General features: G+C 40.4%; 46 protein-coding genes, 1 tRNA gene and 2 pseudogenes (1 of these 49 cut by a window edge). 29 read left to right on the plus strand and 20 right to left on the minus strand.

What is annotated here, in order from left to right; all coding sequences use genetic code 11:
* Nucleotides 1-127: 127 nt before the first annotated feature.
* Nucleotides 128-724 carry a PEP-CTERM sorting domain-containing protein gene (locus tag L6494_RS17375; RefSeq protein WP_237988945.1) on the plus strand — a complete coding sequence of 199 codons (597 nt, stop codon included), beginning with the start codon at nt 128-130 and terminating at the stop codon, nt 722-724.
* Between the two features lie 305 nt (nt 725-1,029).
* Nucleotides 1,030-1,770 (plus strand): DUF429 domain-containing protein, encoded by a 741-nt coding sequence (locus tag L6494_RS17380; RefSeq protein WP_237988946.1) that lies wholly within the window; start codon nt 1,030-1,032, stop codon nt 1,768-1,770.
* Nucleotides 1,771-1,968: 198 nt separating this feature from the next.
* Here the strand turns inward: L6494_RS17380 and glgP are convergent, their stop codons facing one another.
* On the minus strand, nt 1,969-4,533 hold the full coding sequence (gene glgP, locus L6494_RS17385; protein ID WP_237988947.1) for an alpha-glucan family phosphorylase: 2,565 nt from the start codon (nt 4,531-4,533) through the stop codon (nt 1,969-1,971).
* A gap of 1,053 nt (nt 4,534-5,586) precedes the next feature.
* On the opposite strand from glgP, the gene L6494_RS30880 reads away from it, so the two are divergent.
* The 4 genes from L6494_RS30880 (at nt 5,587) to L6494_RS17400 (ending at nt 10,390) form a co-directional block, all read left to right on the plus strand.
* Entirely contained in the window at nt 5,587-5,715 is a 129-nt protein-coding gene (locus tag L6494_RS30880) for a hypothetical protein (RefSeq protein ID WP_269139263.1), read from the plus strand.
* A gap of 567 nt (nt 5,716-6,282) precedes the next feature.
* The gene (locus L6494_RS17390) at nt 6,283-6,978 is read left to right on the plus strand and encodes an acyltransferase (RefSeq protein ID WP_237988948.1); all 696 of its coding nucleotides are present in this window, start codon (nt 6,283-6,285) and stop codon (nt 6,976-6,978) included.
* Between the two features lie 503 nt (nt 6,979-7,481).
* Nucleotides 7,482-7,598 (plus strand): photosystem II reaction center protein I, encoded by a 117-nt coding sequence (locus tag L6494_RS17395; protein WP_237988949.1) that lies wholly within the window; start codon nt 7,482-7,484, stop codon nt 7,596-7,598.
* Between the two features lie 203 nt (nt 7,599-7,801).
* Nucleotides 7,802-10,390, plus strand: a complete 2,589-nt coding sequence (locus L6494_RS17400; RefSeq protein WP_237988950.1) for a DUF3769 domain-containing protein — start codon at nt 7,802-7,804, stop codon at nt 10,388-10,390.
* A 122-nt stretch (nt 10,391-10,512) separates the two neighbouring features.
* Here the strand turns inward: L6494_RS17400 and L6494_RS17405 are convergent.
* The 3 genes and pseudogenes from L6494_RS17405 to L6494_RS17415 all read right to left on the minus strand — a co-directional run bounded on the left by L6494_RS17405 (nt 10,513) and on the right by L6494_RS17415 (nt 16,177).
* Nucleotides 10,513-12,043, minus strand: a pseudogene (locus L6494_RS17405) (ATP-binding protein).
* A 14-nt stretch (nt 12,044-12,057) separates the two neighbouring features.
* Nucleotides 12,058-14,520 carry a GAF domain-containing protein gene (locus L6494_RS17410; RefSeq protein WP_237988951.1) on the minus strand — a complete coding sequence of 821 codons (2,463 nt, stop codon included), beginning with the start codon at nt 14,518-14,520 and terminating at the stop codon, nt 12,058-12,060.
* Nucleotides 14,521-14,644: 124 nt separating this feature from the next.
* Complete coding sequence (locus L6494_RS17415; protein ID WP_237988952.1) at nt 14,645-16,177, minus strand: SagB/ThcOx family dehydrogenase; 1,533 nt, start codon at nt 16,175-16,177, stop codon at nt 14,645-14,647.
* Nucleotides 16,178-16,859: 682 nt separating this feature from the next.
* Here L6494_RS17415 and L6494_RS17420 point away from each other — a divergent pair.
* The gene (locus L6494_RS17420; protein WP_237988953.1) at nt 16,860-17,039 is read left to right on the plus strand and encodes a chlorophyll a/b-binding protein; all 180 of its coding nucleotides are present in this window, start codon (nt 16,860-16,862) and stop codon (nt 17,037-17,039) included.
* 255 nt (nt 17,040-17,294) lie between these two features.
* Here the strand turns inward: L6494_RS17420 and rpoD are convergent, their stop codons facing one another.
* Together rpoD and gyrB are read right to left on the minus strand one after the other, a co-directional pair.
* On the minus strand, nt 17,295-18,479 hold the full coding sequence (gene rpoD, locus L6494_RS17425; RefSeq protein WP_237988954.1) for an RNA polymerase sigma factor RpoD: 1,185 nt from the start codon (nt 18,477-18,479) through the stop codon (nt 17,295-17,297).
* A 1,818-nt stretch (nt 18,480-20,297) separates the two neighbouring features.
* Nucleotides 20,298-22,235, minus strand: coding sequence for a DNA topoisomerase (ATP-hydrolyzing) subunit B (gene gyrB / locus L6494_RS17430; protein WP_237988955.1), 1,938 nt, complete (start codon nt 22,233-22,235; stop codon nt 20,298-20,300).
* A 343-nt stretch (nt 22,236-22,578) separates the two neighbouring features.
* On the opposite strand from gyrB, the gene miaA reads away from it, so the two are divergent.
* The 7 genes from miaA (at nt 22,579) to L6494_RS17465 (ending at nt 30,874) form a co-directional block, all read left to right on the plus strand.
* A complete protein-coding gene (gene miaA / locus L6494_RS17435; protein ID WP_237988956.1) occupies nt 22,579-23,499 on the plus strand; it encodes a tRNA (adenosine(37)-N6)-dimethylallyltransferase MiaA in 921 nt (306 codons plus the stop codon).
* Between the two features lie 22 nt (nt 23,500-23,521).
* Nucleotides 23,522-24,247: a GDSL-type esterase/lipase family protein gene (locus L6494_RS17440; protein ID WP_237988957.1), complete on the plus strand. Its 726-nt coding sequence runs from the start codon at nt 23,522-23,524 to the stop codon at nt 24,245-24,247.
* A 287-nt stretch (nt 24,248-24,534) separates the two neighbouring features.
* Nucleotides 24,535-26,007: a glycolate oxidase subunit GlcD gene (glcD, locus tag L6494_RS17445; RefSeq protein ID WP_237988958.1), complete on the plus strand. Its 1,473-nt coding sequence runs from the start codon at nt 24,535-24,537 to the stop codon at nt 26,005-26,007.
* Nucleotides 26,008-26,256: 249 nt separating this feature from the next.
* Nucleotides 26,257-27,498, plus strand: a complete 1,242-nt coding sequence (locus L6494_RS17450) for a glycoside hydrolase family 10 protein (protein WP_237988959.1) — start codon at nt 26,257-26,259, stop codon at nt 27,496-27,498.
* Between the two features lie 89 nt (nt 27,499-27,587).
* The gene (locus L6494_RS17455; protein ID WP_237988960.1) at nt 27,588-28,160 is read left to right on the plus strand and encodes a hypothetical protein; all 573 of its coding nucleotides are present in this window, start codon (nt 27,588-27,590) and stop codon (nt 28,158-28,160) included.
* Nucleotides 28,161-28,479: 319 nt separating this feature from the next.
* Complete coding sequence (locus L6494_RS17460; protein WP_237988961.1) at nt 28,480-30,741, plus strand: GAF domain-containing protein; 2,262 nt, start codon at nt 28,480-28,482, stop codon at nt 30,739-30,741.
* Between the two features lie 61 nt (nt 30,742-30,802).
* Nucleotides 30,803-30,874: transfer RNA gene (locus L6494_RS17465), tRNA-Lys, on the plus strand.
* An 88-nt stretch (nt 30,875-30,962) separates the two neighbouring features.
* Here L6494_RS17465 and L6494_RS17470 read toward each other — a convergent pair.
* Both L6494_RS17470 and L6494_RS30980 read right to left on the minus strand, forming a co-directional pair.
* The gene (locus L6494_RS17470; RefSeq protein WP_237988962.1) at nt 30,963-31,193 is read right to left on the minus strand and encodes a hypothetical protein; all 231 of its coding nucleotides are present in this window, start codon (nt 31,191-31,193) and stop codon (nt 30,963-30,965) included.
* A gap of 47 nt (nt 31,194-31,240) precedes the next feature.
* Nucleotides 31,241-31,303: pseudogene (locus L6494_RS30980) on the minus strand (thiol-disulfide oxidoreductase); the annotation flags it as partial.
* Nucleotides 31,304-31,495: 192 nt separating this feature from the next.
* Between L6494_RS30980 and L6494_RS17475 the strand changes: the two are divergent.
* Nucleotides 31,496-32,410 carry a helix-turn-helix domain-containing protein gene (locus tag L6494_RS17475; protein ID WP_442946964.1) on the plus strand — a complete coding sequence of 305 codons (915 nt, stop codon included), beginning with the start codon at nt 31,496-31,498 and terminating at the stop codon, nt 32,408-32,410.
* A 19-nt stretch (nt 32,411-32,429) separates the two neighbouring features.
* Here L6494_RS17475 and L6494_RS17480 read toward each other — a convergent pair whose 3' ends face one another.
* Nucleotides 32,430-32,582 carry a hypothetical protein gene (locus tag L6494_RS17480; RefSeq protein WP_237988963.1) on the minus strand — a complete coding sequence of 51 codons (153 nt, stop codon included), beginning with the start codon at nt 32,580-32,582 and terminating at the stop codon, nt 32,430-32,432.
* A gap of 90 nt (nt 32,583-32,672) precedes the next feature.
* On the opposite strand from L6494_RS17480, the gene dps reads away from it, so the two are divergent.
* The 3 genes from dps (at nt 32,673) to L6494_RS17495 (ending at nt 34,456) form a co-directional block, all read left to right on the plus strand.
* On the plus strand, nt 32,673-33,239 hold the full coding sequence (gene dps, locus L6494_RS17485; RefSeq protein ID WP_237988964.1) for a DNA starvation/stationary phase protection protein Dps: 567 nt from the start codon (nt 32,673-32,675) through the stop codon (nt 33,237-33,239).
* A gap of 214 nt (nt 33,240-33,453) precedes the next feature.
* Nucleotides 33,454-34,170, plus strand: coding sequence for a pirin family protein (locus tag L6494_RS17490; RefSeq protein WP_237988965.1), 717 nt, complete (start codon nt 33,454-33,456; stop codon nt 34,168-34,170).
* Between the two features lie 151 nt (nt 34,171-34,321).
* Nucleotides 34,322-34,456, plus strand: a complete 135-nt coding sequence (locus L6494_RS17495) for a photosystem I protein PsaX (protein WP_237988966.1) — start codon at nt 34,322-34,324, stop codon at nt 34,454-34,456.
* A gap of 312 nt (nt 34,457-34,768) precedes the next feature.
* On the opposite strand, the gene L6494_RS17500 is transcribed toward L6494_RS17495, so the two are convergent.
* Nucleotides 34,769-35,635 carry a branched-chain amino acid ABC transporter permease gene (locus L6494_RS17500; RefSeq protein ID WP_237988967.1) on the minus strand — a complete coding sequence of 289 codons (867 nt, stop codon included), beginning with the start codon at nt 35,633-35,635 and terminating at the stop codon, nt 34,769-34,771.
* 190 nt (nt 35,636-35,825) lie between these two features.
* Between L6494_RS17500 and hrmK the strand changes: the two genes are divergently transcribed.
* Both hrmK and larE read left to right on the plus strand, forming a co-directional pair.
* A complete protein-coding gene (hrmK, locus tag L6494_RS17505; protein WP_237988968.1) occupies nt 35,826-37,613 on the plus strand; it encodes a hybrid histidine kinase/response regulator HrmK in 1,788 nt (595 codons plus the stop codon).
* 93 nt (nt 37,614-37,706) lie between these two features.
* Nucleotides 37,707-38,528, plus strand: a complete 822-nt coding sequence (larE, locus tag L6494_RS17510) for an ATP-dependent sacrificial sulfur transferase LarE (protein ID WP_237996109.1) — start codon at nt 37,707-37,709, stop codon at nt 38,526-38,528.
* Between the two features lie 249 nt (nt 38,529-38,777).
* Here the strand turns inward: larE and L6494_RS17515 are convergent, their stop codons facing one another.
* Together L6494_RS17515 and L6494_RS17520 are read right to left on the minus strand one after the other, a co-directional pair.
* Nucleotides 38,778-39,140: a DUF4864 domain-containing protein gene (locus L6494_RS17515; protein WP_237988969.1), complete on the minus strand. Its 363-nt coding sequence runs from the start codon at nt 39,138-39,140 to the stop codon at nt 38,778-38,780.
* 30 nt (nt 39,141-39,170) lie between these two features.
* Nucleotides 39,171-40,328 (minus strand): SGNH/GDSL hydrolase family protein, encoded by a 1,158-nt coding sequence (locus tag L6494_RS17520; protein ID WP_237988970.1) that lies wholly within the window; start codon nt 40,326-40,328, stop codon nt 39,171-39,173.
* A gap of 612 nt (nt 40,329-40,940) precedes the next feature.
* Here L6494_RS17520 and L6494_RS17525 point away from each other — a divergent pair.
* Nucleotides 40,941-41,153, plus strand: coding sequence for a hypothetical protein (locus tag L6494_RS17525; RefSeq protein WP_237996110.1), 213 nt, complete (start codon nt 40,941-40,943; stop codon nt 41,151-41,153).
* 75 nt (nt 41,154-41,228) lie between these two features.
* Here the strand turns inward: L6494_RS17525 and L6494_RS17530 are convergent, their stop codons facing one another.
* The 6 genes from L6494_RS17530 to L6494_RS17555 all read right to left on the minus strand — a co-directional run bounded on the left by L6494_RS17530 (nt 41,229) and on the right by L6494_RS17555 (nt 46,605).
* Nucleotides 41,229-42,104, minus strand: a complete 876-nt coding sequence (locus tag L6494_RS17530; RefSeq protein ID WP_237996113.1) for a DNA-methyltransferase — start codon at nt 42,102-42,104, stop codon at nt 41,229-41,231.
* 62 nt (nt 42,105-42,166) lie between these two features.
* Complete coding sequence (gene cynS, locus L6494_RS17535; protein WP_237988971.1) at nt 42,167-42,607, minus strand: cyanase; 441 nt, start codon at nt 42,605-42,607, stop codon at nt 42,167-42,169.
* Nucleotides 42,608-43,057: 450 nt separating this feature from the next.
* Nucleotides 43,058-43,579: a Ycf51 family protein gene (locus L6494_RS17540; protein WP_237988972.1), complete on the minus strand. Its 522-nt coding sequence runs from the start codon at nt 43,577-43,579 to the stop codon at nt 43,058-43,060.
* A 199-nt stretch (nt 43,580-43,778) separates the two neighbouring features.
* Nucleotides 43,779-44,165, minus strand: a complete 387-nt coding sequence (locus L6494_RS17545; protein WP_237988973.1) for a hypothetical protein — start codon at nt 44,163-44,165, stop codon at nt 43,779-43,781.
* Between the two features lie 266 nt (nt 44,166-44,431).
* Complete coding sequence (locus L6494_RS17550; protein ID WP_237988974.1) at nt 44,432-45,766, minus strand: O-antigen ligase family protein; 1,335 nt, start codon at nt 45,764-45,766, stop codon at nt 44,432-44,434.
* Entirely contained in the window at nt 45,763-46,605 is an 843-nt protein-coding gene (locus tag L6494_RS17555) for a YaaW family protein (RefSeq protein WP_237988975.1), read from the minus strand. The genes L6494_RS17550 and L6494_RS17555 overlap by 4 nt, the downstream gene beginning before the upstream one ends.
* 137 nt (nt 46,606-46,742) lie before the next feature.
* Here L6494_RS17555 and L6494_RS17560 point away from each other — a divergent pair, with 137 nt between their 5' ends.
* On the plus strand, nt 46,743-47,807 hold the full coding sequence (locus tag L6494_RS17560; RefSeq protein ID WP_237988976.1) for an NAD(P)/FAD-dependent oxidoreductase: 1,065 nt from the start codon (nt 46,743-46,745) through the stop codon (nt 47,805-47,807).
* Nucleotides 47,808-48,346: 539 nt separating this feature from the next.
* The gene (locus L6494_RS17565) at nt 48,347-48,724 is read left to right on the plus strand and encodes a hypothetical protein (RefSeq protein ID WP_237988977.1); all 378 of its coding nucleotides are present in this window, start codon (nt 48,347-48,349) and stop codon (nt 48,722-48,724) included.
* A 303-nt stretch (nt 48,725-49,027) separates the two neighbouring features.
* Here L6494_RS17565 and L6494_RS17570 read toward each other — a convergent pair whose 3' ends face one another.
* On the minus strand, nt 49,028-49,267 hold the full coding sequence (locus L6494_RS17570) for a hypothetical protein (RefSeq protein ID WP_237988978.1): 240 nt from the start codon (nt 49,265-49,267) through the stop codon (nt 49,028-49,030).
* Between the two features lie 123 nt (nt 49,268-49,390).
* Here L6494_RS17570 and L6494_RS17575 point away from each other — a divergent pair, with 123 nt between their 5' ends.
* The 5 genes from L6494_RS17575 (at nt 49,391) to L6494_RS17595 (ending at nt 55,243) form a co-directional block, all read left to right on the plus strand.
* Nucleotides 49,391-49,627 carry a hypothetical protein gene (locus tag L6494_RS17575; protein ID WP_237988979.1) on the plus strand — a complete coding sequence of 79 codons (237 nt, stop codon included), beginning with the start codon at nt 49,391-49,393 and terminating at the stop codon, nt 49,625-49,627.
* Nucleotides 49,628-49,894: 267 nt separating this feature from the next.
* Complete coding sequence (locus tag L6494_RS17580) at nt 49,895-50,845, plus strand: class I SAM-dependent methyltransferase (protein WP_237988980.1); 951 nt, start codon at nt 49,895-49,897, stop codon at nt 50,843-50,845.
* 162 nt (nt 50,846-51,007) lie between these two features.
* Complete coding sequence (locus L6494_RS17585; protein ID WP_237996114.1) at nt 51,008-51,199, plus strand: hypothetical protein; 192 nt, start codon at nt 51,008-51,010, stop codon at nt 51,197-51,199.
* A gap of 90 nt (nt 51,200-51,289) precedes the next feature.
* Nucleotides 51,290-52,429 carry an AI-2E family transporter gene (locus tag L6494_RS17590; RefSeq protein WP_237988981.1) on the plus strand — a complete coding sequence of 380 codons (1,140 nt, stop codon included), beginning with the start codon at nt 51,290-51,292 and terminating at the stop codon, nt 52,427-52,429.
* A gap of 267 nt (nt 52,430-52,696) precedes the next feature.
* Nucleotides 52,697-55,243, plus strand: coding sequence for a cyclic nucleotide-binding domain-containing protein (locus tag L6494_RS17595; RefSeq protein WP_237996116.1), 2,547 nt, complete (start codon nt 52,697-52,699; stop codon nt 55,241-55,243).
* Between the two features lies 1 nt (nt 55,244).
* Here L6494_RS17595 and L6494_RS17600 read toward each other — a convergent pair whose 3' ends face one another.
* Nucleotides 55,245-55,799 carry a Uma2 family endonuclease gene (locus L6494_RS17600; protein WP_237988982.1) on the minus strand — a complete coding sequence of 185 codons (555 nt, stop codon included), beginning with the start codon at nt 55,797-55,799 and terminating at the stop codon, nt 55,245-55,247.
* 455 nt (nt 55,800-56,254) lie between these two features.
* Between L6494_RS17600 and topA the strand changes: the two genes are divergently transcribed.
* Nucleotides 56,255-57,671: the 5' portion of a type I DNA topoisomerase gene (gene topA, locus L6494_RS17605; protein ID WP_237988983.1), read on the plus strand. The gene runs 1,232 nt beyond the window's last position; the window shows 1,417 of its 2,649 coding nt (coding positions 1-1,417); its start codon is at nt 56,255-56,257; its stop codon lies off the right edge, out of view.

Below are 57,671 nucleotides of genomic sequence, written 5' to 3' on the forward strand. Positions count from 1 at the left end.
TTAAAAAACTTAAATTTCCTTGTGTTTTTTTGAGAATTTTGAAAGAGTAAAGGTGATCAATCTTACGAATAAGGTTGTTCTCTAGATTCAGATATTGACTGAGTTTATCAACTTTGGAGTCATAACCATGAAAAATATTTTCACCAAAATTGTGGCGATCGCCGCAACCAGTGCAGCTACTGTTACACTTGCTTCTGGTGTAAACAATCCGGCTCAAGCGGTTGATTTCAACTTTAACTGGCAAGGTAATGCTGGCTATTCTGCAATAGGTTCATTCAGTTATGATGAGACTACAGCACCAACAATTATTTCTGAAAGTGGTGCTGGCCCGACTAATTTTTTACAATCGCTGAATGTCTCTTTCTTCGATCCATCTAATAATATTTTGGGGACTTATAACACGGTTAGTGCTGGAGTATCACAATCTAATTTCTTTACTTTCAACTTTGATACTTCTACTCAGTCATTGTTTGGCCCCTTTAACATAGGCGGTGGAACTGGTGTAATTGGAGAATATTTCTTTTCGGGAACGGTTGGTGATTCTTTAAGATTGCGTATGGATGTTGATCAACTAGGAACATCAATATTAATAGATGAAAATTCTGGTTCAATTCAAGTATCCTCAGCTTCAGTTCCTGAACCTACTGCTATTTTGGGTTTACTAGCACTTAGTGTGTTAGGTATAGGTTCAAATTTAAAGAAAAAAAATCAACTATCTTGTTAGAAGTTGCTGTTGTTTAATTAAGTTTTGTTATTCTTTTAAAAGAGAATACATCATCTATTAAAAGTGTGTTACTGCTAAGATTATAAGCAAACATCTTCCAGGTATTAGCTTAGTTTAATCATATTATGATAGCTACACCTTAAAGAAGTTTGCTAGACAAAATTTCAGTCACACACTTTTTTTTGTCAGCCATATCATAAAATCAATCTTATTATCAGCTATTGTGAAATTCCCGGTTTGATTGGAAGGGTCAACGATTTCCCATTCTTCAGTTACGGTTGCATCAGTTCTGTTATGTGCAGTTTATGAAATTTATTGGGATTGATTTTGGTTGGAAGTCTCAACCGAGTGGTTTATGTTGTCTGCAATTAATTGAGGGCAAATTAGAGATAGTTGACTTAGAACGGAAAGATGCGATCGCACACATCTTAACTTGGATAGATACCTGGGTAGAACCAAACCAACCAGCACTCATCGCCGTAGATGCGCCTACTCTCATTCCTAACCCTACAGGTAGCCGCCTTCCTGATAAACTAACTCACAAATATTTCGGTAAATATCACGCCGGCTGTTACCCTGCCAACCAAAATCTTCCCTTTGCAGAACGCACGATTAATTTTGGCTTAGAATTAGAATCCCGTGGCTTTGCCCATGCACCGGAAATTACACCACAAACGCCGGGTAGATATCAGATAGAAGTATTTCCCCATCCCGCCATAGTCAATTTATTCGGCTTAGAACGGATTCTTAAATATAAAAAAGGGCGTATCAGTGAACGCCGCTTAGAATTAATTAAACTTTATCAATATATTGTCGAGATTCTGCCCAAGTTTGAACCATTTTTGTGTCTTGGTGATTTGCTGACTGATGAAATTCCCTACACAGGAGCAGAACTCAAAGCCACAGAAGATAAACTAGATAGCCTGATTTGTGCTTATGTGGCTGCTTACTGGTGGTATTGGGGTGAACAACGTAACTTGGTGTTAGGCGATCGCACCACAGGTTACATTGTCATCCCTAAATCAGTGCTGAGTGCTGAGTTATGAGTGCTGAGTTTTGAGTTTTGAGTTATGAGTTTTGAGTTGTAATTCAATACTCAAAACTACCCACACAAGAGTAGAACTCAAACCTACGAAGATAAACTAGATAGCCACTCATTACTCATTACTCATTACTCACTACTCATTACTCACCACTCACTACTCACCACTCAGCACTCAGCACTCAGCACTCACTACTTACTCTTACTCAGCCCAAGCAATCAACCGAGGTTCATAAGCACTAGACAAGTGTGGGTGTTTTGGTAATACCCGCAAGGACAAGCCTTGTAAACCAGAGTTGGTGTAAATGATATCAGCAGTGTAAACGCTTAATCCTTGAGTATCTTGTCCTTGGTAATCCATGACTACAGGGACAGCGTTGACAATATCACCGTTGGCATCAATTGAACCTTGATATAGTTCTACTTGCAGATCGTCATTTGTTAAAGTTGCCAAGTCAACCTTAGCTTTTACACCAACGATTTGATTAACTTCAATGTCTGCTGCGACAGATACGTCAATATCTTTGATTCTGATATTAAACCAGTGTTCGCCGAGTTTATCTTTCCAATCTGCTAGTTCTTTAGCTGGAACATAGTTGTCAGAGCTTAAGGTATGGTAGCGATCGCTAGCTGAGAAGTAAGACCTTTGTGCATATTCTCGCACCATCCGCGCTGTATTGAAGAAAGGACAGTTCAACCGAATTGCATCTTTCATTTTGGCAACCCAAGGACGGGGTAAGCCATCAACATCCCGGTGGTCATAGAATAGGGGGACTACTTCTTTTTCCAATAAATCATAGAGAGCGTTGGCTTCTACTTCATCTTGGTAGTTGGGATCTTCGTAGTTTTCGCCGTGGCCAATTGCCCAACCTGTGCGGACGTAATCGGCTTCATCCCACCAACCATCTAGGACACTAAGATTAGGCAATCCATTCATGGCTGCTTTCATCCCGCTAGTACCGGAAGCTTCACGGGGACGACGGGGTGTATTTAACCAGATATCACAACCGGCAACCATCAACCGAGCAATGTGAATATCATAGTTGGGAACAAACACGATATGTTTTTCTAAGTGTTGTTCTGTGATGAAATGGTTGATTTCGCGGATGAGTTCTTTACCGGGAATATCTTTCGGGTGTGCCTTCCCAGCAATGACGAATTGCACTTTCCGCCCTTTATTGCCTAATAAGATCCGCTTAATGCGTTCAATGTCACGCATCCACAGAGTAGCACGTTTGTAGGTGGCAAACCGCCTAGCAAAACCGATGGTTAAAACATTGGGATCAAGGACTTCTTGGGCTTGGGCAATTTCTGAGGAGGATGCACCGCGATCATGTAAATGCTTGACTAAATGATCCCGTACATACAGAATCATATCCAAACGGCAACGCTCGTGATTGCGCCACAACTCTTCATCAGGAATAGCATCCATGCGTTCCCACAGGGGGCTATCAGGTGCGGCTGATGACCAATTTGGCCCTAAATAGCGATCGTATAACTCCTGAGTGGGTTTGGCGACACAACTACGAGCATGGACACCATTGGTAATGGCTGTAATTGGTACTTCTTCTACAGGAACTTTTTTCCATAACCCTTGGAACATTTGGCGCGACACTACACCATGTAGTTGGGCAACACCATTAGAACAGGTTGCCATCTTCAAGGCTAGCACTGCCATACTGAAGGGTGCGGATAAATCACCTGTATTCTCCCGTCCCAGTCCTAAAAATTGCTCTTTGGGTAAGTCAAAAATATCTGCGTAGTAACCCAAGTAGTGAATAATTTTGTCGGGAGGGAACAAGTCAATCCCCGCCGGGACTGGTGTATGGGTGGTAAAGATATTGCTAGACATCACCACTTGTTTAGCTTGCGCGTAGCTTAATCCCTGCTCTTGAATCAAGATGCGGATGCGCTCTAGGGCTGAGAAGGCGGCGTGACCTTCATTCATGTGGTAGGCGGTCACGTCATAACCCAAAGCTTTTAATAGCTGTACACCACCGATACCCAGCATGATTTCCTGGTGGATACGCATATCGATGTCGCCACCATAGAGCTGATCTGTGATGTCGTGGTCGTAGGGGTTGTTTGGTTCAATGTTGGTATCCAGCATATACAGGGGGACTGTTCCTACCTGTACCCGCCAAACCCTAGCGTACACCTTGCGCCCTGGATAATCTACGGCAATCCGCAGTTCAGAACCGTCAGCATTGCGTTCTAGGTGCAAGGGCATATTGTAGAAATCGTTAATAGGATAACGTTCCTGCTGCCAGCCATCGACATTGAGATACTGAGCAAAGTAGCCTTGCTGGTAGAGTAAACCCACGCCTACCAGAGGTAAACCCAAGTCACTGGCAGATTTGAGGTGATCCCCTGCCAGTACACCCAAGCCTCCAGAGTAGATAGGTAGACAATCTACCAGTCCAAATTCAGCCGAAAAATAGGCGTAGCATTCCTTTGGTTTCTGACTGCGTTGTTTCTGATACCAAGTGTGTTCTTGCAAATAGTCTTCTAATTGACGAGCGGCACGATCCATTTGCGCCAGGAAGCCTTCATCTTCGACTACTTCCACAAGCCGCGCTTGGCTGATCGTACCTAGCATTAATACTGGGTTGTGATGGCTAGATTCCCATAAATCGGGGTCTAAACGGCGAAATAAATCTTTAGTCTCAACATTCCAATCCCAGTGTAAGTTGTGTGCCAACTTCCGCATTGGTTCGAGTCGTGACGGTAGAGATGGAGAAACGTTGAATGTGCGAATCGGCTGCATAGGTTAGCAAAGTTCCTAGTTTTAGCTATGGATATTGTTGACTGTCTTTACCCAATGTTGCCAATTCTTTATACTATGTTTGTAAAAATGCCATGACTTTGTTAAGCATCGAAATTTACACGCATCTATTGGCTATTAGTTCATACTAATAGTATTTTGCTATATGCTCACACTGAAAATTTATAATTAAATTTATTAAAATTTAATTATTTTCTGAATATATTCCCAATTATGCAAGGATTTTCCGGATAATCCTTAATTTTATTTTATATAGTTGCTAATTTACGCTTTTTCTAGTGATCCCAAAATAATAATTATATTTATTCAAGAATGTGGATCAAATCTGTTATCAAAGCGATCGCCTCACTGGCCGTTATTAAATTTCATGTCCCTAGAGATACTTAATCCTGGGTATTTTTTTACATAGTAAGAGCAACGGCGGTAGCCAAAGTCATTTCTGCTGTTACTTGATTAGCCCGATTGATCCTAGATTTATTTTCCTGATGGAGGGAAATTAATTGAGTAAGCTTTTTGATGATGTGATTCTCGCTGTCATTTTCCTGATGGGACGGTCTTTAACCGTCGGTCGGTCATCGCACGTTGCAAAATAATCAACGCATCCACATCTTCTAAGTCATAATTGATTGGCAGGAGAGTTTTAATTTTACGTTTGAGTATTTAGTATATTGTCCTGATTCCTCATTCTCAAGGTAGACCCCAACATCTGCTTTGCCTAAAACAAGGGCGTAAACATCTATCTTCTCAATTACTGATAAACGAGACACATTATAATTTAGCCAATAGCCATTTATTAATCAGAAAAAATGTATTTTTATTTACAGACAGAAAAATATAAATATTTAACCATATGTCATTAATAATAGTCTTGAGTCTCCACTTTATACTATGTGGTGAATATTAAATAAAATTCATTTATTAGAGTTGTTCCACATAAAATAAAATGTGTTATGCTGATAAGCAATTATTGCCAAAAAGCATTCATCTAATTAAAAGTGTGTTTTGTCGTTAGTTTATAAATCATCTGTGTGCAACATGATTAGAGCAGAATACTCTAGAAATTCGTTGCAAGAAAGTCGTCATAGCGATCGGGGAAAAGCTTACTTGTTTGCACCGATGGTAAATTTTAATGTGATGGCTGAAGTGGGAGATACTCCACCTTAACTTGTTTATATTTGAAATCAAAATAACCAAGATAGATACAACACAAATATAATTTGTGCGTGCAGGTAAAACTTTTCATGCAATTGATACAAGCTGTACAAAATTTAGTGGTGTTGACTCAATCTTGTTAAGTTCGGCGATAAAATGACTGGCTTCACAATTAATCGTCATTTGATTTTTGCCTGTTTGTACTAGCATTACTTGTCTAGCACACCCAATTTTATAGCTGAATAGTCTGAAACAAGCCCTGTAAATACTTCAGTCTTGATTTGTTACTGAGTGCAATTATGTTGTTGCACTTATAAATTAAGACTGTTATAAATTATTGCGTTTTCAGCTAAAAGCAGAACAATTTACTCAATTGATATACGGAAAATCTGTATATCAATTAGGGAATATTTTTGATAAATACCCATGTCTTAAATCCGAAAATTTTCAGGGATCTGGATTGCTAAAAAGAGGATTTATCACTTCATGGATATGGGTATAAGTGTCACTACCACAGCCAAGAATACACCATCAATAAAGTCCCCACCTTATTAACACCATTCATCTGATAATTAGGTCATGAATAATCAGCAATACAAATTAAAATGGCAGCGTTTTCAAGAACTCTTAGCCATCACTGCTTTCGGAGATATACCCACATTAGCCTTTGGTACAAAATTAAGAAATATCGTTTATAGACAGATTTTTGGTCAGATGGGTAGTTCAGTCTATATTCAAAATGGAGTCGAATTTATCAGCACCTCCTCTATTGAGATTGGTAGTGGAGCATACATACTTAAAGGTGTACGTATAGATGCCAAAGGACACCCCAATAACAGAATTCGGTTAGGAGAAGGAGTATGGATCGAGCGTAATGCTGATATAGGGTGTTTGAAAGATACTTGTATTGATATTGATATCGAGACTTTCATTGGCCCTAGTGTCTGTATTGTTGGCCCGGGAGACATTAAAATTGGTAAGCGTTGTCTGATTGCGGCGCATTCAGGAATATACGCTAACAATCACAAGTTTGCAGACCTGACACTGCCAATTAAATACCAAGATGTGACCCGCAAAGGAATAGTAATTGAGGACGACTGTTGGCTAGGACATGGAGTCACAGTATTAGATGGTGTCACTATCGGTAAGGGTAGTGTCATTGGTGCAGGGGCAGTAGTTAATAAAGATATACCTGCCTTTTCCGTAGCTGTGGGTGTACCTGCACGGGTAATCAAAAGCAGATTAGCAAAAGCCACAGAACTTGCTAGTCAATAGTCATTAAATATAATCTACCTGGAAACCTTAGCTGTTAGTTCACGTCTTAACTTCAAATAGAAACAGCGATCGCAATTAAGGACATCTACCTTTTAACTTGTCGGCTAGACACCACTGGGTACTTAACTATCATCGTATTCCTCTCCAAAAGGAACGAGTTGTGGGTAATATAAAGGAGCTTTACTAAGTAGCCAAATTGTTAGCTAAATCTGCTTAAAGATATCTAAAAAAAGTAGCGTTAAGTGCTGTAAAATCATAGTATGTCCGAAAACCAAGGACGCACAAACCAATCAGCTTTTTAGTTGAAAAACAAAAAGTAAGGTCGGCTTGACCTGAACTTAACGCCTGTGGACAAGAAGTAGCCTTCTACCTTGGAAGAAGCAGGAAGAAATCACTAAACCTAGTTTTACTAAGTTTAGATAAGTATTTCAGAGCAGCTATCTTTTCTGCATGGCAGATACTGAGAAAGAGCTTCTTTGTCATAAATTTTGGAGAGATCACCGATGGTAAGTTTAAAAATCGCTGTTTATATTGTGGTAGCTTTCTTCGTGGGTATTTTTATATTCGGATTTTTGTCAAATGACCCAGCTCGTAACCCCGGTCGTCGGGATTTGGAGTAGGCACATAGACAAAGTATCTGTGACTGCCGGAAGCTAGAAAACACCAGATGTTCCAGACACTGGCTGCTAGGTTTTTTCTTTGCAGTTTGTGTCTTTTTCCGGAAAGCCTGCTGTATGTGAGCAGAAAGCAAAAGTCGGAAAGGACAAGGTAAATTCGTCCTTCCGGCTACTAATTGGCTATTTGTTAGGTTGATCGTGTTCCTATGCTTCACCCAGTTCTACCCCCAACACCTCCTCCTCTTGTTGAACCCATACAACCGGCAAATTCCACTTTATCTGCGAGTAACAAGCAGTTTTCTTCAGTTGGCAATGTTGATAACAGCACCCCAAATCACCAGGAAATTTCCCCAGCACAACCGGAAACACCACCTCAACAATTCCCCATCCAAAATATTGACCCTGAAAAAAGTGAAGGGTTAAAACTTAAAGTTGTTAATGCAGCCTCACCCAATGAAGATGAGCAACCAATGGTGGAGGTTAGGGAAGGTGCTGCTCACAATCATCAACCAGATAATCTATTAGCCGATAAAAAATCACCAGTATTTACCAGTCCACCAGAAACCTTTGCTCCAGAATTTTCCCCTCTAACTACTCATAGTGCGACCAATTTGGGACAGCCTTTGGTAATTGGTTATCCCATTCAGAAAAAAGCAGACTCGCTCACCCCGGTTTCCCCTAGTTCCAGTAGTCAAGAAAAACCTGTTGTCACCGAAAATTTAACTAAGCAAGAACAGAAAGAAAATATCACCGTACAAAAGTCTGGGGATAGCATTAATCTCTCCGTCTCTGCTACTGATAGCGCACCTACAAACCAAGAAATTGAAAATGTCATTGAGTTTAAATCCCGCAACCCTACAACCCCATCTTCAGTTCCATCATCTATAAAATTTCCCTCAAGTAACCCACAAGCTCAATCTGCACCAAACACCCCACCAGTCCGAACCAGAATTGTAGAAATCACATCAGATCGCCAAGAATACGACGAACAAAGGCGAATTGTCACGGCTGAAGGTAATGTGGTGGTGCGATTTGATGGTGCGGTAGTAGATGCCGATCGCGTGCAGGTTAATTTAGATAATTTAATTGCTGTCGGTGAAGGTGATGTTGCACTGACAAGAGGCGACCAAGTATTACGGGGACAACGTTTTAGCTATAATTTTTTGCAAGACAGTGGCGACATAGAAAACGGTAGTGGTGAAATTAACGTCCCTTCCGCATCACAAGATTTTGCTTTCTTACCCACTGATATCACAGGCGGAGGAGTCCCACTAGACCCGCCGAGCGATCGCATCCGTGCCAATCAACCCACTACAGGCGTTAGCAGTCCCGGTGGAATTGAATTTACTGTTGGGGGTACAGCAGATGCGAGGAATCTTCCCCCACCAAAATCAGGGGGTGAGGTAAAACGACTGCGGTTTGAAGCGAGACAAATTGAGTTTTATCCCCGTGGTTGGCAAGCTAGAAACGTCCGCATTACTAATGACCCTTTTTCACCCCCAGAACTAGAGTTACGGGCTGATAAGGTGACAGTAACAAGGGAAGCTCCCCTAATTGACCGGATTACTACCGAGCGACAACGCCTAGTATTTGACCAAAACTTTGTTTTACCCATCCCCGTCAATCAGCAGACAATCGACCGCCGAGAGCGAGACACAACGCCTTTGATTGTCTCCCCTGGCTTCGATGGTACTAGGCGGGGTGGTTTGTTTGTAGAACGTGGTTTTACGGTAATTAACACAGACCAAACACGCTTGCAGATTACGCCACAGTTTTTTGTCCAGAAAGCAATACAAGGTAATGCTGATCCCGCCTCACTGTTTGGAGTGAAAGGTAGGTTAAATGCGATTTTGAGTCCCAAAGCTATCCTTCAGGGTACTGGAGAGCTAACTAGTTTTGACTTGGACGAGGTAGACGAGAATTTAAAGGCCAGTTTGCGGTTACGCCAAACCTTGGGTGATGTTAACCCCCACATTGTCAATTGGGAATATAGCTACCGCGATCGCCTCTATAACGGTACACTAGGTTTTCAAACTGTTCAAAGTAGTTTGGGGGGTGTGATTACTTCTCCTGTCATCGCCCTAGGAAACACTGGGGTTAACCTCAGCTATCAAGCAGGCGCACAGTATATTAACGCCAACACAGACCGCCAAGACTTGTTAGAACCAAACAGGGAAAACGATCGCATCTCCCTAGGACGCTTCCAAACTAGTGCGGCTCTCAGTAAAGGATTTTTACTGTGGCGAGGAAAACCACTAGCACCTACTGCCACAGAGGGATTAAGATATACACCCACACCCGTAGTTCCTTACGTGCAAGCGATCGCAGGTGTCACTGGAACTAGTAGTTATTACACGAATGGCGATAATCAAAACACTCTCATTGGCACAGTTGGCTTAGTCGGGCAAATAGGACAATTTTCTCGCCCATTTTTAGACTATACAGCTTTTAATATCACTTACTCCCAAGGTTTAAACAATGGTCTATCACCCTTCTTATTTGACCGCTTTGTTGATAATAAAGTTTTGGGTGCGGGGATATCACAACAAATATATGGCCCTTTCCGCTTGGGCTTTCAAACATCAGTTAACTTAGATACAGGGAAAGAAAGCAGCACTGACTATATCTTAGAATATAGCCGCCGTACCTACGGCATCACCCTACGCTACAATCCTGTGCTGGAATTAGGTGGATTCAGCATTCGCATTAGTGACTTTAACTGGACTGGTGGAACAGATCCATTTTCTGATGGCGAAGTTAGATCAGTAGTTGGTGGTGTCCGAAAGCAGAATTAACATTAGTTATTAGTCATTAGTCATTCGTTTCTCTATTCTCCTCCCCTACTTCTTCCCTGTCACCTGTCCCCTATCCCCTATCCCCTATCCCCTATCCCCTATCCCCTATCCCCTATCCCCTGTCACCTGTCACCTGTCACCTGTCCCCTGTTCCCTGTCCCCTCTAAAGGCAACGTGATTGTAAATGTAGTACCGCTACCTTCTTGGCTATTGACAGTAATCAATCGTTCCTTGATGTGCTTCAACGCATCTTTTAACTATGACTAAACCTAGTCCAGTCCCCTGGATTGATTGAGCATTGGTGGCTCGATAAAATGATTCAAAAAGACGTACTTGATCTACATCAGGAATACCAATTCCTTCATCTTGAATTTTAAAGGTTGCTACATTAGTATCTTGGTCACAAATTAAATCAAATTTAATAGTTTTATGATGAGGAGAATATTTAACTGCATTAGAAAGAAGATTTACCAACATATAATTTAAAAGTCGTTCATCCATAAAAGCATCTGTTGCTTCACTAGAACAGTTAAAAATAATTTCATGTCCGCTATTTGTTACAGATGTAAATTCTTCAATTAATTCTAGACAAAATTTTTGCAAATTTAAAGATGCCAGATGACAATCTAGCTTGTCAGTTTCTACTTTCCCCATAAACAGTACATCTTCCATCAAGTTCTTCATGGATTGCACTGCAATTTTAATTCTGTTTAAATAAGTATTTTTCTTGACTTCTGTTAAATTTTCTCCTTGCAATTCTATCAGTTCAACTGCGGTTTGAATCACACTTAAAGGATTGCGAAATTCATGAGAAACAGTAGATATAAATAGTGATTTGAGATTATTTAGTTCTTGTTCTTTATGTAAAGCTTCCTCTAGTAATTCTGTTTTACGCCGTTCACTGAGATCCCAAAAAACGATGACTACACCATTTATTTGATTAGGTAATCCCATAATCGGGGAAGCACTATCACCAATGGGTACTCTTTTGCCATCTTTAGTTATTAAAGATGTGAACTCTTTTAAATAAACTACTTGTTGCTCTCTTAAAACTTTGGTGACTGGATTTTCTAATTTAGTCTCTGTAACTTCATCCACAAGATGCAAAATTTTGGATACATTTGCGCCTATCGCATCTTTTTGCTGCCAACCAGTTAAAGCCTCGGCTGCGGGATTCATGAATGTAACAATTTCCTGCTCATCAGTGGCAATAACGGCATCACTAATCGAATTTAATAAAGTTGCTAATTTATCATGATTTTCTCTAATATCTCGTTCTAAACGGTGTTTTAAAAGACCAATTTCAATGGCTATGCGTAAATCTTTAGATGTGAATGGTTTAATAATATATCCAAAAGGTTGGGTGATTTTGGCGCGTTGTAAAGTATTATCATCACCATAGGCAGTTAAAAAGATAACGGGAATATCTAAATGTTCCCGAATGTAACTAGCAGTATCGATACCATCCATTTCACCTTTGAGGATGACATCCATTAAAACTAACTCTGGTTTAGTGTCTAATGCTTTAGCGATCGCTACTTTTCCCGAAGAAGCTGTACCTATAACTGTATAGCCTAGTTGACCAAGTTGGCTGGCAATAGTTCTAGCTACAATGACTTCATCTTCAACTACTAAAATTTTTGCTGTTTCCATTGTTATTTTTTAAGTTAATCAATAATAATTTCTTTGGGAAAGCTAATTTTAAATAATGTACCATTAAGACATTCTACAGTAATATTTCCTTCTAATTGTTCTTTAGCCAAGTCATAAACTAAGGAAAGTCCTAGAGAATCTGTATTCCTCCAATCCATATTATTTGGTAAACCGATACCATTATCTTGAATAGTCATCTCAATATTGTTACTAATACAACATAAACTAATAATAATCAGCCCTACTTCTTGATGAATAAAAGCGTATTTAAGAGAATTAGACATTAGTTCGTTGATGATTAAGCCACAAGCGATCGCTTGGTCAACATTCAAATTTATCGGACTAATATTTGTTTCTACACTTACTTTTCCTGGTGCTATATGGTAGGAGATGAGAATACTAGTTACCAAATTAGCAATATATTCGGCTATATTAATTTGACCAATCTCAGGAGAAGTGTATAAATTTTTGTGAACCATAGATATTGATTCAACACGGTTCTGACTATCTCTCAGGGTTTTGATTAGTTCAGGGTCTTTGATGTTTTGAGCCTGTAACTGTAATAATCCAGACACTATCTGCAAGTTATTTTTAACCCGGTGATGAACTTCTTTTAATAGAACTTCTTTTTCAGCTAAGGCATTTCTTAATTTAATTTCCGCTTTTTGTCGTTCAGCCAATTCATTATGGGCTTGCTGAAATATGTAAGATTGTTGAATGGCGATCGCAATTGGGACAGAAAGTTGGTCAAGTAAATCTAGTTCATGTTCTTTCCATGTCCTGGTAGCAGAACATTGATGCGCTATCAACAGACCCCATAGGCGAGAATTAGTATCTCCCTCTCCCATTTCTAGCAAAATTGGTACGACCAAGTTGGCTTTGACTTGAAATTGTTCTAATAAATTAATATGACAGTCAGTTAATCCAGCTTCATCAATATTAGCGATCGCTCGTTTCCATCCCTGATAATATCCTGCTCCTGCTCCTGTCTGAAAACAAGTATCTTCAATATCTGTGTCTAAAGAAATTGTCCATCCTGGTTGTACTGATTCAGCGACTATTTTACCGCTCATATCTGGTGCAAACTGATAGACTACAACGCGATCAACTTCTAGTAAATCTCGTACTTCTTGAACTGTGGCATTGAGAATATCTTGGAAATTTAAAGATTTATGTATTCTTTGAGCAATAGTTCGCATTAATTGCTCTCTTTCTGCCTGAGCTTTGAGCGTGCGTTCAGTTTGTTTACGTGCTGTAATATCCTGCCCAATACCAATAATTTGACCATTAGGAAGTCGGATATTTGCCCAAGATGTATCTATTAACTGACCATTGGGTAACAGAGTTTTACAATCATTCCAAGAGCCGTCTGCGGATTGAATACAATTAATCACATACTCATAATATTTAGGGTCAGGGTACAACTCTGTTAGGACATCACGAGTTTGAAAATCTTGTAAGCTTAACCCAATCAGACGTTCTAGCTCTTGGTTTACCCATTGAACTTTACCATCGGTATTTATAATCGCAATCATTAAAGGAATACGCGCAAAAATATTCTGTAAGAAGGAATTTTGCTCTTGAAGTTTTACTTCGGCATTTTTCCGCTCAGTGATATCATAAAGGATAGTTAAAATGGCATATTCATTGTTAAAATTTAAATACTGTAGTGATGCCATTGCCCAGAAAAATCTGCCATCACTCTGCTTGAATTGGATGTCGTGATTTACTAAAGAACCATTCTGAGCCAATGCCGCTAAAGTTTTTTGTTGGTCATCCGAATTGTTATATAACTCTGAAATATGCCGATTCACTAAATTATCATTAGTTAATTGAAATTTTTGAATAAATTCTGAGTTACTATATAAAATTAACCCATCTTCTACTCGTGAAATAATTAATGGGACAGGAATAGCCTCGATAATTCCTCTAAGTCTAGCTTCACTTGTGTGGAGTGCGTGTTCAATTGTTTCACGTTCCTTAACATGACTTATTTGCTCTTGGTGTAGCTCAATTTGGCTCATGACTTGACGCGCCAATCTATGTAATGAAGTCTGTACCTTATGGTGCAAATACCGTGGCACAAAATCCATAACAGCTAAACTACCTATTGCAAAACCACTGGCGGTAATTAGAGGAATACCTGCATAGAAACGCACATGAGAGTTTGATAATACTAGGGAATTTTCAGCCAATCTATCATCTTGCAAAATATCGGGAATAATTAATATTTCTCTTTGCAAAATAGTATAATTACCCAAACAAATGCTCCGTGGTATTTCTGATTCAGTTATTCCTACCTTGGATTTAAGCCATTCCCTCTCAGCATCTATGAGACTAATAAAAGCTATTGGTGTTTCACAAATATCAGCCGCCAATTGCACCAAATTATCTAAAACTTCTTCTGGTGGTGTATCTAAAATATGATACGTTCGTAATAATTCGAGGCGTTGGCTTTCATCATCAGGTAATAACATTATTTATTACTAGGGTTTAAGACCCATACGTCTACAGGTAGCATATTTCTAGTGGGGGTTTAAATCCCCGACTGAAAATTTTTGAATTTTGAATTTTGAATTTTGAATTTTGAATTTTGAATTGTTATCGCGGACGACCTAATGTAGTGATGTAAATCACGGCTTCATCAGCAGGAATTCCTAAAACTTCATTTACTTGGTCATCGAAAAAGCCACCGATACCACTGACACCTAAATTGAGTTGAGTGGCAGCTAAATTCAGGCGTTGCCCTAAATGACCAGCATCCATATGTAAGTAACGATAAACGCGATCGCCATATTGAGCAATAGCTGATTTGAGATCGGCTGTATGAAAAAGCACAGCTGCCGCATCTCGCCCTAGTTCTTGACCCAAACAAAGAAAGTGTAACTCTCGCCGGAAGTTCTTAAACCTGATTTGTCTTAGTTCTTGGGCTTTGGGTGCGTAATAGTAACAACCTGTTTCTAGTCCTTTGACACCGCAAACAGCAATAAATGTTTGGATTAAATTCAAATCAAAGTAATCAGGTGCAGGATCTAAATTTTGGTCTAGATAATTTGGGAATTGATAGGTGAAATCGAGTAAAGCTTTAAGTTCATCTAGACTTAATTCATCACCGTTATAAGCACGGGTAGAACGCCGCTTATGAATGGTAAATTCTAAATCTGATAGATTTTCTCCCCAATCGATGGGTGTGGTGGCGGTGGAAACTTTTAGACAAAAAGGAAAATTATATTTATCTTCTAAAGATTTTGGCTGCTTGACCGTGGGTAAATTCAGTTTGCCCGTGATACCTGCATTAATTTGGGTGTGGGAATGAAAATATGACAGCAGTTCACCATCGGGGATGTAGGGATAGTTCGTTTCTGTAGCTGAAGGGAGGGCAGTACATCCTGATGGTAAATTTTGTCTGATATCTAATAAGTCTGCCAGAGGTAGAACAGCGATCGCGCCTTCCTGTAATGGATCTATATAAAGTAAATCATTAACTGCTTCATCAATAAAACCACCAATCAAGTGTGGGCGATAATCAGTAATTGCCCCTGCCAATTCTATATTGCCCAACAGATGTCCTGTGTCCAAACAAATCCGCCGATAAGCCCGGTCTTCATACCGCCAAGCGGAACGATAAAAAACCGCCGTCACAATCATTGCTAATTGTGTACTTTCTAAAGCCGGATGCCAAAAACAAGCTTCTTGCAACGCTTGCCAAGTATCATTTTCCCAATACTGCATTAGTGAATGAGTGCGACATTGGTAATTATACAGCCCTGGGGGTAATAAGGGCGTACCACGAGAGACCAAGTACACTTCCGCAGGATACAATCCCCCAGCACTAGGCGCAGAACGTAAATATACAGTATTCCCCAGAGAAGGCATTCTAGCAGTCAGTCCGTAGCTGCGAAACAGCAACCGCGAAAGTCTTTGCCACCATTGGGCATTAGGGTCATTGACAAACGCCTCTGGCGTTTCTTGAATGTAAGGTTTAAGGTCGATGTCAGAACCAATTCTGTACTCTTTAAAAGGTACTGGCTGTTTAGCCCAGTCTAACCTCTGACTTTTAGCGGCAAGGGTCTCAGGGTCATATTTAGTCCTTTCGTGATAGTGTTGGGCAATTGATTGGTGTAGTTCTGGCATAGTGCTGGTGATACCCTTATGACATCCTTATGTTGATCTTGGCATTCAACAGTCGCATTATTTCGTTTTAATTAATACATTTGCGGGAATTACATCTGAGCATTTTATCATTCCCTTGAAGCTAGGGAGGCAAGGGGATAAGGGAATAAGGGGACACGGGAAGCGACCTAACCTATCGATAATACTTTGCAAATTGTCTACACCCCTACACCCCTACACCCCTACACCCCTACACCCTCACACCCATTCTTAACAAATAACCTTTGTGCGTAAGTCCTGAGATGTTTCGCTTCGCTCAACATGACAGTTTCAGCATTTATGCAAGAGGTCTATTCTTTGTGGTCTGGGTCACTTCTCCCAAGGATGGGCATACCATCCTACAAAATTAAAATAATTTCATTTTCTGGTATTCCCTTAGTTTTTGATAATTTTTAGCAATAGCTGCTAAGATGTAGGAATAATAAGGATTGTTAAGATTGCAATATGTAAGTAATTGCTTGCTCCTGTGTGGGATATTTCTGCCAAAAGATAGATGTATTAAGCATTTTTTTTGATATATGTGAAAATCGCCGTCAATTTATCGCCAAAAAATTATAAATAAATGTTGCATTTTTGAAAAATATTGTTATATTAGTTTACATAAGGCAATAATCCTTAGCAAAATCAGTTTGGAGTGCCAATCATGACAGACACAACAAAAATCTCAGCTCCTGTAATCGAAGATCGCAACGCTTGGCGTTGGGGCTTTACTCCCCAAGCCGAAATTTGGAATGGTCGCTTGGCAATGATTGGTTTTTTAGCGGCAGTATTAATTGAATTATTCTCTGGTCAAGGTGTATTGCATTTCTGGGGTATTCTGTAATACTGCTTCACAAAGATGCGACAAATAGATTCAGTGGGGGCGCAATACCCTGCGCTCTTACACTAGATAAATGTGTTGCTAATGTCTTTTAAGTTGGTATAAGTTTTAAGTTGTCAGATTGCCTCGTAATAATAAAGAGATAAACAAAAAACCTGGGAGTTAAATTACCTCCCAGGTTTTTTATTATTTTTCATCAGTAGTCGAAAGTCCACACTCAAGAGTGAAAAACTTTGATTATTGACTATTAACTTTTGACTACCGGATATATTCCTTAAGTACGCTATTGCGATTGGGATGGCGTAACTTACGGAGTGCTTTGGCTTCTATTTGACGAATCCGTTCACGGGTAACGTTGAAAATCTGACCGATTTCCTCTAAGGTCTTCATCCGTCCATCATCTAAACCGTAGCGCAGTCTGAGGACATCGCGTTCACGAGGGCTGAGACTATCGAGGACTTTTTCCAGGTCTTCACGCAGAAGGTTTTTAGAAACTTGGTCTTCTGGTGTTTCACCGTCGGATTCAATAAAATCACCTAAGCGGGAATCTTCTTCTTTACCAATGGGTGTTTCTAGTGAAATTGGTAATTGAGCAGATTTAGCAATGAACCGCAATTTCTCGATGGTCATTTCCATACGAGTAGCGATTTCTTCTTCTGTTGGTTTACGTCCCATTTCTTGAGACAACAACTTGGTAGTTTTCTTAATGCGGGAGATGGTTTCGTAGAGGTGAACCGGTAGACGAATGGTTCGGGATTGGTCAGCGATCGCTCTGGTGATAGCTTGGCGAATCCACCATGTAGCATAGGTAGAGAATTTATACCCTTTCTCATGGTCGAACTTTTCGGCTGCGCGAATCAAGCCAAGACTTCCTTCTTGAATTAAATCTTGGAATGATAAACCGCGATTCATGTATTTCTTGGCAATGGACACTACAAGACGTAGGTTCGATTGCACCATCTTATCTTTAGCTCTGCGACCAATGTGCAGACGATAACGAAATGCTGGTAATGGTAGTTGTACGGCTTCTGCCCATTCTCTATATTCTGGTTCGCGTTCTAATTGGTCTTGCAAGCGATCGCGCACCCGTTCTAATTCTAATAAATCGGCAATTTTCCGCGCCAATTCAATTTCTTCATCCGCACGCAACAGTCGAATTCGACCGATTTCTTGCAAGTAAAGACGAATCGAGTCTTCGGTGTAGTGCTTTTTCTTGCTTTGTGTCCGACGACGCGATTTAGCGGCTTTTCCAGACTTTGCGTCGTCCTCATCAGACTGAGGCTCTAAAAAATCATCAATTTCGCCTTCATCGGTAAGCAGCAAGTCCTCTTCTTCTTCTTCTTCTTCAATTAAGAGGTCTTCTAACTCGATTTCTTCAGGCTGATTTATTATTTCTAGGTCAGGCTGATAAATGCTATCGAGTACGTTGTTAGCCTGGTTCATGCCGCGTTCCTCATGCTCCTTGCAGAATCAATTACTCAAGACTTGGTTACTGCTCTTTTTAAACTGAGCTAGTTAACAAACAAAAAATAGGGTTTTAGATTGATTACCCTGGTGTTTTTCGGAAGTTTTTCTCTTCCTGATCAAATGTGAAAAGCCGCACTGAATGCTGACTTATTCACTTACAATCCCAGCCAAAATTGTTGCTTTCGCAGACAAATTTTAACTGGCTGCTCTCAAAAAAGACTTGTCTTGATGAAAAAATTTGCCCCTCGGTATAAATGAATTATGACTGTTGGCATATTTTCCTATAAAGACTGTTCCGATTGTAGCCTGTTTCACAAAAATTGCACTTTTTTTGTGTGTTAATCATGAAGTCATTAAGCAAGGTAAAGCCACTACTATCAAAAAGACATAAAACATGGTAGTGATGCACTTAAATTTTCTCTAAAGTTTTTTGGAATTGCAGTGGCATTATCTTTACATTCTCAGGAATTTAAAGCTGTCTTTACACAATTTCAGGTATTATGTAAAACATGAATTACTTAGAAATAGTGTATTTCATGTTAACTTAGTGTAGAAGCATTGAGTCACCCATTTTTACATTCCCTTCATAAAAGAGTCAGTCCGGAGAATTGAGTGAGACTTCCCACTAAATCAAGACACCAAGGGAGAAAGTTCCTGTCTTTAAAGACTGAACTTCTTACCTGCCAAACACCTTTACTAGCTAGTAAAGCTGGGGAGAAAGTAGCAGAATGGCGGTTAATTGAGGTTTAAGGAATTTAGCCTTATTCACACATTAGCGCAATGCTGAGATTTCAACCCTCTGAATCTTGACAGGCTTTCATTATTGTATCCAACGATATTTTAATCAATTCAAAAGGGATTTGACAGTTGAAATTACAGGTATTTGCTGACTTAAAGCAAAACTTTATCGAATAAACATAAAATCATTGCTCTCAACCAGTTAAAAATGGCACACCTTAGCAAGTTAGTAGCAGGCTATTACTGCTACGCGGAAGTCCAAAGTTAAAAGTTCTTTATTTTAAGGCTTTGAACGATTGAGAATTGTATCTTTAATTTCCACCTATCTGTACTAGGGTCTACTTTTTTCTAGGAGAAGCCAAAGCTTAGGTTTTGTGGTCATCTTTAAGTTAAAGCTATTTCCAATCTGGCAGTTTGTCAAAAAAAGTGCAATAAATTATTCTGATTTGCAGAACAATATTGTGTTCTTATCATTTTTGATACCGAAGATACTGAAATAGTTATACCAGTTTGATTAATACAGAGCTTTGCTACCCCAGCTTAACAAATGCTGTTTCTGATGGGTACATGAATGGGCTTAGTAGCTAAAAGTTAATATTTTTTTGAATGCCTGGGGCAATAACAAACAATATTTCATCAAGTTGAGAAGTATGCTTGACAAATCAACGTTTTTGTGCATTTTATTATCTAGTAAAATTGATAAAATGATTATTTATGTATATTATCAAACAATTTTCCTTCACAAAAAAATCCCTGAACTAAAAAACATCCTCCATGCGACGGATTTTTTTGCTTGGAAGTCCCTTCTAGCGACTACTGCATCTTTTTTTTTAGCTCAGGTATTGATAATAAATGGGTAATTGATGTTTACCAATTACCCATACAGAAGTTTTTTTGAGGCTAGTACCGCTACGCGGAAGTCAAAAGTCAAAAGTCAAAAGTCAAAAGTCCGAAAATGAGATGTGTCATTCTGAATGAAATGTAGAATCTAAGAGATGTTTCGCTTTGCTCAACATGACAGAGGTCTATTTACGCAGTGCTGTACTAGTGGTCTGATTAGATATCAAGATCGGTGAAGTTAAGTTTAGAACCGTAGGTTTCGATAAATTCGCGTCTAGGTGCAACGCGATCGCCCATTAAAATTGTAAAGATGCGATCTGCTTCAGCAGCATCTTCAATTTCCACCCGTTTGAGGGTGCGGCTTTGGGGGTTCATCGTGGTATCCCAAAGTTGTGCAGGCATCATTTCACCCAAACCTTTAAATCGTTGGATGGTATAGTTGGCATTAGCTGGAAATTTGGCGATTATTGCTTGCAGTTCACGATCGCTATAACAATAATCATGATTGCGTCCCCGTTCTACTTTATATAATGGGGGACAAGCGATATAGATAAAGCCTTGTTCGATGAGCGATCGCTGGTATCGGTAGAAGAATGTAAGTAACAGGGTGCGGATGTGCGCCCCGTCTACGTCCGCGTCTGTCATAATAACGATGCGGTGATAACGTAGTTGGGTGGAGTCGAATTCGTCACCTTTGACTCCCAAACCCAAGGCTGTGATTAAAGCCTGGACTTCATTATTCTTATAGATTTTGGAATCGTCAGTTTTCTCGATATTGAGAATTTTACCCCGTAGAGGCAAAATTGCTTGGGTACGGCGATCGCGTCCTTGTTTAGCACTACCACCCGCAGAATCCCCTTCCACAATAAAGATTTCCGATTCACTAGGATCACGGGAACTGCAATCTGCTAACTTACCGGGTAATGGGGAAGATTCTAATACTGATTTACGTCGTACTAACTCCCGCGCGTGGCGTGCTGCTTCTGCGGCTTTGAAAGCTTGAATAGCTTTATCTAAAATTGAATCTGCTATACCGGGACGAAATTCTAGATACTCTGTGAGAACCTCACCTACCAAAGAATCAACAATACCCCGAACTTCGGTATTACCGAGTTTAGTTTTGGTTTGTCCTTCAAATTCAGGGTCTGGGACTTTAACAGAAATAACCGCCGTTAGACCTTCGCGGACGTGTTCACCACTGAGGTTGGGTTCATTTTCTTTAATTTTATTGCGCTTGCGAGCGATCGCATTTAAGGTTCTGGTTAAAACCGCTTTTAAACCTTCTAGGTGTGTGCCACCATCAACAGTACGAATATTGTTGGCGAAACCCAGCACGTTGTCTGTATAAGCATCCGTACACCACTGCAAGGAGACTTCTATTTGTACGTTGTTGCGTTCTCCCTGCACATAGATAATTTCTTCATGCAGTGGCTGCTTCTCGCGGTTCATGTAAGCGATATATTCCCGAATCCCACCCTTGTATTCGTAGCTTTCTACCTTGGGTGTATCGCTTTTAAGAACATCTAAACGGTGATCGGTAAAAGTAATTTTCACCCCGGCATTCAAATACGCCAATTCGCGTAATCGAGATGATAGGGTAATGTAATCAAACTCAGTATTAGTGGTAAAGATTTGCGGATCTGGCTTAAAGCTGACAGATGTACCTGTTCTCGCTTCCTTATAAGGTTTGGCGATGAGTTCTGTTACAGGAACACCCCGTTCATATCGCTGAGTGTGAACCTTGCTATCTCGCCAAACGGTTACTTCTACAACTTCGGATAAGGCATTAACTACAGAAATCCCAACCCCGTGCAATCCCCCAGAAACTTTATAACCACCGCCGCCAAACTTACCCCCGGCGTGTAGCACGGTTAATACAGTTTCTAAGGCCGATCTTCCTGTGCGCGAGTGAGTATCAATTGGAATACCGCGACCATCATCTGTCACCGTCACCGATCCATCAGCATTGAGGTCAACTTCTATATGAGTACAGTGACCTGCCAATGCTTCATCAATAGAGTTATCGACCACCTCATAAACTAAATGGTGGAGTCCTCGCGGCCCGGTAGAACCGATGTACATCCCCGGTCGTTTGCGGACGGCTTCCAGACCTTCCAGAACTTGAATCTGATCGGCACTGTAACTGCTCGTCATGAAAATTCTCCTGATGCGTGGGGTTGAAATCGCCTAAAGGCTATAAAGTCAAAACACACCAAAATTCTAACACAAAAGGCTTGATGGCGACTGTAGGGCATTTTTATGAGAAGTTTATAGAGGGGATGTAACCCCATAAGTTTTTTGAATTAATTCCTTGAATATTTCAAATTTCACAGATTCATCACATAGTCTATGGGTTTTTGAGTATGAGAGATGAAGACTTTGTAGCGTCGAGTGCAAAGAGAGTAAAAGGCTTAAAAATTTTAGCACAGGGGGAGGGGATTGGGGACTGGGGACTGGTGAGACAAGATAGACAAACTTATAAATATTGACTAATGAAATGACTAAATTAATCGTAATTTGTGGTGCTACGGCGACGGGTAAGTCTGGTTTGGCTTTGAATTTGGCTATGCGGCTGGGTTCTGTAATTCTGAGTGCTGATTCTCGTCAGGTTTACCGTGAGTTTGATATTGGTACGGCGAAGCCAACATTAATAGAACAGCAAACAGTCCCACATTATTTAATAGATATCTGCGCTCCCACAGAGATAATGACGGTAGCAGACTATCAAGAACAAGCACAAAACTTAATTAATTCTCTTGATGTTTCTCCACTGTTCTTGGTGGGAGGTACTGGTTTATATATCCGTTCTATTGTGCAAGGGATGAAGATTCCTAGAGTTGCACCGGATTATGAATTGCGATCGCAACTCGAATCTCTCGGACAAACTACACTCTACGGCATATTGCAGCAAGTTGATCCGACTGCGGCACAAAAGATTCATCTTAACGATTCTCCGCGAACTTTACGTGCGCTAGAAGTATTTTATGTGACGGGAATTCCCATTTCTGAGCAACAAGGCGAAAATCCCCCAGATTATCCAATTTTGCAGATTGGGTTGGATTGTGATGTAGAGAAATTAGCACAACGTATTTACAAACGCACTGAACAAATGATACAAGATGGTTTAGTTGCCGAAGTAGAATATCTTTGTCAAAAATATGGTGCTGACTTACCTTTGCTGAACACTTTAGGATATCAAGAAATCAAGCAATATTTACGGGGTGAAATTTCCTTAGATACAGCCAAAGAATTAACAGTTTTGCATACAAGACAATTTGCTAAACGTCAACGGACTTGGTTTAGAGCATATCCCCGAATTGAATGGTTTGATGCCAATGATCCTGATTTATTAGAGAGTGTTTGGCAGCGTGTACAAAGATTTGTCACCTGTGGCAATCCAGATGAGATAATTCGATAATTTTTTGAAAATGAAAATCAAAATGACTACAACGACTGCATGGTTCAATATTTCGATTTTATTTAATTTTTTATTCGTTTGCTTAAGCATTATTTTTATTTATAAAAGGGGAGGAATTGTTTTTTTGTATCAAAAAATAGATGATTTCTTTAATGATAATGAATATAATTCCTCAGTTTATTACCATCACAAAAAAAGCCAATTTGAACTTTTACCATACTCTGATAAAGATATCATATTTTTGGGAGATAGTATAACAGATCAGGGTGAATGGTCAGAATTATTCAATGATAATAAAATCAGAAATCGTGGCATTGGTGGAGATACAGTAGAAGGAATTTTAAATAGAATAGATCAAATATTAGAATCAAAACCAAGAAAGATTTTTCTAATGATTGGTATTAATGATTTGGCTTCTGAGCGTAAATCATTAAGGAACGTACTGAATTTATATAAAAATATGTTAATTAAAATTAAAAGTGAATCACCTAATACAAAAGTATTTATCCAAAGCCTTTTACCTGTAAACAACCAAAAAAGATACTTGTATGATAACTATCATATTATTAAATTTAATTCAGAGCTAAAAGAACTATCAAAAGAGTTTGATTATGAATATATAGACGTATTTTCTCATCTATCTAACTCTGATAATGAGTTAGATAATAAATATAGTTTAGATGGGATACATTTAAATGGACAAGCATACTTAATATGGAAAGAAGTGATTAGAAAGTATGTTGACTAATAAGAATAGACCTCTTGCAAAAGTCCGAAAATGAGATGTGTCATTCTGAATGAAATGTAGAATCTTTGAGATGTTTCGCTTCGCTCAACATGACACTTTAAGCATTTATGCAAGAGACTCCATGAGCTGCACTCACAAGGAACAATGAAAATAATGATTTTGCGTTGTTTCAGCCTCTATTTTTAAGGCAGGTATAATTGAGTGCGATCGCCTCTTCATCCCTCTAAACTGCTATTCTGGCAACAATAGTAATTAAACTAACCCACCTGGCAGTTAAATAAAAATCTATGCTTACCCAAGATAAACAACAACGTAACTGGAAACCCATCATCAAAGCATTCGAGGCTGTGCTTGGTACGAATGGGGTAGTGCAACGCCGTGAAGAACTCATCACCTATGAGTGCGATGGTTTGACTAGTTATCGTCAACGTCCCCCTGTGGCGGTGTTACCACGAACTACAGAACAAGTGGCGGCGGTCGTTAAAATATGTAACCAGTATGCTGTACCCTTCATTGCACGGGGTTCGGGGACTGGTTTATCTGGTGGCGCGTTACCTTCTGATGACTCTGTTTTAATTGTTACTTCTTTAATGCGGCAAATCCTGAATGTCGATTTAGACAATCAGCGCATTATTGTACAACCAGGAGTAATTAACAGTTGGGTGACACAGACTGTCAGTGGTGCTGGATTTTACTACGCGCCTGACCCTTCCAGCCAAATTATCTGCTCAATTGGGGGAAATGTGGCGGAGAACTCTGGCGGGGTGCATTGCTTAAAGTATGGTGTCACCACTAACCACGTTTTAGGTTTAAAAATTGTCACGCCGGAAGGGGAAATTGTCGATTTAGGCGGACAAATTTCGGAAACCCCTGGTTATGACTTAACAGGTATCTTTGTTGGTTCAGAAGGGACTTTGGGCATCGCTACAGAAATTACTCTCAGAATCCTCAAAAGTGCAGAATCAATTTGTGTGCTATTAGCAGATTTTACTAGTGTAGAAGCTGCGGCAGCAACTGTTTCTGATATTATCAGCGCAGGGATAATTCCCGGCGGCATGGAAATGATGGATAATATTAGTATTAATGCGGTGGAAGACGTGGTAGCTACTAATTGTTATCCCCGTGATGCAACAGCCATTCTGTTAGTTGAAATTGATGGTTTGGAAATAGAAGTTGTAGAAAATAAAAAACGCGTTGCTGAAATTTGTAAAAAAAATGGGGCGCGAAATGTTACTTCTGCTAGTGACCTAGAAACTCGATTGAAGCTGTGGAAGGGACGTAAAGCGGCGTTTGCGGCGGCTGGTCATTTAAGCCCTGATTATTATGTGCAAGATGGGGTGATTCCTCGGACGCAGTTACCCTATGTGTTACAAGAAATTGAGGCATTAAGTCAAAAATTCGGTTATCAAATTGCCAATGTCTTTCATGCTGGTGATGGAAATTTGCATCCATTGATTCTGTTTGATAATTCTGTGCATGGTGCATTAGAAAAAGTCGAAGAATTAGGCGGCGAAATTCTCAAACTTTGTGTCAAAGTTGGCGGTAGCATTTCTGGAGAACATGGTATAGGTGCTGATAAAAAGTGCTATATGCCAGATATGTTTAGCACTACTGATTTAGAAACTATGCAGTGGGTACGGCAAGTATTTAATCCTCAAGGTTTAGCAAATCCTGGCAAGATATTTCCTACGCCGCGCACTTGTGGAGAGGCTGCAAATCAAATGAGTAATCAGCAATTTGTAGGTGTAGAGAGGTTTTAATGTAGTTTGTAGTAAGGACTTTAGTCCTTTCTTATTTCAAAACAAAGGACTAAAGTCCTTACTACGAACAAAGTAAGTGTTCACGGCTAACTACTCAATAACTAAATTCAAGCGAAGATATAAAGTGACAAGTTTTTATTTGGCACTTTTTCTTTTGTCAGATTATTATGATATTTCTACATTATCCAGAAAAATCATGATTTATTCCGCCTTGATAAATATCTCTACCCAACGAAGTCAAAACCACAAATGAATCGGTTGGCTAAACTTTGTTTGTTTTATGTGCTGTGTGTACAACTTATATTGTCCTTAACAATATTTTCTGACCCTTCACTCTCAGATTATCAACAGAAAAATAGCTTACCAACTACAACAGAAATTCGTGGAGTTTGGCTAACTAATGTTGCCAGTGGTGTACTATTTGTACCTTGGGGTATTGAACGCGCTGTTAATCAATTATCAGCACTCAATTTTAATACGATTTATCCTGTAGTTTGGAATCGAGGACATACTTTCTATAAAAGCAATGCAGCCAAATTATTTACAGGTAGTGATGTTCAGCCTTTACTGAATGTTGCACATGGCAACCAAGATTTTTTGACAAAGTTATTGAAACTAGCCAAACCTAAAGGTTTAACTGTCATTCCTTGGTTTGAATATGGTTTTATGTCCCCACCTGACTCAGAATTAGTTAGGCGTTATCCTGATTGGTTAACAATGGGAAGCAATGGTGCGAAAACTCTTAGTGAGATTTTGCCAAGAAAACTTGATAATCAGCCTACAAATAAATTAGTTTGGCTGAATCCCTTCCATCCAGAAGTGCAAGAGTTTATTTTATCGTTAGTGGTAGAAGTGGTTAGCAATTATGATGTAGATGGTATTCAATTTGATGATCATTTTGGAATGCCAGTACAGTTTGGCTATGACCCATTTACTATTGAACTTTATCAAAAAGAACATCAAGGAAAAACCCCACCAATTGACCACTTTAACCAAGAATGGATGATTTGGCGTGCTAATAAGCTTACTGGGTTTATGGGAGAAATCTATGAAGTTGTCAAAGAGATAAAACCTAATATCAAAATATCTTTGTCTCCTAATTCACAAGATTTTGCCTATAGAAACTACTTGCAAGATTGGGAAGGTTGGGTAAAAAAAGGGTTTGTAGATGAGTTGATTTTGCAGGTTTATCGCAGTGATAAAAGCAGTTTTATTAAAGAACTAGAACAGCCTGCTGTAAAGTTTGCTCGGACTAAAATACCTGTAGCTATTGGTATTTCTACTGGTACTTTAACTACTCCAGTGAAAATTGCACAGGTTCAAGAACAGATTGAAGCAGTGCGCGATCGCCAATTTTTTGGTATATCTTTTTTTTACTGGGAAAGTTTGTGGGGTTACATCGCACCAGAATCACCCCAACAACGACGCAAGGTTTTTGGTGAGTTGTTTGCAGCTAAGGCAAAAAGACCGTTGACGATAGGGAGGAAGTAGGTGACAGGTGACAGGTGACAGGTGACAGGGATATGATTGCTCAACACTTTCAATTAATCTACTTTTATCCAAAATATCAATAAAATTTGATGCCTATCATCTCTGCCAAAACCCCGTTAAAATTTATGCTGTTATGGATTTTAGCTAATTTTGGCGGTTTTTTGGGAAGCTTGTTCTGGATTGAAATTGGCGAACGAGGAGAGATTGGCGTAGTACAAGCAGCAATTGGAGGATTAGCGATCGCATTACCTCAAAGTCTTATCCTTAAAGAAACTATCTTCACTATCAAGTGGATTATATTAACTTTAGCAGCCTGGGTGTTACTCACAACTATAGGCATAGGCGCAGTTGGTTGGAGTGTACACTCTTCTGATATTCTGCCTTTAAGACTCTACTTTGGGGCAATACATGGAGCAGTTGGCGGCTTTGCTATTAGCCTAGCTCAATCTTTGGCAATTCGTCAGTCGGTATCTTGGGCTTGGCAATGGATTATAGTTAGCTCTCTAAGTTGGGCTGTAGCTTTACCTGTTGGTTATGCTGTAGGAATAACATTACACCGATTAACTCGCTTATTTTTAGGTGAAGTGGTAGGGTTAGCTATTACTTGGCTAATGGTTGCTATTCTCACAGGTATGACGGCTTATAGACTGGTAAATAGGTAATTTGTTAAGAAACGTAACATTAATTAATTTAATGCTTTCATATAGTTTAAGTATATGTAACAATATTAATTAAATATTCACAAAAGAAAATCAATAAAATTACCCTAGCTTACAAATGGGTTTTCAGCTTCACGACGTAGGATCTGTTAAGCTTATTGCTATGAACTTGCCTAGATTTCTGATAAGAATTAAAGCAAGGCTCAAATATCATCAGCAAAACCAACAATAATTCGCTTGAGGCACTAGAAGCATTTTCTAAAGGCGAAATTCTTCAATAAAGTGCCTCAAAGAGTCATTAATAACGAACAGGGACTCTCGCATGAATATCAATTCAGTAGAATCTACCGTCGAGTTGAAGCAAGAATCTCATGCTCATCTGATTTTTGGCACAGCAGTAGACGAAAAAAGTAGTGGTGAACAGCTACTATTAAGTATGTATGACTCTGTGCAGACATCTATCTTTGTGGTGGATGTCCTAGAGAATGGAGATTTTTGTTATGTAGCACTTAATCCTACCCATGAGCGATGGATAGGTATACGTTCCCAAGATTTGCGGGGTAAAAAACCAGAAGATATTCTCACCCCCGTAGATGCTGCTAAGGTTCGTCAGCGTTACGCTAATTGCGTGCGCTTGGGTAAAACTATATCTTACGAACAATGCTTACAATTTCAGGGAGTACCGACTTGGTGGAGTACAACGCTTACGCCATTGCGGGATGCTAACTCTAGAATTTGTCGCATCATTGGCACTAGTAGTAATATCACCCCTGCTAAACAGGTAGCCCAAGCCAGGGGAATCCAAGCTGAACGAGAACATCTATTAGCAGCAATTGTCCAAAGAATTCACGAGTCTTTAGATTTAGATGTAATTCTCCATCAAACTGCTCAGGATGTGCGAGAGTGTTTAAATTGCGATCGCATCCTCATTTATCAGATGCAAACTGGCCCAAATGGAGTGGTAATTGCCGAAGCTACAGCAAACCCTGATATTTCTCTATTGGGTAAACACTTCCAAGATCCTTGTTTAAGTATCAAGCACAAAGAACATCACGGGCGATGTTGCACTGAAATCATTGAAGATATTTATGCCAGTGGGATAAACACTTGCCAAAGAGACTTTTTAGACTCGTTGCAAGTCAGAGCGCATCTAGTCGTCCCAATTTTATCACGACAAAATTTGTGGGGGTTATTAATTGCTCAATATTGCCATGAACCCCACCAATGGCAACAAATAGAAATTGATTTACTCCAACAGCTAGCCACCCAACTAGGAATTGCTACCCAGCAGGGAGAACTACAACAGCAAATCAAACATCTCAAAAACGAACTAGCATTACAAAAGCAGGCACATCAAAACCAGTTCCAGCAGACAAAAAGGTTTCAAGCCTTAGTTTTAAGCATCACGGCACAAATTAGAGACCGTCAAGATGAAATGCAAATTTTTGCTCATCTTACTCAAGAATTAGCCAAGTTACTACAACTAGAGTCTTGCTATATCGAACTTTACAACTCTGATTGCACTGTCGCCAGTGTTGTGTGTGAGTATGCACCTAACCAGCCTACATACCAGGGAATCAGCAGGAAACCACAAGACTTGAGCGAAATTTATCAGCCGCTATTGCAAAAACAACATTTCCATTCTGTAGAAATAGTCCCTGGATGGCATCCTAAATTACTGGTAATTACCCAGCTAGCTTGTCCTATTTTCGATCAGCAAGGGACTCTGGGTAATCTTTGGTTAATCAAACCCACACAACAACTGTTTAGTGAGCTAGAAATTGGCCTAGTACAAACTTTAGCCCATGAATGTGCGATCGCTATCCGGCAAACACGTCTCAATACTAGCAAACAAGCAAGAATCCACAAACTAGAAAACAAAGAACGCCTCACTCAAGAATTTCTCAAAAACCTCTCCCATGAACTGCAAACACCCATAACGAATATTAGTCTAGCCGCTCAAACCCTCGAAAGTATTCTCTTACCCAACGGCACATTAGATATTGAAATCGTACCCCAACTCTTACAGATTCTACATAACGAGTGTAGTAGAGAAAGTAGGCTAATTAACGATGTACTCACACTCATCCATCTAGAAACCAAACCCGAACCCCCAACACTCATCACCATTGACTTACAGACCTGGCTTACCCCCATTGTCGAATCTTTTTTAGACCTCACCAGCTGTCAAGGACAGCAATTAAAACTAGATATTGCTAATGTCATACCTCCCTTAGAAACCGATATTACCGAACTAGAGCGAATTGTCACCGAACTACTCAGCTATGTCTGCAAATACACACCACCAGGAGAATCAATTACAGTATCTGCTCAGACAACACCCGCAGAAATACAACTCAGTATCAGCAATTCTGGATTAGAAATTCCCATCCATGACCAAGTTCGCATATTCGAGCCGTTCTACCATCTATGCAAAAATGACCCCTGGAAATATAGTGGCACAGGCTTAGAAATGGCTTTAGTTAAAAAAATGGTCAGACATTTGGGTGGCTCGATTCTTGTAGAAAGTATTGCCAGTCAAACTAGATTTATCATTACATTCCCCCAATCTGCTAAATCATAAATCATCAGTTGACTTAATATTGACGAATTAACTATAATATTGCTATTATGATTGTTTGCGTGGGTGACTAGCTCAACGGTAGAGCAGTAGACTCTTAATCTATTGGTTGCGGGTTCAAATCCCTCGTCACCCACTTCTTTCGGCAACTCTATACAGAACCATTGACTAAATCTTGCCTAGACTGGGCTAATATCCCCTTGGAAAACCTTGATTTTAAGGGATTAAGCTTTGATTAACTTGGCGAATTTCCGCATCTCGTCCCAAGTCCTAGCTGTAATGTCTAATTCCTTGGTTTGGTTGTGCTGGTTATTATGACGGCTGGCTTTTCTAAGTTCAATGTAATTTGCGATCGCGTTCAATATAACTTCGGCTGCATTGCCGTGTAACAAGGCTTTACCGCTATCTAATGCCCTAGCATAAGCCATCACCTCAGCTTCAGTTTCGTATATCAAGGCTTTTGCTCGTTTGAAATTGTATGTTCATTTACGCCGAACTGTACTAGTAACTGCACTAGAGTCACGCAGAGATTACAGTTACCATCGTAAATAACATAGTAATTCATTATTAATAACCCTTTTTGGTAACAATATTACGCAAAATATCTTAATATATAATTAAGCAGTAAGTCGCAAGTTGATTAAGTATTATTTTATTGATAAATTTCCATAGATACCTGATTTAACAAACTATCATCAAGCTGCTTGAGAGATTAAATAAATTTTTTACGCTGAAACCTAAAACCTTGTGGGTGAGAATGATGTCGGAAGAGAAAATCCTGAGTGTTGATCTAGCTCAAGAAGATTCCTATGGGGAAATTCTGCCGCGATCGCCCCTGATTTCTAGTTACCATGCCCAATGGGAAGGTTTACGTTTTGATGTTCACCAACAGCCTGGACACGAAACTCCAGAACATATCATTCAACAACACGTTATTAGTATTAGCTTAAAGCCGCAAGTTATCCAAGCAGAGAGATTATTTAACGGACATTTTCAACAAGAGAATATAGTTAACGGAGACGTAGCAATTATTCCTGCTCATATCAATCACATATCACGCTGGCAATCGGAAGCAGAGTTTATCACCATTAGTCTAGAGCCAGCGTTTTTGAGGCGAATTGCTATAGAAACAGGAGATTGGCAAGAATTTGAAATTAAACCCCGTTTTGCAGCACCAGATCCATTAATTCATCAAATTGGGCTAGCACTCAAATCAGAATTGGAATCTAATGGTGATGGTAGCCATGTTTATATTGAATCTCTGACCAATACGCTTTGTGTTCACCTCCTCAAACATTATTGTGCAGCTAATAAAACAAGTCTTCATTACTCTAGGGATAAAGGTCTTTCTGGTTGGAAACTCAGACAAGCCATCGCCTACATTCAAGATAACCTCAACCAAGATTTAACTTTGGCAGAGATTGCAGCAGTGGTAGATATGAGTATGTACCATTTTTCACGGTTGTTCAAACAATCAACAGGCTTTGCACCACATCAGTATGTGATGAATTGCAGAATTGAGCGAGCAAAAAAACTCTTGTCTCAAAGCAATCAATCTATAGAAAAAATCTGTCAACAAGTTGGCTTTCAAAGTCAAAGTCACTTCACCAACGTCTTTCGCAAGCTCATAGGTATCACACCGAGAGCGTACAGAGAACAAGTCAAAATTTAAGGGGACTGGGGACACTTCCCTATTCTGGCAAAATTATACTATCTGCGATCGCCTGTTTGGTGGTACATTTAGTTTCATAAATAACCACCACAGCTAAATTTATGGCTAAACTGACAATAAAATAGCACAAAAAGCTATTTTCGCCATCTGTCGTCAGTATTCTTGCTTCCATAATCCCTATCTATCATCCGGGAGTTTCGGACAACACCCTATTCGCCATAGTATCTATAGAGTGAATTCCGACAAGTCATTAGGTAGAAACATGAGTCAAAATACTCTGTCAACACGTCTGTACCCCACCCGTATAGACATTCCTGCTGAAGTGCGGGTGCAAATCGTCGCTATCCTCAACCAAACTTTAGCAGCTACTTTGGACTTGAAAACTCAAACCAAACAAGCTCATTGGAATGTCAAAGGAACTGATTTTTATCAGTTACACGAATTGTTTGATGAACTTGCAGGCGAATTGGAAGAGTTTGTTGATATGGTGGCAGAACGAGTCACTGCTTTGGGTGGATATGCTGTTGGTACAGCGCGTTCGGCTGCTCAAAACTCTATCTTGCCAGAATATCCCTTTGATATTTTGGATAGTCAAGAACACGTAGCAGCCTTAGCAGACCGCTTTGCACCTTATGCCAAGCATATCCGAGGAGCGATCGCTAAAACTGATGATTTAGGCGACGCTGATACTGCTGACCTATACACAGAAATTTCGCGCACCATTGACAAGCGACTGTGGTTCTTAGAGGCGCATCTGCAAGCATCAGCAGTTAAGGAAGGAAATGGTATGTCTAGTGTTAAAACTCAACAAAAAGCTGTGTTGAGATAAATATTTTTGGGGAATTTTTGCTGTTATAAGTCTATAGTATCCTTTTAGTAAGTACGCCACCTTTAAGTGCGTACTTTTCATTTTATATTGCCATATCTTACTATTTATATAGTTCAAACTCAGACAACAAACTTTAGTAATTTAACAATACAACAAAGAAGAAAAATTTCTCCTTTCCAAATCTCTACGCCCATTTTAAAAGTGAGGGAAATATATGTCTCCAAATACAATTAATTATCTAGTTCATGGTCGCAGCGATCGCGGTCATAGTCAAACTGGTTGGCTTGATAGCTACCATACATTTTCCTTCAGCAATTTTTATGACCCAAACCGTATGGGATTCCGTAGCTTAAGGGTGATTAATGATGACCGTATTGCTTCTGGTGCGGGATTTCCTACCCACGGTCATCGTGACATGGAAATTCTCACCTATGTGCTATCAGGTGCAGTAGAGCATAAAGACAGTTTGGGTACAGGTTCAGTCATTCGTCCTGGGGATGTCCAAATTATGAGTGCTGGTACTGGGATTCACCACAGCGAATTTAATCCCTCCCAAACTGAACCACTCCACTTGCTGCAAATTTGGATTTTACCTGATCAGCAAGGACTATCACCCAGATATGAACAAAAAGCCTTTTCCCCAGAAGAAAAACGTGGTCAACTCCGGCTAGTTGCAGCTAAAGATGGACGGAATGGTGCTGTAACGATTCACCAAGATGTATATATCTACGCATCTGTTTTAGAACCTGGTGATGTGGTCAATTATCGCGTCAAACCAAATCGTTATGCTTGGTTACAAATTGCTGAAGGTATTGCAACTTTGCATGGGGAAGAACTCAGAGCCGGTGATGGGGTGCAAATCAACAGCGAAGAACAGTTAGAGATCGGCACTAACATTGGTGCAGAATTGTTACTGTTCGATTTGGGATAATTGGGATCAGCCGTGATAGCACATCCTCCATTCAACTGGAGGATATAATTCCAATCTCTCACTTTACACAAATATTTTTAAAGAATTTTGATAATTTGCTCCTCTGTTTGGTATTTCTGAGAAAGTTATAACATTTAGGAGTATCGCCTCTATGGCTAAAATTACAAGTCCCGCCGTCGCTGACTCTGGTGCTAAACCTCCATATACTTTCCGTACAGGTTGGGCATTGTTGCTACTAGCTGTTAACTTTTTGGTAGCAGCCTATTACTTCCACATTATTGACTAGTTAGCAGTGGAGTAATTAGGGGTGTAAGGGTGTAAGGGTGTAAGGGTGTAAGGGTGTAAGGGTTGAAGGTGTTTGGACGGGGATTGATAAAGAACCCAACACCCTTGTTCCAAGGAGCAGGGCTTTTAACCCAAGGGTTAGGTTGGCTGCTCTTTCTTCCCCCTAAACCCCTAAACCCCTAAACCCCTACACCCCTACACCCCTACACCCCTACACCCCTACACCCCTAAACCCCTACACCCCTACACCCCTACACCCCTACACCCCTACACCCCTACACCCCCCCAACGGGGCTTGGTAATTTCGTGTTGCTCAAATCGTTCCTTTGAATAAACCCTTGGGACGAATGAGCAACACCACAATCATGATTAATAGGGCTATACCTTGCTTATACTGTGAACCCAGCCAAGCAGTGCTGACTTCTTGAACGATACCAATGATAAAAGCTGCGGCGATCGCGCCATAAGGATTACCAATTCCGCCCAAAATGACTGAGGCGAATAAGGGTAAGATCAAAAACCACCCCATATTGGGACGCACAGCAGTAATTAATCCATACATACTGCCACCCAAAGATGTGAGTGTACCGGCAATTACCCAAGTCCACAAGACTACTTTATCGACATCAATCCCAGATACTTTGGCTAAATCTAAATCATCAGCCACAGCGCGCATCGCTTTGCCAATTTTCGTATTTTGCAGCAGATAATGCAGTGCCAAAATTGCCACCACTGCCAAAGCCAAGACCAAGATTTGATTTTGCGGTACTCTGACACCAAAGATATCTAAAGCCGGGATAATAGGTAAATCGTAATTTTGATTCTTGCCACCCCAAATTAAAACAATCCCATTCCGCAGAAATAAAGCCAGCCCAATAGAAATAATAATTAGCGTCGTAGAGTTAGCACGGATTGAGCGCATCTTTGACCACAGTAATTTCTCGGATAATATCATTGCTAATACTGTACCGACTGCTGCTAATACCATTGACAGCCAAATATTTAGCCCTAAAGTATTTACAAATAAAGTCAGATAAGCACCTAAAGTTAAAAAATCACCGTGGGCAAAATTTGACAACCGTAAAATCCCGTAAGTAAGTGTCAGTCCAACTGCGGCTAAAGCAATAATGCTACCCACAGCAATGCCATTGACAACAAGTTGAATAATTTGTGTATCCATAGTTTGATCTAAATAAAGTCAGCTAATATTTATTTGGAATGGTTTAATCGCAGATAATATTTTTAGTCGTGCAGTAATTATCGACACTATAATTTATGATTTATCGACAAAAAAGAATTGTGAGCTAATATACATAGAATCTTGTTCGCAATTTTTGCGTAATTAAAATTGTTCAACGGTCTAGTTGACCATGCAGCAGTATTCAAGTTTACCAGAACAAAACTCACAGGTAGATGCCACAATCCAACAACTTCGCGCTGAGTTATGGCTGGAACGCAGCTTGAACCAGCTACAACGCCGCCTTAATGATTGCTTGCTTGTTGTTTTGACAGATGTCGCCCAAACCAACAGCCCAGAAGCAGAAATTTGGCAAACTGTGGCGAAGGAGATCAGCATGGCTTTAAACAATAGCGGGGTAGCTATTGCTCTATGCCAACCACAAGATACAGTTGGTAAAGTTTACTATATTTCTTGCCCACCATCTGTTGATTCACAAGCCCCAGTTGTAGAATTGATGCTGAAAAATGGCAAAACACTGCCATTGAAATTGCAAACAGAAATTAAAGTTAAAGATTTACATGATTTAGAAACGCAAAAACCGCCTCAAGCTTGGCGATTGAATGATGAATCCGGTGAAGTGATTGGATGGTTACTAATGGCTGTTAGTAAACTGACAACCGCACAAATGCAACTGATTCCGCAATTAATGACCAAAGCAGCCAAGCATTGCGTTCAAACATTAGTTCAATTTCAACATATACAATCTTTACAGCAGCGATCGCAGCATTTTGTAGACTCTAATCAAGAATTAAAGCGGACAAATCAACTCAAAAACCAGTTCCTAGCCAACACCAGCCACGAAATCCGTACCCCACTCAGTTCGATTATTGGTTTTACTCACTTGCTTTTAGCCCAAGGCTACGATCCTACGAGAGAACGTCAACGTGAGTATTTAAATATTATTCAGTCCAGTGGTAAACACCTCCTAGCTTTGATTAACGATATTTTGGATCTGTCCAAAATTGAAGCTAACCAGCTAGAAGTGCAATGGGAAAAAGTCGATGTGCCAGAATTGTGTCGTAATGTTCTCACCCTCATCAAAGAAAAAGCCAGTAATAAGGGGTTGAAATTGTCTTTGGAAATAGATCCTGAAGTCACCACCCTAGTAGCTGATCCTTTACGACTCAAGCAAATGCTATTGAATTTGCTGTTTAACGCTTTAAAATTTACCAACAAAGGTAGTGTGGGGTTACAGGTGACACGGCAAGATTCACTGGTGCATTTTACAGTGTGGGATACAGGTTCTGGCATATCCAAAGAAAACCAAACACTACTTTTTCAACCTTATTTTCAAATTCCCAATTCTTCCCCTAGCCAAAATGAAGGTACTGGTTTAGGTTTAGCCGTGACGCAAAAACTGGCAGAAATTCATCATGGTTATGTGGAGGTGGAATCAGAAGTTGATTCTGGTTCTCGTTTTACAATCATTTTGCCCCTAAAGCCGATGGGAGCAGTGTTACCTATAGAAATCGAGGAGGATGAACAAGCAACATCTTCTCAACCTTTAGCAATCACTCCCAGCACTTCCAACGAAATTTTGCTGGTGGAGAATGATTTACCTAATGGTGAACTGATGCAAATTCATCTAAGTAAGTTAGGTTATCAAGTAACCTGGGTGAAGAATGAAGCACAAATGTGGGACGTACTCAAAGACAAACAGCCAGATGTTATCTTAATGGATATACGTTTACAAGATAGCTGTGGTCTTGATTTGGTACAGCAGTTACGAGAAAAACCAGAATATCAGCAGATTCCCATCATTGCCCAAACTGCAATGTCCATGAAAGGCGATCGCGAAATCTGTCTCACAGCAGGATTTAATGAATATATTTCTAAACCTCTTGACTTATCACTTTTGGCTGATTTAGTAGGTAAGTATAGTTTAGGTGATAGGGGACAGGTGATAGGGGACAGGTGACAGGTGATAGGGGACAGAGTAGATTGTACCTCATTGACCTTTTTTGAATTTTGAATTTTGAATTGGAGCGAAGCGACTTGACTAATGACTAAAATGCTGACAGAAAAACTAGAGAAACTAAAATTATTATTTGCAGAGATGGAGCAGGCTTTGATTGCTTACTCTGGGGGTGTTGATAGCACTTTGGTGGCTAAGATTGCTTATGATGTGTTAGGCGATCGCGCTTTGGCTGTGACGGCTGTTTCACCTTCGCTGCTACCAGAAGAACTAGAGGATGCTGAAATTCAAGCCGCAACTATTGGGATTGCTCACAAAATCATCCAGACTCATGAGATGGAAAATCCCAATTACACTGCTAACCCTGTTAACCGTTGTTATTTTTGCAAGAGTGAACTGCACGACAACCTGAAACCTTTGGCTTTAGAGTTGGGTTATCCCTATGTGATCGATGGGGTAAATGCTGATGATTTGCATGATTATCGCCCAGGGATTCAAGCCGCTAAAGAACGAGGTGCGCGATCGCCTTTAGCCGAAATTGGTGTAACTAAATTAGAAGTTCGCCAACTCTCCCAGCAGCTTGGTTTACCTTGGTGGGATAAACCAGCCCAACCTTGTCTCAGTTCCCGTTTTCCCTACGGTGAGGAGATTACTGTAGCCAAGTTACAACGCGTCGGTAGAGCCGAAATTTACCTACGAAAGCTAGGTTGGCAAAATTTGCGCGTCCGTTCTGAAGGTGATACAGCACGGATTGAATTATCACCAGAAAAAATTAAAGATTTTGTCATGTTGACAGACTTACAATCTGTAGTCACTGCATTTCAAGACTTGGGATTTATCTACGTCACCCTAGATTTAGAAGGTTATCGCAGTGGTAAGTTAAACCAAGTCCTTAAGACAGTGGTGAGTGCTGAGTAGTGAGTGCTGAGTAATGAGTGCTGAGTAATGAGTGCTGAGTAGTGAGTAGTGAGTAGTGAGTAGTGAGTAATGAGTAGTGAGTAGTGAGTAGTGAGTAGTGAGTGGGTATTATTAGGCATTGTATTTTTCTCTACCTGCTTCCCCAGCTTTCTTTTCCCCTATCACCTATCACCTATCACCTGTCACCTATCACCTATCACCTATCACCTGTCCCCTGTCACCTATCACCTGTCACCTGTCACCTATCCCCTAGATGCTCTCCGCCTCCACAGAGACTAAAATACAACCGTTAATCTTCCAAGTATCATCCCGTTGTTTTTCCATAAAATACAAGGCTCGCAGGGGCATACCGTCAGGTGCTAGTAGTAATACTGGCTGAGTAATATTGTCTTGAATAGTAGTAATTTTCTCAAAAAATACCGAGCGAGGACGGTAAACAGCTGGGTAACTTAAGCTCACCATCTGCATAAAATGGTCTGGGGTTTGGAATTGCTCTTTGATTCCAGGACTAGCAAGAGCGAAAGCAGCTTGAGCATCATCTTTTTGGAATGCTTCTAGTTGGCTTTCTATAACAGCACGTATAGCAATAAAATCTTTATCAGTAGCTTCCATAAATCTGCTTGCGATCGCCTAGTAAGATGCTCAGTTTCTAGTTTGAGAGAGTTTGAATTCTACTTGCTGGAGAGCAAATCGCCAAATATCATAACCATCTGGTGACAGATGTATTCCATCTGTGGTTAAATCTGAACGCAAATTGCCATCAGCATCTGTAAACCAATGATGAATATTTAAGTAATTAACTCCTTCTTGTTTGGCAATCTGAGCAATTCTAGTGTTGAGATGACGAATACGGCTATTAGAAATTGTGGATACGTGAGCCGGTAGGATGGATTGAACGAATATCTGAGCTTTCGGGTGATTTTTTCGTAAGCTACCCATCATCCGGCGGTGATTTCGCAAGATTGTTTCGTCACTCATACCTTTTCTTAGGTCATTAATCCCAGCCATGATGTAGATTGCATCAGGGCGGGTTTGTGAAAAGCTGCCTAGTCGTGTCACCATACCACCAGAAGTATCTCCAGATATGCCCTGATTTAGCCATAATTTACCAGTAGGCAGTTTTTGTCTGGGAAACCACAGGCTTAAGGAATCACCAACTAATATACTAAGACGGTTTTTACCTTGACCTTGCGCGATCGCTTTTGCTTCTAAAGCTAATAAACTTTTCCAGTCTTCGTAAGTTAGTTGTTGTTTTCCCCTTGACTCCCCTAATCCTTGGAAGTTATCAATATCTGTACGGGTGTAAATCTGACCTGTTTTTAATGCTGCTAATCTTTGATAGTAAAGTTGATTCCCAGACGTTAATAGTGCATTCGCTGGTTGATTACTGGGATTGAATAATGAATCTAGTGATATTGGTACTTCTTGATTGGTCAATTGCGGCGAAGTAACATCCCCACTAGCAAGTTTTTTTTCTCTCGCCCTTGGTTCTGAAGCCTCTGAAGAGGGTAACAGTTGGCTACTCAATTCTGGTAAGGAAAGGTTGATCTGTTGGGGAAAAAATTTTTTCCCTAATGGTGGGCGTAAATTTTCTCCAGGCTGGGACACTTGAGAGCTAAATTCTGGTGTCGATATGTCAGGCTTGAGGAGATGTGCATCTGTTATTGTCTGCGAGGCTTGTTTTGTATTCCACTGAGTGCTATGCTTTTCTGGCAATAGAATTGACATCTGTGGAATAGCTGATGCTGGTATTGCCAATCCTGTTAACAAGCCTGCTGCCAACAGATAAGAATCCCTCATCGCGTTTTTTCTCCTCTAATTACTGCTTTTCCTGTTGACATTGTTAATTGTGCGTATTCAGGAAAATTTACGGTGGTTAAAATATCATTCTTATGTATGATGTATAGTTCTGTAAACTGGGTTAACAATATTATCTTTGACAATTTACAAATTCTTTAAAGCATCTCTCTTTTAGTCCGCGTCAAATGTCGAAAATCTCTTCATTATTACCCAATTATTTCCTCTGACGCACCTACATAAGGATATTTTTATCTGGAAGTCCTCAATAGACGAGATAGAGGTCATAAAATAATATTTTTAACCCCATCCTTACCTATTCCCTACTTACTGCTACCCAGTCACTACTGACGTAAGTAAGTATAACTACGCTCACGTAAGGAATACAAAAATCAAAACGGATTAATACATACCAGATTCAGGAAATGGCATAGTTAGTAGTATAAATACTTATCAATAATATTTCTGCCTAAATTATTATTTACAGGTATTAAATACTACTATCTACTGATTTTTCTCCGTTCAAACAATTAATTATCTGTTCTGACACATTTAAATTCAGTTCTATTTATAAATAAGCTAGTAAGAAGTGCTAAGATTTAGGCGAAGTAATTGATTTGTCCCTGTAATTTTGTGGCTAGAGCTAGTACAGCAATTGGAGTAAGTCCAATTATCAAAGAAACGGTGCAAAAACAAGCACATTCGACCCGTTTAACCCTAAAAGAGGTAATTCTCATGGGAATGTTAGCGATAGATAAGCTTGATGATCAAGGTCGTCAAGAATTAGCAGATCAGGTTCATCAAATGCAAGTAAACGGTGAAATTTGAATCTGCTGTTTAGAGTTAATAGTCCAAATTCCACAGTTAATCAACTCTATTCCCTCATGACTTATAGACTATTAACTAATTACCAAATCGATAACGACTTCCCAAAAGATAGTCCTCTTTAATCTCAAATGAAATCCATCGACGCTGTAAAGTTTCAGCAACAAAACCAGTGGTGTTAGAACCTGCAAATGGATCTAGAACTATGTCACCTTCATCAGTTAAAAACTTGATGAAGAATTCAGCAAATCCTTGAGGGAATCTTGCTGGATGAGGTTTAATTCCGGCTGCTTTGCAGCGTCGTAAATAAACACTATTAGATTCAGTGTTAGCGATTTCTAGCAAATTTGGCGGAATTGCGCCTTGGTTATCTTTTTGAAATTTATCAGAAATATCATGTCCACTAGGACGAATTTGAGGTTTATAGCCATTTTTAAGTAAGCGTTTCATACTCTGACTATATGGCTTTAAAACTTTTCTATTATCTGCTTTGGGGTTGGGTATTTTTGACAACCACCAAACTATATTTACTGCATCTTTGACACGAATCCTTCTGATTGTCACCCATTCTGCGGGGGTGGGCAGTCGTGCTGGATTATAATGGTACAATTCTTGCGCCAGAAAAAAGCCGACTTCTTTGCACAGTCTGACTAAAAGTTCATACTGGTAGATACTCCGTACAGGATTACCAGGAAGATAAGCACCGCCTAAATCTAAAACAAATGAGCCATTTTCTGCTAAGACTCTTTTAAATTCGTAGGCGAAAGGTAAAAACCATTCGATATATTTATCTGAACTTTCGTTACCGTATTCTTTTTTGCGCGTTAAAGCAAATGGTGGTGAAGTGAGGATTAAGTTAATACTGTTGTCTGGGATGCTGGTAATAATTTCCAGACTGTCACCTAAGTATGCTTGTCCGTGCTGTTGCGTGTAATAAGGTTTAAAGTTGATGATTGTTGTGGTTGTTGTTGGCTGTGAGTTAAAGCAGAGTTGAAAGAGTTGTTATGGCTGAAAGACTACCACTTTTTGTAAGGTAAAAATTTACCGGACATAGTGATTTTAACGCGATCTCCTTTCGGATCTACTTCTTTCTCTACATCTAAGGTAAAGTCAATCGCACTCATAATTCCATCGCCAAACTTTTCTTGAATAACTTCCTTAATTGGGAAGCCGTAGACCTGCATAATCTCATAGAAGCGGTAAATGAGTGGATCAGTTGGGACAACTGGCCCCAAACCCTTGACTGGGTATGCGGTCAAATCTTGAATATAAATTGGTGCTAAATCTAATGCGTCTACCAGTAACTTAGCCTCTTCCTCAGAGGGACTAGCTTGACGGTAGAATACAGCAGCAATCCATACTTCATCCCGTCCGAGAATTTTTTCTAAATCTGCAAAACTGAGTCCTTTCTCTTTTTTTGCTTCGAGTAAGGTTTGCGTAATTTCGGGGATAGACATCTGGTTTAGTGAATTAACTTTGCCAGGAGAAATTTTACCATCTTATCCGGTTGGGTTTTAAAAAGTGTTCAAAAACCTGCTCAAATTTACTCAAAATCCTCTATAATTAGCATAAGCGAGAACCAAGCTAAAAAAATTAAGGCTTGAGAACCTGTACAAAACTTTTAAGAGTAGCCATCCTGTAGCAAGGTAACTGAGAAAACCCAGAAGTTTTAAATGGCTGAAAATACGGGAGTAAAGTAGCGAAGTTTCTCACTCAATCAAAAACTGAAAAATAGGGTGAGTTACACCCGATTTTAAGCCTGTGGACTGGATAATGCCGACATTACCAGAGTGAAACAGGAAGCTAACGCCTTAAGTCTTCGAGTAGATTTGAGCAAGTTTAGTTTAACGGAGAAAAGCAGATTCGCAAAAGGGCGCGAGTGTCAATTCTCCCTACCCTATTGGTAGTTAAGCATCAGATTTTGGCAGTTGAGCAAACTTTTCTGGATATATTGTGACTGTCAAATCTTGATCTTCACGATTAGCGAGCGATCGCTTCACGTCACCCAGGTAAAGTGGTATAGAAAGACCTGGTTCTGGGTGGATAATGGTACGCGCCCGAACTGTTAGCTGATTATCTCCCTGTCTACCCGAACGACCAAAAGAATAGAGGTTACTCGCAGCTTGAAGTAGTGTAGCTTCTACTTCTTCAGGTGAAAGTTGGGGTGATATGGCGATTACTGCTTGGTTTGAACCATTATCGTAGACTAGGGTGTATTTAGCTGAACCTGGAATCACGGTACGACTCAAAGGCACTATTGACAGCGAAAATAAACCAACAGTCAGCACCAACATAAAGCCAGTTATACCTACTAGCCGAAAGCGGATACCCCATTTAAACAGAAAAGCGAGTATTGCCAAAACAGCAAATACCAGTGTGGCAATACCCGACCATTGAGTATATTGAAAAAATTCAGATGTTGTAAGCATACAGATTGGCTACTTGGGTGTTTTTCCGTTCATGATTGACACACCTATTTTACCGTTGACGGTTCGTAGTAAGGACTTTAGTCCTGATTTTTCTAAGGACTAAAGTCCTTACTACAAACTTGGTTATCCCTCAATTCAAATTTGATGCCCCTCTTGATTTTGACTTTTGCGTAGCGGTGTTAGTATCTCTGCTACTTTTTTAATCTTGTCGGCAAGTAATTGATTGATTTCCTGCATCAGATATAGAAACATTTATCCAAAAGTCTGCCGGGCATTTTTCTAGGGAACTACCTATTCTAATTTGAATATCTTCTGCTAGTTTACAACGTTGAAATTGACCTTTTTCATCAAAATATATATAATTTTGAGCTTTACATGGGAAAGTAGATATTCCTGAAGCAGAAGATAGTTGTAATGTTGTATTTTGGTTAATAATACAGGTGTGTAAAGAACCATTAGAATAACGCATAATAGTACCATTCTCACAGCTAATGGCAGCTTTAGCTGGTGGAGAAATAGCAAAATTTAGCCCAAAGATGCTGGCTGAAGATAGTAAGATTATAAAATTTAGATGGGGAATTTTCATAGAGGTAGATGCCGATTAACTAACAAAAAATAAACATAAAAAATGGCATCTTAAAAAAGATGCCCGTTATGCAGGAAAAACCCCAAAGGGTTGTCCCTACACCTTCCCAACAATCAGCAACAGTGACTAATTTAGGTTAGTCACACTCACAGTCACAAACGTGAATGTAATCATCTTATTAACTACAACCTATAAATAACCGCAGTGTAACCACGGAAAATCAACTGCGGTGATCAATTTATTTAGTAGTTAAACTTACTACTCAGTTAATCTTGATTGCTTGTCTGTTTATGATGAGCTTGATTGGAGTGATATACAGTGCCGCAAATAGCTGCCATCAATAACCAAGAGATGGTATTTAATCTAAAGTCGAAAAGAGTAACATCAACAGTGTTAAATAGCAACCATTCCACAAAAACTACAAGATAACTAAAAAAGATTAATTTATTGGGAATGTGAGAGTTTTGTAAAAGTTGGATACCTGTAAACAATATCCAGCCTAGTAAGCCACAAAATAACAAAGTGCTTGGTAATCCAGTTTCCGCAGATAGCATCAAAAATAAATTATGGGGATGACCTAAATCAATGTTCATGTGGGCTTTATAGAGGGCTGTAAAATTACGCAATCCCCATCCTGTCCAGGGATGTTGCTGAGTCAAAGACCAGGCAAACTCCCATTGGGTTTTTCGCATTAAGGCCACTGGTCTATCTGGATAGAGATTATCGTTCAACCTTGCCCAAAAGAAGGCAGGAACGATGCGGCGGAAGAGTTGAGCAATGGGGTTAGGGGCAAAAGCTGCCAACAGGACACTAGCAACGACTCCAGACACAGCAACCACCAACAACCGCCAACCTTGATAAAATGCAAAAGCTAAACAGGCAATAATGGCGATCGCCCATCCATTACGCGAGTTAGTCAAAATTAAGGCGGCGAAGTCGGCAATTAAGATGATGGGGAGTAAGAAGTAGGCTTCCGCCGTGAGCGTCAGCCGAACGGGAGTAGGGAGTGGGGATTTATTGTTATTCCTGATACCCAGTCCCCGTTCCAGCAACAAACCTAATCCTAGGGTGAAGACAATTGCTAAATATGCCGCAAAAATATTGGCGTGCATGAAAATAGCGGACATTCGGCCTGGGGGTATTCCGCCGGGTGCGATCGCTACATCGACTAAAACCCACAAAACCTGTAACTGTAATGTCCAGCCAAAAAACAACTGTCCAAAACCCATAATTATGACTGGTACAGAAGCAACTACAAAAATCTCAGCTATGCGTCTTAATTGAGCAATACTTTGAATTAGTGCGGTTAAACCAGCAAACAACCATAAAAATGGCAATAAATTAAATAACCCAACAAAAGCTGCCGTTTTATCCAGGGCAAAACTAGCAGATATAAACAATAAGACACTGAATACAGCAAACCCACGGTTAATGGGAATGCGAATTATCGTGCGGTATTGTTTTATCCAAGTGAGCAGTGCGGCCACAGCTATAGCCACAAATCCCAAAAAAGGACTTAGGGGGAATATTAGTAGACCGATTTGCAGGCAATTCCAAGGTAACTGCAAATTCGGGTTGGGATGATAAACAGCTGACTTCAAGCTATCTCCCAAGATTCGCTACGGGTAAGACGAATTTGAGCCAAAGCAAACACAGTGGGGATAATCCGACCGTAATTAGTCGTAATCATTCTCCAACCTAAATCTGCAAAAAACCATGCCCACATCATCGGCCCCACGACTGCGAATATACCGCGAACGGCTGTATATCGAGCTGCACTCAAGGTCATACCTCGCCGCGCCATTTGCAAAGTCACGTAGCTTTGAAACTGTGTAGTTGCTGCTTGAGAGCCTGCAACTACAGCATTTTTGGCTACTTCATATGTCGCAAAGTGGAGAGCAAATTGACGAGCAATTTGTTGCAAAAGCAATGGTTTAACAATAGATGTGACAGCCAAAGCACTACCACCTTTGAACAATAAGCTCAAGGGGTCATGTTGTAATAAAGGTGGTAACGGTTCTGTCAATTCTGACTTCACCATCTGATTCTGCAATTGAAAAGTCAATTTTTGCTTTTCATTTTCTGGTAATTTTTTCCAAACTTGTCCCAGCAAATACAAAAATACTTCTGCTTCTAAATCAATGGTTGTTAAATCTTGAGAATAGGGAATTTTTAAATACTTACAGACTTGAATCAGTGCTTGACGATAAGTCATCTGGTCTGTTTGTCCCCGTAAGACCGTCATCCCATCGGCGGCTAAAAAGCGAAAACGACTTTCTAATGAATCTAGCCAAGCTTGGTGGTTCTGGCTTTGGACTTCAATTGGTTCAGGTGTCTGAACATAATCTAAAGGATTAAACTTACGGCTAAACAGAATTGCGGTTAAATCTTGCAATTCATCTTCGGTTGCTAACTCTAACGCCGCCCTCAGCTCATCCAATTTCCCTTCCTCCTTTTCAAACAGCGTATCTGTAACCTATTCTACTATTAGCTTTTGGTAGTCAATAGTAGTTTTTTGTACAAGTGCTAATGACTTTAGGTGACAAATTAGGCGTATTTAATTCGGAGTGAAGCGACGTGACTGATGTTGTAGTAATTGGTGCGGGTATGTCAGGGTTAATCTGCGCCCAGCAGCTAAGTCGAGCCGGATATTCAGTGGTGGTTGTGGACAAGTCTCGTGGTTTAGGAGGAAGACTTGCTACCCGTAGGTTATATGAAACTAGAGCAGATCATGGTGCTTGTTATCTCAATCCCAAAGGTGAATTATTTACCAGTCTTGTAGATTTATTATGCGATCGCCATATCTTAGAAGTCTGGACAGATACAGTTTATCAGTTCACTACACACACTGGTTTATCTGCACCCCAAAATCTTCGCCCTCGCTATGTTGCACCTGCGGGGATGAGTGCGATCGCTAAATTCCTGGCTCAAGATTTAAATATTTTGCTCAACCAGCGAGTTACAGCTATTAACCTCACTGATGAAAACCATTGGCGGATCACTCTCGAATCCAGCCGTGAGGAATTAACTGCTAAAGCTTTAGTCATGGCTATTCCTGCACCCCAAGCTTTGATGCTGCTAGCACCATTAGGTGAAAGTGTTTTGGGTCAAAATTTTCTGGAAAATTTAAGTTCCGTAGAATTTTATCCTTGTATTAGTGTCATGAGTGGCTATCCTGCTGGATTACAAACTCTACCAGATTGGAAAGCTGTCAGCTTGATAGATAATGCTGTTTTGGGATGGATTGGTGTAGACAGCAGCAAGCGTCATCAATCTTCACAACCTGTATTTGTGGTGCAAAGTAGTGCTAGTTTTGCCCAATTGCATCTAGAATCACTAGACTTACAACCTACAGGACAACAGATGTTGCAATATGCAGCCACAATTTTAAAACTTCCTTGGCTGGATACCCCTGAATGGATGCAGGTACATCGTTGGCGTTATGCCTTTCCTAGTATTCCTTGGCCAGAAAAGATTCTCAAGGCTGAGACGGCTTTGCCTTTAGTCTGCTGTGGAGATTGGTGTGGTGGTAATCTTGCAGAAGGTGCGATGCTGTCTGGGTTTGGCGCATCTCAAGAAATTAACCAGAATTTAGAAAATTTAATCTTGCCAGATGTGAACTTTTTCAAAGATTTTCCCTAATTATTGCATCTATCGTTAGACTGGTTGCTCGATATAGTAAGTGTCATTGTTGTGACTTACTAATTTTTTTTAAGCCTAATAATAGTGTTTAAGAGAATCTATAGATGATCATGTCAAATTCATATGCAGAGGTGTATTCTGATTTTGCATAAAGAATATTCATATTCATGAGGGTTACACTTTACCTATTCGTTCACAGTCATTAATGCTTTTATCCTGCTTTTATCTTGATCCCAAATTACTTATGATTAGTTTTATGTAGATTTTCATCAAAATCTCATAAATTTGGAAAAATTAAAATATAAATGTGAAAAGTCAGTAATTTACTTATTGACTTAGAGTATTTGCTCATTAGTTATGCTGCCAAAATTATCAAATTCCTAAAAAATTAGTAGAGCCATATACGTGGTATTCTACCCAAATAAAAAGTTCGTTTATGGTCGGAAGCTTAGTAGCTAGCAGTGAAAGCTGGCTATTAACAGACTTGATTATCTACACCTATTAAGTGCCAAAAAAAGATAAAAAAGGATTAAAAACTTATGAAAACAGTAGTGAATTTAACACAGCAATCAGTCCTAGGAGAGATTGAAAATGTTTTAGATACATACTCATACTATCCTTATCAACAAGCGTTTGCAATTCCTGATTTACGACAAGAGTTAATTGCTTTTGTCCTGAACCGAATTCCTTGCTTTTATAGTGCAGTAGCTGAATTACAACTAGTACCGCCAAGTTGCGATCAAGAAAGCCAGGTCAATCAAAAGTTACCTCGAAGTCCTTTAGAGCAACAACTACACGTCCAAAATTTGATTCATCAAGGCATTTACGCTATCTTTCAAGCAAAATCAGCTTGGATTAGCCATTACCTATGCGAATCAGTTGAGCCTAGTTCTGAACCATCTCACTGGTTTGGTTAATACTGTAAAAAATTGGAGTTGGATGCCAAATTTAATTTCTTTTGAAGGGTAATGGCATCCATTAAGTTTTTTAGATAAGCTCTTGCCAAGAATAAACCGATTCGTGGCAAGGGCTTAAGAATAAGTATCAAATAATAGCTGATTTAAGTAGATGCGATTGCCTACTGGTGCGGAGCATCGTTGCTCATGTAATTAATTCCTGATGTCAAAAATGATGATCGCCTGACTCTAGATTTGATGTATCTGAAGCTATAAAATAGGCGATGGTCTACACTCTAAAAAGTGAAGAGGTGATGAAACTATTTATGCTAGTTGATGACGCTCTTCTTCTAAAAAGAATGTTTCAACGTTTTCAAATAGAGAACGTTCTTGTTCTTCGTATTCTGGTTGCATCATTTCTACAACGTAGATAAGTTCGCCACGGGCTTGATCCGGTGTTCTTCCCCAGTTATGACAATTACATATTGATGGTAGATGGGTAGCAGTGTATGTGCCATGATCGCCGGGACGGGTTGCAGTGGTGTAGTCTTGCTGCGGCTTCATAGAAATAGTGTGAGGTTGAAATTACATATTCAGTGTATAAGCAAAATCCCCAAATTAGGAAAAATCAGGTGCGATACGTATAAAACGAAATCGTACCGTAACAATTTATATCAAAGCTGGATCATGAATCAAAATATCAACTATCAAGATTCTGCATTAAAAAGTCTGAAGATTGTTAACAAAGAACTCCTAAATTCTTGGGTGATTGCGCGGTTACTACCTGATATGCAAAGACTGACTGTTGCTAGCTTCCGCAGTCGTTCTCATGCAGAAGGTTATTTGCGAAATTTGCGTCAACTCATCCCTGATGCTGATTTTGTGGTGGTTTTTGATTGTCAACAGGACGAAAATATCATTTAAGTTATGGGAAGCGATCGACGTTCCCTGACAGAGGCTGGGCTAAAATCCTCATATATATGTTGAGTGAGGTACAAGAACCCCACCCCCAACCCCCTCCCCGCCTGCGAGGAGGGGGCTATCATATATATCACACCCTGCTCCCCCGCCTGCGAGGAGGGGGCTATCATATATCTCATTTGATTAGGAAACGCTATGGATATCGCTTTACCCTGCGCTAACTCTACAATATAGGCAGTTGCTATTATCGCCTCACTAGAATTTACGCTGATGAACAACAAAAGCAAGCCAGATTGGGCTGGTGAAAGTTTACTCTCCAATTTTGTTAATCTATTAATTCAGAGCAAACCCATTTACGGTGTGATGAAACACCAAGCTAGGCAAGTCCTGATCAAAACGGCTGAAAAAAATGGGATTCCCTGGCGTAAAAATTATGAGGCACTCCAAGCATCGGTAGAAAAACAACTGTTAGCAGCCGTGACTAACCCGCGTGTTGTTTATCCCGACTATTACAAAGTTCCTTTTCATGCTTACTCTGAGGGGAATCTGTGTTGGGATGCTGCCTTTGAAACGGAATCGGCTACCTATGCGATGGCGTTGCGGGTATGGCCACAAGAAAACCTGACTTGGCAAGATGCCCATGCTAGACTCAGAGGTACTTTTCATGATGCTTTGGGGACATACGCACCTCAGCCAGTTAGGGATATTTTAGATATTGGTTGTTCTGTCGGTGTATCTACTTTGGCATTACACCGTTATTATCAAAGCCGGGAAAGATATCCAGTTCGCACAGTGGGTTTGGATTTGTCCCCTCATATGCTGGCTGTAGCTAGGACTAGAGATGTTAATAGTGAGATAGCCGAATGGATTCATGGTAGGGCAGAAAACACGGGTTTACCAGATAACTCCTTTGATTTGGTAACTCTCCAGTTTGTCATCCATGAACTTCCCAGTTATGCCAGCCAGGAAATTTTCGCGGAGGCAAAAAGGTTACTCAGACCTGGTGGTTATATTGCCTTGGTAGATAATAACCCGCGATCGCCTGTAATCCAAAATTTACCCCCTGTCTTGTTCACTCTCATGAAAAGCACTGAGCCTTGGAGTGACCAATATTATATTTTTGATGTTGAGACAGCACTGCAAGAAGTAGGTTTCCTAGAACCTGTGACAGTTCCCAGCGACCCCCGCCACCGGACAATTATTGCGAGGAAGCCGGATTAGTGGGGAGTGCTGAGTGCGAATAGGTTAAATACAAAATTATAAAGAAAGCGATCGCTCTGCAAGAAGGCGATCGCTTTTTTTACCTACAATTATTGTAGATATTAGATAATGCAGCCTAAATTAGTAGACACCCCACCGCCAAATGTGTATTGCCGTACTCTTATGGAAAATCAGATAGGTTTTATTGTGAAATTGTTGGTACTCTCAGCATTGTTATCGGCGTTGATTAAGTATGCAGCACCGAGTTTACCGATTCCCTCAACGGATGCTATTGCTTTAATATTCGTTTTATTGCCTACAGTGATGATAGCGATCGCTCTAGCATGGCGATTCCAAACCCAGAAACAAACTTAACTAAACACCTCTAGGCGATAGCCACAAAAATCAGCTAACCTACTGGAACTGCTAAGAATCCGCATCAAGCCAAAAGTTGGGAGTCAGCCTGTGAACCTTGGTCAATGGATCGGCTTAATCGCCATAGTTCTCTCTTTATATATACTGTGGCAAATCAAAGAAGTGTTGCTACTGATGTTTGCTGCTGTCGTCTTGGCTACTACCTTAAATCGGTTAGCCAGGCGTTTTCAACGAGCCGGTCTCAAGCGGGGATTTGCTGTCTTTCTGTCAGTGATCATCTTTTTTGCGATCGTCATCGGCTTTTTCTGGTTGATTGTTCCACCTTTTGCCCAGCAGTTCCATGAACTTACTGATCGCGTACCTTTAGGGTTTAAACGTTTTAATACTTGGGTGAATGAATTCAGAACTCGTCTTCCACCCCAGTTAGTTCCCTATATACCAGATATTAACAGTCTGATCCAACAAGCACAGCCCTTCATCAATCGGGTATTAGGTAGTTCTTTTGCTTTCGTCTCTGGTTCTTTAGAAGTTGTGTTGAAGGTGTTGCTAGTCCTGGTTTTAACAGGAATGTTATTAGTTGACCCCTTGGCTTACCAAAGAGTATTTATACGCCTATTCCCCTCATTTTATCGTCGTCGAGTCGAAGGGATTTTAGATAAGTGCGAAGTCTCCTTAGAGGGATGGGTAACAGGCGCACTGATCGCTATGGGTGTAGTAGGACTAATGAGTGTTGTTGGCTTATCAATTTTAGGAGTTAAGGCAGCACTGGCTTTAGCAGTTTTAGCGGGATTTCTAAATTTAATTCCCAATATTGGACCGACACTAAGCGTAGTTCCAGCAATGGCGATCGCGCTTTTAGATGATCCGTGGAAAGCTGTTGCTGTCTTGATTTTATACTTTATTATTCAACAGGTGGAAAGCAGTTTTATTACACCTGTTGTCATGGCACAACAAGTTTCTTTACTACCAGCAGTAACATTAATTTCGCAATTATTTTTCGTAACTTTCTTTGGGTTTTTAGGATTATTTTTAGCTTTACCGTTAACTGTTGTTGCTAAAATTTGGGTGCAGGAAGTATTAATTAAAGATGTTTTAGATGAATGGAACGATAACCATGCTCAAGAGACTGAGTTAGTTATAGTTTCTCACTCTCCTGGAGTTGATGAAAAATGGTCAGATGATAAACCAGCTAATAATTTAAATGATGATGCTTTATCTCAGGAAGATTAGCCAATTTTCCTCCGTTCCCTACTAGGGAAGGGGATTAGGGGGTTAGGTTTTGGATTAATTTTTCCACATAACGTAAAAAGTCAGGAAGTTCCTTAGTGCTTTCACTTAAACTTATTCGAGCTAAAAAATACCGCCGCCAGCACAATTAAACCCAAAAGCACCAAGGGAACAGAGAGATTAGGTAGATCCGATAAATTCATTAAGCAGTTAGTTGTTTTCAGGGATAATTCCTGTTATACAGCAAGCAGAGAACACGGGGAAATCATGATGACATCTCCAGACATGGTTATCTGGCTACAGGAGCGGACACCTTTAGGTATTCTCTCATCCGAAGTGTTGAATGCGATGGTGCAGCCAGCCGCAGGCATCGCTCCCCTGATTCAAACACAAGTTATACCCCAGGGAAGCTATCTGAGTAAAGAAGGTAATCCCCCAACAGCACTTTATATTCTTGTCGAGGGTCAACTAGAAAGCGAAATTACTAATAAAAACAACACAGTTTTCCCCTGTGGTTTTCTTCCAGGTGCAGTCATTCACCTCAAGGAATTACTTTTAGATGAATTAACGCCGTACACGATTAAGGCTGTTACAGAATCTCAAGTCTGGGTTGTCTCGGCGGCTGACTTTCGCGCTTTAGTTAGTCAATATCCCCAAATTACTCAGGCTATTTCTCGACAATTGGCGCAGGAATTAGCCCAAGTGACATCTGCGTTAACTTACGAACAAGAACGTTCTGTAGCTTTACGACCATATTTAGTTACCAAAGCACAACGGGGAATTGTCGGTACAAGTCGCTACGCGGTGCGGTTGCGGGAGCAAATTCGAGAAGCGGCGGCTGACCGGAAATCTGTGGAAATTTTCGGCGAACCAGGCTTAGAAAAAGATAATATCGCTGCGCTAATTCACTTTAGTTCTCCTCAAAGGCGCGAACCAATTATTAAAATCAATTGTGGAATTTTGCAACCTAGGGGTGCAGATTTATTCGGACGTGCTACTGGTAAACCGGGACTTTTGGAATGGCTGGGGGAAGGGACTTTAGTTTTAAACAATATTCAAGAGTTACCCCCAGAGTTATTACCTGCTGTAGCGCAGTTCCTCAAAACAGGGACATACACCCCTGTTACCCGTCCGGGAGAACCAACGGCTGTACCCCGCACCAGCAAAGCTAGGATTTTAATAGTTTCTGAAAAAGCCCAGTCTCAAATAGAACGCTGTGTGGGTCATATTATTAAAGTACCGCCCCTACGGGTACGGAAGGCTGATATTAAAGCCCAGGTGGAATATTACACCAGTTTGTATGTGCGATCGCGTGGAGTTGCTAAACCCCGTATCACACCAGAAGCCTTGCGCCGTTTACAGTCCTATGATTTTCCTGGGAATCTCAAGGAACTGAAAAACCTTGTAGAACGCGCCATTGTGCAAGCTGGGAAGGGAAGGGAGTTAACAGAAGAAATTTTCTGGGCGGCTCAAACGAAGAAAAAGCAATTTCGAGTTAATCTGTTGAACCTGTATCCTGGGTTGCGGCGATTTTTGCGGAGTGATTGGTGGCCGGATAGAATTAACTATGGTTTTACTGTCGTGGGATTTGCATTTATTGTGGGTGTGTTATTTCTGGGGCCGCAAACACGCGATCGCAATTTTGCTTTAAATTTATTTTGGGCTTGGTGGTGGCCTATCGGTTTATTTATCTTCCCCTTTTTCGGGCGGGTGTGGTGTGCTGTCTGTCCTTTCATGATTTATGGTGAAATCACCCAAAAACTATCTCTGTGGCTATTTCCGCGTCAACTCCAACGCTGGCCGCGAGAGAAGTCTGAAAAATGGGGTGGTTGGTTTTTGTTTGGGTTATTTACTCTCATTTTCCTCTGGGAAGAACTCTGGAATTTAGAAAATACCGCCTATCTTTCCGCCTGCTTACTGTTATTAATTACCTCCGGGGCGATGATTTTCTCAGCCCTGTTTGAAAGGCGGTTTTGGTGTCGTTATCTTTGCCCCATTGGCGGGATGAATGGTTTATTTGCTAAACTCTCGATGACGGAACTCAGGGCGCAACAGGGAATTTGTTCTGCTACTTGTACGACCTATCAATGTTATAAAGGTGGTGCGGAAAAAGGCGAAGGAATGGAAACTGATGGCTGTCCCTTGTATTCCCATCCCGCACAGTTAGAAGATAACCGCGATTGCGTGTTGTGCATGACTTGTTTAAAAGCCTGTCCCCATCGTTCCGTTGAGTTTAACTTGCGTCCCCCAGGGATTGAACTGTGGACAACTCACGTACCCCACAACTATGAAGTGGCGTTATTGTTGTTGCTGTTCGGGGGAGTATATCTGCATCGTTTACCAGAGTTGCAAACTTGGCTGGGGTTAGAGTTAGATTTAACTCCATTTTGGCTACATTTGGGGATATCACTGTTAGCTTTGTTAATTCCTACAGTGGTTGTATTTGTCGCCTATGGTTGTATGCAAATATTCAATCTTCACCGTAAAGTCCGACCATTTATTGAACTCGCCTATGGGTATTTACCTTTAGTGTTGGGAGGGAACTTAGCCCATTACTTGCGTTTGGGTTTGGGTGAAGGTGGTAAGATTTTACCTGTAACCTTTGCAACCTTTGGTTTAAGTGGTGAGCAATTGCCAATATTAGTAGCGCATCCAGCCGTGATTGCTTTTTTACAAGGTGCAACCCTAATTTTTTCCGTGCTGTTGACAATTGTGTTAACGCAAAAGATTGCGCGACAACCATTGAGAAATATACTTTGGCAACATCTAGCTGCGATCGCTTTAGGCTTGAGTATGTGGGTGATAATTGTATTTTGACTTAATTGCCCAGTAATTTCGGAATAGAAACCGTAATTTCAGGAAATGCTAAGGGTGTAATACTACCTTGAGTTAGTATTTCTTGGGACTGATAACCTTCTGCGGTAGGTTCTCTAAATATAATAAGTTGCATAGTTCGCAAATTAATCACCCAATACTCTGGAATACCTGCGGCGGCGTAAATTTTGGTTTTTACTTCTAAATCTTTAGTCAGACTTGAATCTGAATATTCAATTAGCCAAAAAATATTTTCTGGATAAGGGTGATGTTTTCTGTAATTTTGACCCAAGCGTTGTGCGATCGCAATATCGGGTTCTGGTTCAGAGTTACTATCAGGTAAGGTGATTGGTTTTGCTTGTCGAACTTTTGCTTTATTTCCTAACAGGTAAATTAGGTATTCTCCCGCTTCATCACTGCAATAAGCATGGGATTCACCTTCTGGGGACATTTCTATAATTTCTCCACTTAGCAATTCCACCTGTCGCCCTGCTAAAATTCCAGAGGCAATCATGCGATGATAGTCTTCAATGCTCCACTTCGCAGTTGTTAGGGTCACAGCGATCGCTCCTATTGTTCCTATCCCATCCTCAATTTAACCTACAAGCGACTTAAAACAATTCGCAATCTAAGTGTTGTAACGAGCAGATACGGGAATGCTTCGCTTCACTACGTGATAATCGCCATCACAAATTTTAGATCATTAATATTGTGAGGTATTTTGAAAATAGTAGTCGCCAATTATGCCTTTGATAAGTTAAAGATTAGAAATAGTGGAAAATTTCGCATCCAGGAATGTGTTCTACCTTATTCTCTAGGAAGCGTCCCACCGTAGGCGCACTAACCCCGATGAATGGAAGGAACAAATTAAATCCTTTTTCCCTATTCCTCATACATCCTGGAGTTTTTATGAGGATCAAGTTACAGTCAGTGTGATCTTACCTCTTGACATTTCGTTGAAATTACCCCAATTTGACTGTTTAGCTTCATAGCTATTTTTTTATTGAAATTTCCATGTCAACTCTCGTCATTGTCGAATCTCCAACCAAAGCTCGTACCATTCGCAACTACCTACCAAAAGACTATCGGGTAGAAGCGTCGATGGGTCATGTGCGTGACCTACCCCAATCGGCTAGTGAAATTCCTGCTGCTGTCAAAGGGGAAGCATGGGCGCAGCTTGGGGTAAATGTGGACGCAGACTTTGAACCTGTATATGTTGTCCCCAAAGACAAAAAGAAAATTGTCACTCAGCTTAAAGAAGCTCTAAAAGAAGCAACTGAACTGATCCTGGCAACTGACGAAGACCGAGAAGGTGAAAGTATTAGTTGGCATTTATACCAGCTACTTAAGCCAAAAATCCCGACTAAGCGGATGGTGTTTCATGAGATCACCCAAGAAGCAATTAAAAAGGCTCTGAAAAACTGCCGCAATATCGATGAGCAGCTAGTACGCGCCCAAGAAACCCGGCGGATTTTAGACCGATTAGTGGGGTATACCCTTTCCCCCTTGTTGTGGAAAAAAATTGCCTGGGGATTATCTGCGGGGCGGGTGCAGTCTGTGGCTGTGCGCCTGTTGGTAACGAAAGAACGCCAGCGTCGGGCTTTCCGGGAAGGGGCATATTGGGATTTAAAAGCTTCCCTGGAGCAGAACAAATCCCCATTTACATCCCTGTTAGTTACCCTAGGAGGCACTAAAGTAGCCACCGGGAGTGATTTTGACCCTTCTACAGGACAAATCGCCACTGGACGCAATGTAGTGCTACTTTCGGAAGAAGATGCGATCGCCCTGAAGGACAGACTGACTGGTAAACCCTGGACAGTCTCAGATGTGGAAGAACGCCCAGTAACGCGCAAACCTTCACCACCCTTTACAACTTCCACGTTGCAGCAAGAATCGAACCGCAAACTGCGCCTCTCCGCACGGGACACCATGCGGGTTGCCCAGAATTTGTATGAGCAAGGGTATATTACCTATATGCGTACAGACTCGGTGCATTTGTCAGATCAGGCGATCGCAGCTGCCCGTGATTCTGTAGAAAAACTATACGGTAAGTCATATCTCAGCCCCCAACCAAGGCAATACACCACCAAATCTAAAGGCGCACAGGAAGCCCACGAAGCCATTCGTCCGGCTGGTAGCAGCTTCCGCACCCCCCAAGAAACCGGATTAAGCGGTCGGGAATTAGCCCTGTATGACTTGATTTGGAAGCGCACCGTCGCCTGTCAAATGGCAGATTCCCGCCAAACCCAAATCACCGTCCAGTTAAAAGTTGAAGATGCTGGTTTCCGTTCTTCCGGTAAACGCATTGATTTTCCTGGCTATTTACGCGCCTACGTCGAAGGTTCTGATGACCCCGAAGCCGCATTAGAAGACCAAGAGGTGATTTTGCCTGGCTTAAAAGTTGGTGATCATCCCAACTGTAAAGACTTAA

The sequence above is a fragment of the Nostoc sp. UHCC 0870 genome (genome assembly GCF_022063185.1).
Lineage (GTDB): Bacteria > Cyanobacteriota > Cyanobacteriia > Cyanobacteriales > Nostocaceae > Trichormus.

What these genes read in the sequence shown, in the direction of transcription:
- L6494_RS17565 (WP_237988977.1), top strand. Translation starts at nt 48,347, where the DNA reads ATGAAAACAGTAGTGAATTTAACACAGCAATCAGTCCTAGGAGAGATT.
- hrmK (WP_237988968.1), top strand. Translation starts at nt 35,826, where the DNA reads ATGCAGCAGTATTCAAGTTTACCAGAACAAAACTCACAGGTAGATGCC.
- larE (WP_237996109.1), top strand. Translation starts at nt 37,707, where the DNA reads ATGCTGACAGAAAAACTAGAGAAACTAAAATTATTATTTGCAGAGATG.
- L6494_RS17490 (WP_237988965.1), top strand. Translation starts at nt 33,454, where the DNA reads ATGTCTCCAAATACAATTAATTATCTAGTTCATGGTCGCAGCGATCGC.
- L6494_RS17570 (WP_237988978.1), bottom strand. Translation starts at nt 49,267, where the DNA reads ATGAAGCCGCAGCAAGACTACACCACTGCAACCCGTCCCGGCGATCAT.
- L6494_RS17415 (WP_237988952.1), bottom strand. Translation starts at nt 16,177, where the DNA reads ATGCCAGAACTACACCAATCAATTGCCCAACACTATCACGAAAGGACT.
- L6494_RS17460 (WP_237988961.1), top strand. Translation starts at nt 28,480, where the DNA reads ATGAATATCAATTCAGTAGAATCTACCGTCGAGTTGAAGCAAGAATCT.
- glcD (WP_237988958.1), top strand. Translation starts at nt 24,535, where the DNA reads ATGCTTACCCAAGATAAACAACAACGTAACTGGAAACCCATCATCAAA.
- gyrB (WP_237988955.1), bottom strand. Translation starts at nt 22,235, where the DNA reads ATGACGAGCAGTTACAGTGCCGATCAGATTCAAGTTCTGGAAGGTCTG.
- L6494_RS17410 (WP_237988951.1), bottom strand. Translation starts at nt 14,520, where the DNA reads ATGTTATTACCTGATGATGAAAGCCAACGCCTCGAATTATTACGAACG.
- L6494_RS17495 (WP_237988966.1), top strand. Translation starts at nt 34,322, where the DNA reads ATGGCTAAAATTACAAGTCCCGCCGTCGCTGACTCTGGTGCTAAACCT.
- L6494_RS17400 (WP_237988950.1), top strand. Translation starts at nt 7,802, where the DNA reads ATGCTTCACCCAGTTCTACCCCCAACACCTCCTCCTCTTGTTGAACCC.
- L6494_RS30880 (WP_269139263.1), top strand. Translation starts at nt 5,587, where the DNA reads ATGATTAGAGCAGAATACTCTAGAAATTCGTTGCAAGAAAGTCGTCAT.
- L6494_RS17390 (WP_237988948.1), top strand. Translation starts at nt 6,283, where the DNA reads ATGAATAATCAGCAATACAAATTAAAATGGCAGCGTTTTCAAGAACTC.
- rpoD (WP_237988954.1), bottom strand. Translation starts at nt 18,479, where the DNA reads ATGAACCAGGCTAACAACGTACTCGATAGCATTTATCAGCCTGACCTA.
- cynS (WP_237988971.1), bottom strand. Translation starts at nt 42,607, where the DNA reads ATGTCTATCCCCGAAATTACGCAAACCTTACTCGAAGCAAAAAAAGAG.
- L6494_RS17580 (WP_237988980.1), top strand. Translation starts at nt 49,895, where the DNA reads ATGAACAACAAAAGCAAGCCAGATTGGGCTGGTGAAAGTTTACTCTCC.
- L6494_RS17395 (WP_237988949.1), top strand. Translation starts at nt 7,482, where the DNA reads ATGGTAAGTTTAAAAATCGCTGTTTATATTGTGGTAGCTTTCTTCGTG.
- L6494_RS17575 (WP_237988979.1), top strand. Translation starts at nt 49,391, where the DNA reads ATGAATCAAAATATCAACTATCAAGATTCTGCATTAAAAAGTCTGAAG.
- L6494_RS17380 (WP_237988946.1), top strand. Translation starts at nt 1,030, where the DNA reads ATGAAATTTATTGGGATTGATTTTGGTTGGAAGTCTCAACCGAGTGGT.
- L6494_RS17420 (WP_237988953.1), top strand. Translation starts at nt 16,860, where the DNA reads ATGACAGACACAACAAAAATCTCAGCTCCTGTAATCGAAGATCGCAAC.
- L6494_RS17595 (WP_237996116.1), top strand. Translation starts at nt 52,697, where the DNA reads ATGACATCTCCAGACATGGTTATCTGGCTACAGGAGCGGACACCTTTA.
- L6494_RS17455 (WP_237988960.1), top strand. Translation starts at nt 27,588, where the DNA reads ATGCCTATCATCTCTGCCAAAACCCCGTTAAAATTTATGCTGTTATGG.
- L6494_RS17500 (WP_237988967.1), bottom strand. Translation starts at nt 35,635, where the DNA reads ATGGATACACAAATTATTCAACTTGTTGTCAATGGCATTGCTGTGGGT.
- L6494_RS17480 (WP_237988963.1), bottom strand. Translation starts at nt 32,582, where the DNA reads ATGGAAGCAAGAATACTGACGACAGATGGCGAAAATAGCTTTTTGTGC.
- glgP (WP_237988947.1), bottom strand. Translation starts at nt 4,533, where the DNA reads ATGCAGCCGATTCGCACATTCAACGTTTCTCCATCTCTACCGTCACGA.
- L6494_RS17450 (WP_237988959.1), top strand. Translation starts at nt 26,257, where the DNA reads ATGAATCGGTTGGCTAAACTTTGTTTGTTTTATGTGCTGTGTGTACAA.
- L6494_RS17375 (WP_237988945.1), top strand. Translation starts at nt 128, where the DNA reads ATGAAAAATATTTTCACCAAAATTGTGGCGATCGCCGCAACCAGTGCA.
- L6494_RS17545 (WP_237988973.1), bottom strand. Translation starts at nt 44,165, where the DNA reads ATGAAAATTCCCCATCTAAATTTTATAATCTTACTATCTTCAGCCAGC.
- miaA (WP_237988956.1), top strand. Translation starts at nt 22,579, where the DNA reads ATGACTAAATTAATCGTAATTTGTGGTGCTACGGCGACGGGTAAGTCT.
- L6494_RS17475 (WP_442946964.1), top strand. Translation starts at nt 31,496, where the DNA reads ATGATGTCGGAAGAGAAAATCCTGAGTGTTGATCTAGCTCAAGAAGAT.
- L6494_RS17585 (WP_237996114.1), top strand. Translation starts at nt 51,008, where the DNA reads ATGGAAAATCAGATAGGTTTTATTGTGAAATTGTTGGTACTCTCAGCA.
- L6494_RS17440 (WP_237988957.1), top strand. Translation starts at nt 23,522, where the DNA reads ATGACTACAACGACTGCATGGTTCAATATTTCGATTTTATTTAATTTT.
- L6494_RS17520 (WP_237988970.1), bottom strand. Translation starts at nt 40,328, where the DNA reads ATGAGGGATTCTTATCTGTTGGCAGCAGGCTTGTTAACAGGATTGGCA.
- L6494_RS17540 (WP_237988972.1), bottom strand. Translation starts at nt 43,579, where the DNA reads ATGCTTACAACATCTGAATTTTTTCAATATACTCAATGGTCGGGTATT.
- dps (WP_237988964.1), top strand. Translation starts at nt 32,673, where the DNA reads ATGAGTCAAAATACTCTGTCAACACGTCTGTACCCCACCCGTATAGAC.
- L6494_RS17515 (WP_237988969.1), bottom strand. Translation starts at nt 39,140, where the DNA reads ATGGAAGCTACTGATAAAGATTTTATTGCTATACGTGCTGTTATAGAA.